The organism is Phycisphaerae bacterium, from assembly GCA_035384605.1.
Lineage (GTDB): Bacteria > Planctomycetota > Phycisphaerae > UBA1845 > PWPN01 > JAUCQB01.
The window spans coordinates 57672-115342 of the sequence record DAOOIV010000003.1; the positions used below are offsets into that span (position 1 = coordinate 57672).

The 57671-nt window shown below is 61.6% G+C and carries 34 protein-coding genes (2 of these 34 cut by a window edge); 24 read left to right on the plus strand and 10 right to left on the minus strand.

The annotated features are described in order from the left end of the window. From PLL20_01465 to PLL20_01510, 10 genes are all read left to right on the plus strand, one after another. Nucleotides 1–1125: the 3' portion of a glycerophosphodiester phosphodiesterase family protein gene (locus PLL20_01465; protein ID HPD28633.1), read on the plus strand. It extends 354 nt beyond the left edge of the window; only the last 1125 of its 1479 coding nucleotides appear in the window; its start codon lies beyond the left edge, outside the window; the stop codon is at nucleotides 1123–1125. A gap of 197 nt (nucleotides 1126–1322) precedes the next feature. Beyond that, nucleotides 1323–1589, plus strand: a complete 267-nt coding sequence (locus tag PLL20_01470; GenBank protein HPD28634.1) for a hypothetical protein — start codon at nucleotides 1323–1325, stop codon at nucleotides 1587–1589. 489 nt (nucleotides 1590–2078) lie between these two features. Beyond that, complete coding sequence (locus PLL20_01475) at nucleotides 2079–2453, plus strand: hypothetical protein (GenBank protein HPD28635.1); 375 nt, start codon at nucleotides 2079–2081, stop codon at nucleotides 2451–2453. A gap of 159 nt (nucleotides 2454–2612) precedes the next feature. Next, nucleotides 2613–3365, plus strand: a complete 753-nt coding sequence (locus PLL20_01480; GenBank protein HPD28636.1) for a hypothetical protein — start codon at nucleotides 2613–2615, stop codon at nucleotides 3363–3365. A gap of 201 nt (nucleotides 3366–3566) precedes the next feature. Then, complete coding sequence (locus PLL20_01485; GenBank protein HPD28637.1) at nucleotides 3567–3857, plus strand: hypothetical protein; 291 nt, start codon at nucleotides 3567–3569, stop codon at nucleotides 3855–3857. A gap of 499 nt (nucleotides 3858–4356) precedes the next feature. Further along, a complete protein-coding gene (locus PLL20_01490; protein HPD28638.1) occupies nucleotides 4357–5613 on the plus strand; it encodes a hypothetical protein in 1257 nt (418 codons plus the stop codon). Nucleotides 5614–5767: 154 nt separating this feature from the next. Next, on the plus strand, nucleotides 5768–6331 hold the full coding sequence (locus PLL20_01495; GenBank protein ID HPD28639.1) for a manganese efflux pump MntP family protein: 564 nt from the start codon (nucleotides 5768–5770) through the stop codon (nucleotides 6329–6331). A gap of 85 nt (nucleotides 6332–6416) precedes the next feature. Further along, nucleotides 6417–7499 (plus strand): aminopeptidase, encoded by a 1083-nt coding sequence (locus PLL20_01500; GenBank protein ID HPD28640.1) that lies wholly within the window; start codon nucleotides 6417–6419, stop codon nucleotides 7497–7499. A gap of 254 nt (nucleotides 7500–7753) precedes the next feature. Continuing rightward, nucleotides 7754–8602, plus strand: coding sequence for a pseudouridine synthase (locus tag PLL20_01505; protein HPD28641.1), 849 nt, complete (start codon nucleotides 7754–7756; stop codon nucleotides 8600–8602). A 69-nt stretch (nucleotides 8603–8671) separates the two neighbouring features. Further along, nucleotides 8672–9937 (plus strand): DUF362 domain-containing protein, encoded by a 1266-nt coding sequence (locus tag PLL20_01510; GenBank protein HPD28642.1) that lies wholly within the window; start codon nucleotides 8672–8674, stop codon nucleotides 9935–9937. Between the two features lie 561 nt (nucleotides 9938–10498). On the opposite strand, the gene PLL20_01515 is transcribed toward PLL20_01510, so the two are convergent. Next, nucleotides 10499–13498 (minus strand): LamG domain-containing protein, encoded by a 3000-nt coding sequence (locus tag PLL20_01515; GenBank protein ID HPD28643.1) that lies wholly within the window; start codon nucleotides 13496–13498, stop codon nucleotides 10499–10501. A gap of 299 nt (nucleotides 13499–13797) precedes the next feature. Further along, entirely contained in the window at nucleotides 13798–14967 is a 1170-nt protein-coding gene (locus PLL20_01520; protein ID HPD28644.1) for a DNA-binding transcriptional regulator, read from the minus strand. Nucleotides 14968–15590: 623 nt separating this feature from the next. On the opposite strand from PLL20_01520, the gene PLL20_01525 reads away from it, so the two are divergent. From PLL20_01525 to PLL20_01535, 3 genes are all read left to right on the plus strand, one after another. Then, nucleotides 15591–16427, plus strand: coding sequence for a DUF1559 domain-containing protein (locus PLL20_01525; GenBank protein HPD28645.1), 837 nt, complete (start codon nucleotides 15591–15593; stop codon nucleotides 16425–16427). Nucleotides 16428–16675: 248 nt separating this feature from the next. Beyond that, entirely contained in the window at nucleotides 16676–17509 is an 834-nt protein-coding gene (locus tag PLL20_01530; GenBank protein ID HPD28646.1) for a hypothetical protein, read from the plus strand. Between the two features lie 159 nt (nucleotides 17510–17668). Then, nucleotides 17669–20026, plus strand: coding sequence for a metallophosphoesterase (locus PLL20_01535; GenBank protein HPD28647.1), 2358 nt, complete (start codon nucleotides 17669–17671; stop codon nucleotides 20024–20026). Nucleotides 20027–20041: 15 nt separating this feature from the next. Here the strand turns inward: PLL20_01535 and PLL20_01540 are convergent, their stop codons facing one another. Then, nucleotides 20042–22006 (minus strand): glycoside hydrolase family 127 protein, encoded by a 1965-nt coding sequence (locus PLL20_01540; protein HPD28648.1) that lies wholly within the window; start codon nucleotides 22004–22006, stop codon nucleotides 20042–20044. Between the two features lie 72 nt (nucleotides 22007–22078). On the opposite strand from PLL20_01540, the gene PLL20_01545 reads away from it, so the two are divergent. The 3 genes from PLL20_01545 to PLL20_01555 all read left to right on the plus strand — a co-directional run bounded on the left by PLL20_01545 (nucleotide 22079) and on the right by PLL20_01555 (nucleotide 27120). After that, complete coding sequence (locus tag PLL20_01545) at nucleotides 22079–24697, plus strand: malectin domain-containing carbohydrate-binding protein (GenBank protein ID HPD28649.1); 2619 nt, start codon at nucleotides 22079–22081, stop codon at nucleotides 24695–24697. Nucleotides 24698–24805: 108 nt separating this feature from the next. Continuing rightward, the gene (locus PLL20_01550) at nucleotides 24806–25864 is read left to right on the plus strand and encodes a cellulase family glycosylhydrolase (GenBank protein HPD28650.1); all 1059 of its coding nucleotides are present in this window, start codon (nucleotides 24806–24808) and stop codon (nucleotides 25862–25864) included. 35 nt (nucleotides 25865–25899) lie between these two features. Next, nucleotides 25900–27120, plus strand: a complete 1221-nt coding sequence (locus PLL20_01555; GenBank protein HPD28651.1) for a glycosyl hydrolase family 32 — start codon at nucleotides 25900–25902, stop codon at nucleotides 27118–27120. Between the two features lie 54 nt (nucleotides 27121–27174). Here the strand turns inward: PLL20_01555 and PLL20_01560 are convergent, their stop codons facing one another. From PLL20_01560 to PLL20_01580, 5 genes are all read right to left on the minus strand, one after another. After that, entirely contained in the window at nucleotides 27175–28317 is a 1143-nt protein-coding gene (locus tag PLL20_01560) for a glycosidase (protein HPD28652.1), read from the minus strand. Nucleotides 28318–28373: 56 nt separating this feature from the next. Continuing rightward, nucleotides 28374–29582, minus strand: coding sequence for an AGE family epimerase/isomerase (locus PLL20_01565; GenBank protein ID HPD28653.1), 1209 nt, complete (start codon nucleotides 29580–29582; stop codon nucleotides 28374–28376). Further along, nucleotides 29566–31524, minus strand: a complete 1959-nt coding sequence (locus tag PLL20_01570) for a hypothetical protein (GenBank protein ID HPD28654.1) — start codon at nucleotides 31522–31524, stop codon at nucleotides 29566–29568. Before PLL20_01570 ends, PLL20_01565 begins: the two co-directional genes overlap by 17 nt. A 76-nt stretch (nucleotides 31525–31600) precedes the next feature. Further along, nucleotides 31601–33478: a Na+:solute symporter gene (locus PLL20_01575; protein ID HPD28655.1), complete on the minus strand. Its 1878-nt coding sequence runs from the start codon at nucleotides 33476–33478 to the stop codon at nucleotides 31601–31603. A 191-nt stretch (nucleotides 33479–33669) separates the two neighbouring features. Beyond that, on the minus strand, nucleotides 33670–33849 hold the full coding sequence (locus PLL20_01580; protein HPD28656.1) for a hypothetical protein: 180 nt from the start codon (nucleotides 33847–33849) through the stop codon (nucleotides 33670–33672). Between the two features lie 751 nt (nucleotides 33850–34600). On the opposite strand from PLL20_01580, the gene PLL20_01585 reads away from it, so the two are divergent. The 6 genes from PLL20_01585 to PLL20_01610 all read left to right on the plus strand — a co-directional run bounded on the left by PLL20_01585 (nucleotide 34601) and on the right by PLL20_01610 (nucleotide 48994). Then, a complete protein-coding gene (locus PLL20_01585; GenBank protein ID HPD28657.1) occupies nucleotides 34601–35485 on the plus strand; it encodes a prepilin-type N-terminal cleavage/methylation domain-containing protein in 885 nt (294 codons plus the stop codon). A gap of 331 nt (nucleotides 35486–35816) precedes the next feature. Beyond that, a complete protein-coding gene (locus PLL20_01590; protein ID HPD28658.1) occupies nucleotides 35817–39482 on the plus strand; it encodes an SUMF1/EgtB/PvdO family nonheme iron enzyme in 3666 nt (1221 codons plus the stop codon). Nucleotides 39483–39509: 27 nt separating this feature from the next. After that, nucleotides 39510–42833 (plus strand): hypothetical protein, encoded by a 3324-nt coding sequence (locus PLL20_01595; GenBank protein HPD28659.1) that lies wholly within the window; start codon nucleotides 39510–39512, stop codon nucleotides 42831–42833. 512 nt (nucleotides 42834–43345) lie between these two features. Next, nucleotides 43346–45082: a hypothetical protein gene (locus PLL20_01600; GenBank protein ID HPD28660.1), complete on the plus strand. Its 1737-nt coding sequence runs from the start codon at nucleotides 43346–43348 to the stop codon at nucleotides 45080–45082. A gap of 28 nt (nucleotides 45083–45110) precedes the next feature. Next, nucleotides 45111–47036, plus strand: coding sequence for a carboxypeptidase-like regulatory domain-containing protein (locus PLL20_01605; GenBank protein ID HPD28661.1), 1926 nt, complete (start codon nucleotides 45111–45113; stop codon nucleotides 47034–47036). Between the two features lie 17 nt (nucleotides 47037–47053). Then, a complete protein-coding gene (locus PLL20_01610; protein ID HPD28662.1) occupies nucleotides 47054–48994 on the plus strand; it encodes a carboxypeptidase-like regulatory domain-containing protein in 1941 nt (646 codons plus the stop codon). Nucleotides 48995–49022: 28 nt separating this feature from the next. On the opposite strand, the gene PLL20_01615 is transcribed toward PLL20_01610, so the two are convergent. Both PLL20_01615 and PLL20_01620 read right to left on the minus strand, forming a co-directional pair. Further along, a complete protein-coding gene (locus PLL20_01615; GenBank protein ID HPD28663.1) occupies nucleotides 49023–52514 on the minus strand; it encodes an InlB B-repeat-containing protein in 3492 nt (1163 codons plus the stop codon). A 363-nt stretch (nucleotides 52515–52877) separates the two neighbouring features. Beyond that, entirely contained in the window at nucleotides 52878–53999 is a 1122-nt protein-coding gene (locus PLL20_01620) for a LacI family DNA-binding transcriptional regulator (protein HPD28664.1), read from the minus strand. Nucleotides 54000–54656: 657 nt separating this feature from the next. Here PLL20_01620 and PLL20_01625 point away from each other — a divergent pair. Both PLL20_01625 and PLL20_01630 read left to right on the plus strand, forming a co-directional pair. Next, on the plus strand, nucleotides 54657–56525 hold the full coding sequence (locus PLL20_01625; protein ID HPD28665.1) for a hypothetical protein: 1869 nt from the start codon (nucleotides 54657–54659) through the stop codon (nucleotides 56523–56525). 872 nt (nucleotides 56526–57397) lie between these two features. Further along, nucleotides 57398–57671 carry the 5' end (the start) of a PEP-CTERM sorting domain-containing protein gene (locus tag PLL20_01630; protein ID HPD28666.1) on the plus strand. It continues 656 nt past the right edge of the window, so only the first 274 of its 930 coding nucleotides appear in the window; its start codon is at nucleotides 57398–57400; its stop codon lies beyond the right edge, outside the window.

Here is a 57671-nt window from a genome sequence, read left to right on the forward strand (position 1 = left end):
CGCGAGAACTTCAAGCGGGCCGGCGTCGAGTCCATCGTCACGCTGGTCGAAGGCGATGCCCATAAGGAGATCTCACGGCTCAAGGGACCGATCGACATGGTCTTCATCGACGCCGAAAAACCCGGCTACTTTGATTACCTCAACAAGCTCTTGCCGCTGGTCCGGCCCAACGGGCTGATCCTGGCTCACAACACCACGAATCTTGGTTCACAAATGAAGGAATACATCGAGGCGGTCACGAAGAACCCGGATCTCGAGACCCTGTTCCTCAAGGTCAGTGATCAGGGAATGGCCGTTACAGTGAAGAAACCGGCCCCGCCGAAGCCTGCCGAGAAACCGCAGGCCGCCCCGGATGACAAAGCTGAGGGCAAACCGGTTCTCGGCTATATCAACCAGATCCCGCCCGAGTCCGACGAGCAGCGGGCCCTCAGACACAACAAGATCGCCGCGCGCCGCCAAGGCACGCCGGTGATGGTCCATCGAGGTGACCGCACAGCGGCCCCCGAGAATACCCTGGAGGCCTACGCCGCCGCGATGGATCGCGGGGCCGACGGCGTCGAAATCGACATCCGCCGAAGCAAAGACGGCGTGCTCTATTTGCATCACGACGATACCGCCGGCCGCATGATCCCGGGCGAGGGCAAGCTCAAAGATATGACCTACTACGAAATCCTCAGCCGCGGCATGACCAAAACCTTCGGCACCGCCGACAAGAATACCCGCGTGCCCACGCTGGCGGCCTTCATCGTGCTGGCCCGACAACGCTGCATGCTCCTGCACTTGGACGTCAAGGAAGCGGGTTTGCAGGATGACATCATTCATATGTTCGAGGAGGCGGACATCTGGGATCACGTCGTCGAAGTCAACGCCGGCAACGCCGAGCGCATCCGCGCCCACCCCAAGGTCAAGCTGCTGCCCTACAAGGGTTGGTGGCCCGAGGGAGAGCACGCGGAGGACCCCGCGGCCGCCAAAGACGTGATGGGCAAAGCCGGAGTCATGGTCTTCACAAAAGAACCCGGCGCAGCCGTCAAAATGCTCAACAAGCCCGTCCCGTCTGCCCCCGTGCCGCTGCCCAGGAACCTGCGCGTCATGTGGACCCCCGAGGGTCCGATACCGCAACTGTGAGGGTCTTGGGCTCTTGTGGCGGCGCCTGCCGCTGCGGACCAATGGACGTTCCAGACCGGCAGTCTCCACACCCTATCGGACCATCTCCGCGAGACCCGTTTTTTCTTGACCCTGCCCTGCACGCAATCATAAAATTGAAGTAGCGTCGTTGGTGCGACAGCAATCACTGCCCAACGGCCGGGAAGGGAGAGAGCCCCATGACCGACGAAGTATTTGCCGTGCGGATCGAGGAAGCCCGCCGCAAAATCGAGACCCTTCCCGAAGACCAGCGCGAGCCATTGCTCAGGCTCCTCCATGAGACTTTGCAGCGGCAGTCGGATCTCAAGATGAACTTCTCCAAGCTGCGGTACCTTCTGGACGACTGGCGGGTCAAGATGAAGTACATGGCCTTCGATCTCGAGGCCACCAAACGCGAACTGGCCGAACTCCGCCGCAGACAAGACAACTCGGGACCGCAAGCGTAATACCCGACCGGCCCGACCGCCGGCCGCCGGAAAGACGGAACCCTCCAGTTGCACAGAACCGACCAGGGACATCGGTATGCAGACCAGGGAGCGGCCTTCCTCCCGAGTCTCTTGGCACGCACCGAAACACCACCGCCGGCGTGTTTCGTCGTTCGCAACGACACCCCATTCTCGGTATTCCGTATTTGCCGTCCTTCCCCCAACGCCGCCGTCTGCGACGCTGGGATAAGCCGTGACCTGGCCGATGGTTAGAACCTTACGGCCGGATATGTGTGCAGCTTGCGCGCATGTTTCCGGATCGCAGAACGCTTGGGCCGCGGCCCGCAAAAAGGCGATCCGCCTTAGGATCACCCAACAGCAACCGGTCACCCCCGGCTCGTACTTGGGCGGCGCCGGCCCAGCTTGTCGGTATAATCCCTACGGAGCGAGGAAACCGCCCCGCTCAGCGCATGGCGCTCGGGGCGACTCGGCCGATGTTGGAGTCCGTCAATGAAACGTCGATTACCGTTGGTTCTCGTGGTCGCCTTGTTTCCCGCCGCCTGTTGTGCCCCCTGCGGAGAACGCGAAATCCAGCAAGGCTTGGCCCGTCGATGCAGCAACCTGCGCAAGACCACCGGATGGCTGATCGAGGCCGAACAGCGTCGGCCGGCTCAACTGGAGCACACCTGCCGCATCATCCAGGAACAATGCCGGCACGACGCGCGGAAGACCTGTGTCGACAACCCGGCCACCGCCGGTCAATGGACCGAGGAAGAATTTGCCCGCTGGCAGAAGCGGGCCCCCATCTACCTCCAGCGAACCATCGAGGAACTCTGCGGCGATCCGGAAAACATCTGTCGCACCCTGCCCATGATCGTGAACTGACCTCCCACGGACCATTACCGGTTCGGTAATGAGCCGTGCGCGACGCGCGACGCTTCCCCCGGAACCCTCTCTTTCTTCCCGTCTTGGCTGGTACTGCCTTGGTGACGCGGCAAAAACTTGGCATCAGGCTGTTGCTGGTGTAGCATGGAGGTTGATAGCTTGGTGTTGGGATTGTTACGGATCGCCCCTCGGAAAGTTGAGGACACCGTGGCCCACCAGACCTTCCTGCCGACGCGGCCTATTGGCACCCGGTTCGGCCGGTGGATCGGGGCCGCACTGTTGCTGCACTTCGCGTACGTGGTCGGGCTTATCAATTTGGTCAGACAGTCACCAGGAGAGGTCTTGTGGCTTTGCCACATCAGCCTCCTTCTCGCAGGCCTCGGGCTGGTCACACAGTCCGTCCGCCTGGTGGCAATAGCCTGTACCGCCGTTGCCCTGCCGCATACGTTCTGGCTCATAGACAGCCTCTCCGGGCTGCTGCTCGGTTGGTTTCCACTGGGAGCTACGGCCTACATTCTGACCACCGACACTTGGACTCGAATCGCGACCGCCCATCATTTCTACCTCGCTCCGCTGTTGTTGGTGATCGTCTGGCGGCACGGTTCGTTCTCCCGGCTGGCGCTGCCGGCGGCTTCGCTTCTCTTCCTGCTGCTCAGCGTTACCTGCCGGGTAGCCGTATCGCCGGCGCTCAACGTGAATTACGCCTTCTTTGCGGTCCCGGCAGCCGACCATCCGTTCGTCACTTGGGTCAACAGCCTCGATGCGATTCCTTATCTGTTGTTGATCAACGCAATCGTGACAGGTGTGATGTTCGCGCCCGTTGCGCTGCTGATGACCTGCCACGCTCAGAAGACAACACATGCGCAGAACAACCGGTCCGTCGCGCTCCCGGCTCTTCAAGCCCCCCAATGATTCAGGTTCAGGTCGGTCCCCAAAGCCGCAGCCGAGACAGACCGGGTCAACAGGCCGCACCCACCCGGCCGGCCCCTTGCCCCCTTTGCACAACGAATGAGACGCCGCAATTGCACACCTTTCGGCTTGCGGATGTATAATGATCACCGGTCGGCGCCTTGAGACGACCGGCAAATGCGGCAAGAGACCGGGGAGCAAATCATGATCCAATGCAGCGAGTGCGAATTCTTCGTCCGGGGCCCGGCAGGCCAAGTCGGCTTCAAATGCGACCCGTTCAGCACCATCAAAGAACCCGAATGCCTCGTCAAATGGCAGTTGATCAAGCTCGACATGATGGTCCAGTCATATCAGGCAACGGTCGCCATGTATCGTCGACTGGCTCCGCTTCAGGAAAAAATGTTCCGGCATATGGAACGAGAGATCAACGAGATCGACGAGGCTGATCGATGGAAGATAGACCAGGACGAGGACGAAGAGAACGAGAACGCCTGAAGGCGGTCAGCCGCGAGGAGTGCCGCCGCTTCTGTCTCGGGCCCGTGCAGGTTGCTCAGTTTTCGTCACAGGTTGCATCGGACAATACCAGACCCAAACGTGGCGTCTGACCGCCCGATGAACCGCCAACCCGGCTCTCCACCGCATCTTGGCCGAAATCGCCCATATCAGCACTGGCGATCGACGCCTTGATAAGCGCGGGCATTCAATCTGTCGCCTCCGGCGGCCGGTCCGTATAACTGAGCCTCGGCGTGCGGACTCAACGCCTCCAGGCGGCAAGCCGTCACGCAGGAACACGGCGTCGCTTGACAGCCCGGACAAAGCCACCGTCATTATGATGGGCTCTCAGGGCTTTTCCGATACAGCATTTACGGATCGCCAGGCAATCACTCCACCGGCCCTGCGACACGCCCCGCCAGGATGCCGGCTTCAACCGGGCAGGTATGCGAGAGACGTAGACGTCATGGCCCGACGCGCTCATGCCAACCGATCTGAACCAGTGACGCCTCATGGCGCCCGCCTGTGGCTCGCGGTATTGAACATCGCGGCACTGCTGATCGCTTTCCCGACGCCCACACCAGCCCAGTCGCGACCCACCCGCGCCGTCGCCGATCGCGACCGCGCCGTGGATGATTCGTTTGAACATCTGTTTGAAGAGGTCGGGAAACTCCGCCTGAATACCGGACAGGAACTCCGCTGCGTCTTGGGCCGCTCAGCAGATGACGAGCTGGCCGTCCGGTCGGCGCTACGTCAGAAGTGCCAATCCTGGCATCCGTACCGCCACGCCCGCGGATTGCTCGAAGTCGATGCCTGGTTGCCGGTTTCGGCTCTCGACCGCACACTGGAAGACCTCATCCAAAACCGATTGAGAAACGCGAACGGCCCGCCCGACATGACCATCACCTGGGCCAAGTCGAATCCGCCCGCCGTCCTCGCCACCGGCCGATATCTGCCTTCGAGCAGCCTCGTGAACGAACAGCTCGGTTGGCGGCACTGCAGTCCCTGGCAAACGGCGCTAGCCCAAAAAGCCGCGGCCGCCGATGCACGCGCGGCCATGCTCGTTCGCATGGGGTACTGCAAACTGCCGGACGGCCGTGAGCTGGGATTCATCCTGCATCGCGAGAAGAAGCTCAAAGTCGCCGTAAACAGCCTGCTCAAAGAAGCGCCCGCTGGAGAGGCGGTATTTGACCCAACAGGTGTGTGCCGCGTCACGATGAAGCTCACGCAACCCGAACTGCTCAGGCTGTTGCAGGACGCCGGCCGTGCCGTCGATGGTTTCGAACGAAGCGAGCTTTTCAAGTCCGTCGATTTCCCTGCTACCGACAATCTGGAGGCGGAAGGGTATGCCGTCACCCCGCCTGTACCGAGCGCGTACAAGCCGCCGCTGAAGAAAGGAACCGAACCGCCGCGGCCCGACTGGGCCGACCGCTTCCTGGTGGTCCAAGGGGCCGGCAGGGCACCCTCGGACGCGACCAATGACACAGGCGCCACCGACTGGGCTGAGCGAGCAGCCCGCATCGAAGCCCATCGCCAACTCTGGATGCAGATCGAAGATCTGCCCCTCGATGACGGCGAAACCGTCGGCCTGCGAATGCAGAAAAACCCGGGGCTCGTGTTTGCCATGTCGGGTCTCGATCGATTCATTGCCGGTGCGAACCGACCGCTTCGCACCGATGATGGAGCGGTTACTGTCAACGTCGGTATCCATCTTCAAACCGTCTGGCGGATTGTGTCGACCATCGAACGAGCCCGGTGACGCACCGCCGACCTCTCGCAAACCGCCGGTTCTCGGCAGCCAGTGACCGAAACGACTTGCCTTCCGACGCACTTCGCCTGAGACTGTCCTGCGAATCGGAAGGATGCGGCGGCATCCGGCGACTTCGAAACAGGAACTCGCGGGAGATCATCTGTTGGAATGGTTGTCCATATGGGGAATGGCCGTCGGCTTGGCGATGGACGCATTTGCCGTTTCCATCGCGGTCGGCTTGACCGTCGGCAAGGTCACGCCCCGGCACGTTTTTCGCATCGCTTGGCACTTCGGCCTCTTCCAATTCATGATGCCGGTCATCGGCTGGTGGGCCGGCTCCAGAGTCGCGGGCTATGTCGCCGATTGGGATCACTGGTTGGCCTGCGGACTGCTGTGCTTCATCGGCGGCAGAATGCTGTTCGGGGCATTCGAGAGGCAAGACCAGCGCACGCAGTCGGACCCGACGCGAGGTTGGCTCCTGGTCACCCTCTCCGTGGCAACCAGCATCGACGCTTTGGCCGTCGGCCTGAGCACCGCGTTCCTCAACGTCACCATCTGGCTGCCCTCGGTGATCATCGGGCTGGTCGCCTGCGCCTTCAGCGCCATCGGTATCACTTTTGCCAACAAGATCTTAGGAAGATACGGAAAAGCCGCCGAAGTCCTGGGCGGGCTCATGTTGATCCTGATCGGAGTCAGGATTTTCTTCCAGCATTCGGTGCGGTTGTGACGGTGGAGCCGGCTGCCGGCGATCTCCGCCACGTGGTGACCCGCTATAATCAGCGCGTCCCGCTGCCACTGAGGGAGTTGCCTGAATGGCCCGGTATGTGATTGCCCGCCGACTGTCGGTCGGCTTGATGAGTGCAACCCTTGCATTGACCGCCGGTTGTGGAGGATGGCCCCTCGGCTACATCCCCTCGGTAGTCATTGGTGAGTTGGCTTTCCTCGGTCGGCGGGTTCCTGTCGAGTGGGCCCTGAACGATCCGACGCTCTCAGAGGAACAGAAAGACAAGCTCGCCTTCCTCCTGCGAGCAAGGGACTACTGCCGCGACGTGGTCGGACTCGAGGTGGGCAACAACTTCCAGACCTTCGTCAACCTCCATGGCCAAGCGCTTGCCTGGAACCTGACCGCTTCGAGAAAAGACGCGATTACACCCTACTACTGGTACGTCCCCTTCGCCGGCCCTCTTCCCTACCTCGGCTTCTTTAATCTGGACAAAGCATTTTCTGAAAAAGACCGGCTGGTCGCCGCCGGATATGACACCTTCATGTATGAAGTGGACGCCTTTGCGATCCCTTTTCTGCCCGATCCGATGACCTCTCGGCTGCTCGAACGAAGCTACGGCACCTTGGCGGACACCGTAGCCCACGAATTGACGCATAACACGGTCATGAGTATGAAGGACATCACCTTCAGCGAATCATTGGCCGTTTTTGTCGGTCGGACCGTGGCCGTCGAGTTCCTGGCGGTTGAGTTTGGACAGGATTCGCCTCTGATCAGGGAAACCCTCGAGGCGTACGAGGACGACGACGTCTTCAGGTTGTTTCTGCGCGACCTGACCGAGGAGCTGAACGACCTTTACGGTAGCGACCTATCGTCTGAGCAGAAAATCGCGGCGCGAGTGGGCGTTTTCGAAGCCTGGCGCCGCCGCTTCGCGGAAGAAGCCCTTCCGCTGATGCATTTCCCCGAAGACTACCACGCCTACACCGAAAACCTGTTGAACAACGCTTTCCTGGTCGTCGACCGGCGATACTACAGCAACCAGCGGCTCTTCGAACAGGCGTTTGAGCTGGTTGGCCGCGATTGGTCACGGGCCCTTGACCTCTTCTCCGCCGCCGCCAACAGCGACAACCCGATGCAATACCTCGAAGACGTCGTGAACGGCGATAACCCATGAGTTCCTTGCCCGCTCTGCCGCGCATGCCCTTTGCCGCTTCGCAACCTCAGGCACGGGCAGAAACAGACGGCAGCTCGACTGTTGCCCTGGCCGGCGGTGGGACACTACGATATTGTTGAAAACGGATGTCATCGATCGCGCGGGCAAGATGCGCGAAGGTACATGCGCGACCGTCAGCGAATGCGACGTCGGCCAATCCCGATGGGCTGACAATCCGCTCGCCGCGAAGAAAGCGGACCGCGAGGGAAGGATACATGCCGAAGGAAAGACTCCAGAAAGTGCTCGCGGCGGCGGGCCTGGCCTCGCGTAGAGAATGTGAACAGATCATCCTCGACGGCCGGGTGTCGGTTAACGCTCGCAAGGTTCATTCGTTACCTGTGCTCGTCGATCCCGACGTCGACAAGATCGCCGTTGACGGTCGGCCGCTGCGGGCCCAGCGCAAGGTCTATTTCCTCCTGCACAAACCCAAAGGTGTGCATTGCACGAACTACGACCCTGACGGACGGCCCCGGGCCGTCGATCTTCTCGGCGGCGTCCGCGAACGCGTTTTTCCGGTCGGAAGGCTGGATGCCGACACCACCGGCCTGTTATTGATGACCAACGACGGCGAACTGGCCCAGCGATTGACCCACCCTCGTCATGGCATACCCAAGACCTATCGTGCCCATGTCAACGGGCTGATCACCCGGGAACAGCTCGATGAGCTGCGAAAGGGTGTCTGGCTGGCGGAAGGCAAGACCCGCGTCTCGGAGGCAACCGTCATCCATGCCGCCCGAGACCAGAGCGTCGTCGAAATCACGCTGCGTGAGGGCCGAAACCGCGAGGTCCGCCGCGTTCTGGCCAAGATCGGCCACGCGGTCCGCAAACTCATCCGCATCCGGATCGGGCCGCTGTCGCTTCGCGGGCTGGGGCCCGGAGAATTCCGGCCTCTGACTTCTTCGGAAGTCAATCTTCTGAAGAACTACAAGCCCCATCCGGAACGTCGGGCGAAAACAACGCCGGCGGATACCGGCAACCATCAAATGACGCCGCGCAAGCACCACGGCCGGACGGGTCACCGAGGGCTGCAGCGGAAGATACCTCGGCGACGATCGAGAGACTGATGTCTTTTCATGCAGGCACGAGGACTGAGGGAATCTGTCAACCACGAGGAGATCCGAGGAATTCAAAACGTGAACGAGCAGATCAGCAGGCGCAAGCTATTGAAACACGGCGCGGCCGCAATCGCATCAGCGGCGCTTGTCTCAGGTTGCATGCAGCCGGTGGGCGTAACCCTGACCAACAATCATCCGGCAGACGCACCAAGTGATCCTGATTCGCCCGACAAGGTGGTTCTCGGTCTGTTTCCGCGAGACGGCCAGTCGAGCCCGCAAATGGCGGTCCGCAACGCCTGCCGCCAATTGGACTGGTCATGGCTGAGGCGCGGCGATTCCGTCTTCGTCAAGCTGTCATCGAACTCGGCGCATCCGCACCCGGCCGCCACCTCGCCGAACGCCGTGCGCGCGATCGTGACCGAACTGCTGGACCGCGGGGCCGGACGCGTGCTCGTCGGCGACCAGGGCGGGGTCGAATACGTTCGGCTGGTCGATGGAGACAAGCGGCACGGCTCCACCGAGACCCTGATGCGAAAGAACGGCCTCCATGAAGCCATCGTCGATTCGGGTGCCAGGCCGTGCTTCTTCGATGACTACGGCTACGAAACGGGATACTTCCAGGCCTCGCTGCCGTTCGACAACCCACACTGGCGGGAGCCACCATACGTGGCCAGGATCATCCGCGAGGTCGACCACATCATCTACCTGCCGCGACTTGCGTCGCACGTCCTGGCCGGCTACACGCACGGTCACAAAATAGCGGTGGGCTGGCTTCGCGATGACAGCCGGTTCCAGATGCACTTCGAGGCCGGCAGCTTTCACGAGAAGTACGTCGAGGTCAACTACATCCCGGATATCCGCCAACGCCTGCGATTGGTCATCACCCTGGCCGAGCAGGTCCTTCTCAACGTCGGTCCCGATGTCGGCACGCTCGCCACACCCGATTCCTGGATCGTCATCGCCTCGTCGCACTTGGCCAACCACGACGCCGTGTCGGTCGCGGTATTGGCCTATGTCGACGGCAAGACGGCGAACGGAGTACATTTCATTCCTCCGGCCTACGGGACGTTGTCGAACACCGCCAACTGGACGTTCCTCTCGCAGATCGTGCCCGCCCAAACAGGCATCCCCTGGGGCAAGCCGCGGATGCTGACCTACCAGAAGCTCCGAACTCACCGCTACCAGACCGGCATTGCCTCCGATCTGGCCCTGACAAGGGCATATCAAATCCTCGGCGGCGTACCGAGAACCATCGCGGTCCACACCACTGGTCGGGCCCCGGATGCAGAGTTCCGATCATTCCTGAGGGCGTATTTGTCTGGAGTCGCCGGCCGTTCCGGATGAGCGTTGGGAAACGGCGGCCGGGGCCTTTTGTACGATGATCTGCAGAGTCCCCGTGGAAACGGATCTGCGCGCCCGGGTCGGCGGTGCTCAGCTCCCCGACCGACCGCCCGCGCCTCACATACAACCACTCTCTCGAACGGAGGCGGAAACGTCCGCATCAAAACCTTCCGTCGCAACTGGCGTACATTTTGCGTGCGTGTTTTGGTTATGGGCAAAGGCCGCTTGGGAACCTTGCAGCCCGATGTCTGTGCGGCTTGCGCGCATGTTTCTGGATCGCAGAGCGCTTGGGTTGCGGCCCGCAAAAAGGCGGTCCGCCTCAGGTGGCGGGAATCTCGTCGCGGCAACCGGCGTCCACGGTCAGCCGGACGACCGGGTTCCCTTTCTGGGTGATCGGAAAGGCTGCGGAACAGTTGGATGTCGCCTTCGCCACCGACCAAGGCGGCCTTTGGCCGAAACCGGAGCATTCACCCAGAACGTACACCTGTCACGACGACGGAAACCGAAGAGGTTAAGTCGCCTTGGCCGGGCCGCCTGCAAATCAGGCCGCTGCACCGGGCGCCGCTACTCATCGTCGCAGGCCTTGGCTGCCGGAACACCCGCGCCGCTCGCGCAGATCTCGAACGCGTCGAGGTCGGGCAAGTCGATGCTGCCGCTCCCGTCGTGGTCGAGGCATCCGCAGCCACGAGGAATGCCGCCTCCTGTTCCCGTGAAACAGGCCTGGAGTTGGGCAAAGTCCGCCTGATCCACGTCGCCGTCCCCGTCAGCATCGGCAAATGGGTTGGGGCAGTCCGTCGCCAGCGGGCAGCCGACGCAGGCTTTGACGCTATCGATCCAGCCCTGCCCGTTGCCGTCGACGATGTTGTGGAACGCTGCGAAGAGGAAAGCACCGTTGTCGAACTCGTTGGTGATGGCCGCGCCGGCCAAGCCGGCTCCCAGCGTGTTGGCATCCCAGCCACCGAGGACCTTGCCCGAGACGTCGTCAATGGTGAGGCCCGGACGCGAGGTCCCCGTGGGCCAGACGCTGTAGACCGCGCCGGCGTTCTGGGGAAAGCCGACCTTCCAGCCGTCCTGGTCGAGTTCGATCGTGACCACCAGCGGCTTGGCAGGGGTGATCGAATGCACGTTCGTCAATTCGAAGACCACGGGCGTTTCGAGGCCGTTGGCCCCCTCGTCACTGCGGGCCTCCGGGTGGTTGGAGTTTACCACGCGGATGCTGCCCTTCACGGTGATGTTCTCGGTAGGCGAATCGACGTATCCGCTGTAGAACAGGTTTACGTAGAGGCCGCCTTTCGTGTTCCGGTAAAGCTCGTTCCATTGATTATTCTCTGCGTTTGCGGAGATGACACCGAGTTCGTGGAAGCATTCCGCGCCGTCAGAGTTCGGCGCGCCGCTGGCACCGCCGGCGGCCGTAAGCTGAACGTAGTTGATCACCCACTCGATACGGATGCCATCCTCGTTCATGAAGGGAAATTCACCCGCGGACTTGGAGGCGATTCCCGTCCATGCGTACCAGCCCGAGTTGTTAAGAATCTTCAGGGAACTGTCCGACTCCGATGGAGCTCCTTTGGCCTGGTATGGTACATACCAGCCGCCGCCGACGCCGTTCACGTTCGTTCCAACGGCGTTGTCATCGAAATGGTCGTTGACGTACATGCCGCCCACAATGACCAGGCTCGACTGGATCTGGATGCTGTCGCCGGCCAGCCAGCCGGACGCGGCATTCGGCGTGGCGGTTAACATTGTTGTGCCGTAGCCTCCGCTCACCGGACTTACCCTCAGCACTGCACTGGTGGTGCCGTCAGGAATGGGATACGCCACGCCCGGCGTGAGCGTCAGGCTCAGCGCCGGCACCGTCACCGTGATGATCGCCGGATTGTAGGAGAACGTGAGCTCGAGCCCGCTGGAACTCTGGCCCGAAGGGGCCGACAGGGTGACGTCCACCGGAGTCAGGTTCGTGGGGTCAAGGAATTCGATCTCATGAATGTCGAAGGTCATGGCGACCGAGGAATAGTGGGCGGCGATCCGCTCGGGCGACAGGGCCGCGTCGTAGACAGCCACTTCGTCGATCTTGCCCGGGAAGCCCCAGTCACCCTGCGGGTCAATGGCGCCGATCTGGAAGTTGCCCAGGAAACCATCGGGCGGCAGCAGTTGGAAGTCAGCCTGGTTGATGACCTGCAGACCGTTGACGTAATAATCCAACTTGCCGGCATTGAACACCGCTACCACATGGAACCAGTGTTCGTCCTCGGGCAACCCGCCGGGAATGGGCCCGTTCACGTACCATTCCGGGACGTTCTCGACGCCTATGGTCGCATCGCTGGTTCGCATTTCGAGGGCATAATAGGGATGCCAGTAATCGTCGGCGCACGACGCGATACCGGGTCGGTAGTTGCCGAACGGCCAACTGAAGTTGTCGCTCCGATACTTGATGCCCGGCGCCGGGGCGACCCAGGCCTCCACTGTGCCCGTGCCATCGGCGAACGTGAAGTCCTCGACAGCACCCATACTCACCATGCCGCCGCTGCTGCCGCTGTTGTCGAAAGCCAGGGCCTGTCCGCCGCCGAAACCCGAGGTCCAGCGCAGCTTGGCGGGCTCGACCAGCGTGCCATGGCGACCGTTACCCGAGTTGTCCGTCACGGAGATGGTGTCGCCTTCGAAGCTGTAGTAGCCTATCGGAGCATCAGCCATGACTTGGGCCCCGTAGGCCGCCCGGCTGGGCAGCGGCGTTGTGGGCGGGGCCACCCCGACCGCCGCCAGGTAATGCTGGGCAATGGCAGAGTCGCTCAACCAGGTCGAGTAGACGGCTACTTCGTCGATCAGGCCGATGAAAGCACTGCCGCCGTTCGGGTCGGCTGCACCGATCTGGAACGGCGCGTCGGTTTTCGCACCGAGGTATCCCCAGAAGTCGCCCAGCAAGATGCCGTTGACGAAGACCCGGGTCGTGGGATAGTTCGTGTTGTTCTGGTAGTTAGGGGTAAACACGAACGCAACGTGATACCACTGGTCCGGCCGGAAGTTCCAGTACTCCGGGTGATAGCCCATAATCCCCCCGAAAACGCCCCAGCCGAGTCTGGTCTTTTCGAGGTGCATACTCCAGCGGGTATAAGGGTTGGGATCATTGCCCGGCGTGACCTCGCGCACGGACGCCAGCGCCGGATTGTAGCTCGGCGGCGTCAACGGATCCCAGCTCGGGCGAACCCACATCTCCACCGTGCCGGGCGTGGCCAACTCCGCTGACTGACCACCGAAGGCGAATTCCGCAACCGCGCCGAAGTTGACCCAGCCCGCCCCCGTAAGCGACAATGCTTTGCCGGCTCCGCCGAAGCCCTCACCGGTCGGGGTGAAGGTCGCCGTCCCTTGCAGCGCGCCGGTGGGGTTGGGTAAGGCCGTCGTGCAAGTATCCGCTGCGGCGGTTCCCGAGTCCGCGTCGAAGGTGAAGTAGCTGATCAAGCTCGGCTCGGCATGGACCGCGTCCTGATACTCGCTCAAGCCGGCGAAGGCCGGCGGCAATCCCAGAATGGCAATGAGTGTCACCGCTGCAAGCAGATTCCTGCAAATCATCACAGACCCTCCATACAAAGGGAAGCGGGAGGAGAAACCGCTTCGTACACAACTGCTCGGTTCTTGTTATCGATCAAAACCCGCGACACCGAGAGATGGAGCGAATTCGGCCTTGCCACCGGCCGGCCACCGTGATTCTCGCGCGGTTTTCGGACGCCCCTCTCCCGTTCCCTCCATAAGTAAACCGGGAATGCGGATCTTCTATCCCGTACTCTAACAAGCATCCGTCGAAAGCAACATACCCGTTTGCGACAGTCCATTGCCTTTTTGCGTCATCGCGTTCAGCGGGAGGCGCATGACTACTCGCGGTGGTTCGACCTATTGGCGGCCGTGCGCCGGAAGAGTGACGGCTGATATCCTGTCACCTGTTTGAAGAGCACCGTCAGGCGCGCAGCGCTCCCGATACCGCACTGCTGGGCAATGACCGATAGCTTCAGGTCCGTTTCGGCGAGGAGATGCTTGGCTTTTTCGATTCTCATCCTCCGGATCTTCTCCAGGATGGAATCGCCGACTGCGGCCCGGAACCGCCGTTCCAGCGTCCGACGGCAGGTTCCGATTGCCTCGACGACCCCGTCCACGCTGATGTCCTCCGAGAGGTGGTCGCGGATCCAGATGAGCGCGGCGGCCACGTCGGGGTCTTCCACCGCTGTGGTTTCGGTGGATTGGCGGGCAACCACGTGGGTCGGTGGAATGCTCAGGCGCAATTGCCTGGGAGATTCGCCCGAGAGCAGCCGGTCCAGCAGTCTCGCCGCTTCATATCCGATCTGCACTCCGGGATTGTGTACGCTGGACAACGGCGGATGACACAGCCGGCATTCGAATTCGTCGTCGTCAACCCCCACGACCGCGACTTCATCCGGGACCCGAAGGCCCAGTTGATGGCACGTGTCCACCAAGTCCCGGCCGGGCTTGTCGTGGGATGCCAGAACCCCAACAGGCTTGGGCAGCCTGAGCAGCCAGCTTTGGACCGACCGGCTGAGTCCTTGCCAGCTTGCGTCCAGAACCGGAACAGGTCGGTACTCCGCGTGACACACGAAGGGCGTGAACCCTGCCTGGGCCAGACGTTTGCTGAAGCCCGCAGCCCGCCCCATGGAACATCCTCCGTCGGCGCTTCCCAGAAAACCGAAGTTTCGGAATCCGCGGTCGAGAAGGTGTTCGGCTGCCAAACGTCCAACTTCGAGGTGATCCACGTCCACCAGCGGGCCTTTCCAGGTGGTGATCATACTCGATGTGTTCACGACCGGCACATGGCAGCAGGCCAGCCTCCGCGCAACGTCCTCGTCGAACACGCTACAGATCACACCGTCGGGCTTCCACATCCGCATGGGGCGGAGGGCTCGAATGTCTGCACGGGCGTCATGAAAAACCCAACCTCGGGTGATGGCGTAGTCGTGGACCCCCTGCAAAACCCGACGGCAAAAACCGATGTCCTGGCCGATCAACAGTGCAACTCGACGAGCTCGGGTCATGAATGGATTCCCCAGACACTCCATTCCGGCACGTATCGCAGAAGACAGCAGCAGAGACAACCGAATTCACCTGACGCGAATGGAGGTGCTACTATACTGTATCCGCCATTATCGGTCTCGCCCAGGATCATGTCCAGCGCGGAATCGTCAAGTTCCTCCAAATTCCTTGACAAGCCGGAGTAGTTATCAGCTCCGTGGTGCAAATGCGCAACCAAGGCGACTTCACATACGGCTTGAATGGATTCCGCGATCGTCGTCCAAGGCTGTCACCAGCAGTGTCAGAAGGTATCAGCCCTGATTCACCGCACACCCAAAACGAGGCAATGCAGGAACACGGTGAGCCTGTGGCAAAACCGGCGGGAGACTTCCAGCGCGGATTCTCGGTTGAGAGAGGTGTGAAAATGCCAAGAAGTCCGCCGTAAGCCTGCCCTCGATGCTGCATGGCAGAGGTCCGGCGCAAACCGACAAGGCTTTTGCGCAAAATGATATTCACGAGCCGCCGATACTACCGCTATCATGCGGTACAGGCAGCAGGCATGAGGCAGCGATCGCCTTGGGTGCTGCCGCGAGGGCAGCGAGGGATCGTTTGCTGCATGCCAACGCAGTTTCGGAGATCTCAAAGGATGCCGTGTCCAAGAACGATGTCGGTGGACAGCTTGGTTGTACGGCGAGGGGCAAGGCCGGCTCGCCGGGGCGGGAACCCGGTTCGGCAGCCGGGTTTCACGCTGATCGAAGTGCTCGTGGTGGTCTCGATCATCGCGTTGCTGATAGCGATCCTGCTCCCGTCGCTGTCCAAAGCTCGCGAACAGTCGAGACGGGTGGTCTGCCAGAATAATCTGAGGCAACTCCAGCATGCCATTGTTTTCTACCTTTCGGACCACAAGGGCATATTCCCTCCGCACCGCACCAAGGTCCAGGCAGGCACAAAGGGCCGGGACGACCTCGGAGAGTGGGCGTGGTTTCAGCAGTTGGAGCGATACACGAAGTCTCCGGAGATACCTCACTGTCCGACGCTGGCAAACCACACGCAAGAAGACTCGGGTATTGTCTGGTCATGGGCCTACAACCGGCTGGACATCGGATACGGTTACAACGCGTGGTTCCTTGGGCTTTGGAATCATGCGACCAATGGCGGCTATGAAGAATATGCCGGCCTTCGGAGTCATCCGTGGTTTTCGGAGAGTCGCGTCAAAAGCCCGTCTCTCAATATTCTGCTCGCGGATGCCAATCCGAAGAATGACAGGTTGTTCGGTGGGCAGTTGTGGTGGCCTTTCGTCGACGGCGACACCGGCGGGACGGGCGAGGGTGTCAACGTCAGGAGACATCAGAAAGGCGGCAACATCGTTTTCAACGACGGCCACACGGAGTATCGCAGGGCGGGCACCATCAACCCGCCGGCAGGTTCGCCGAACAAATTCCTGCAGTATTGGGACCCGCTTCTACGACGCGCGAAACAGTGATAGTGTCACGGAGTCCCGGCTTGACAGGTGAAATGCTCAGGATGAGGTGACCTATCCGCAGAGGGGAGGTGCAAAGAAACTCGCGGGGGCACAAAGTCCGCTAAACCATCGCGGCTGGGGTTCAGGTTGCCTCGCGGGACAACGCCGGAATACAATGGGAAATGTGAGGATTGGCGAGAGCGGTCGGCCGTCGTCGGCCGGCAGGTCTTACGCTTGGATTAGAGAACACAATGAATGGAGGAGAAAACGTGAAAAATTCTATCTGGTTTGTTTCAGTTCTGGCAGTGCTTGTGGCGGCGGGTGCCGCCAATGCCGTGCCCAACGTCCCGCCGGGCGTTACCGGTCTGTGGCGGTTCGAAGCCAGGGACCCGGTCACACAGCGGGCGACAATGAAAGCGACCATTGGCGTCGACATGACGAGCAGCCACCCCGACAACAGCGCATGGATGGTAGGTCCTTGGACCGTTATTGAGCCCGGGCTCAGCGACAACGGCATCGCTCAGGAGCGCAGTTGGGACTACCTTACGGTCAACCCCAGCTTCACCCCCAACGGCGGCGGCAGCTATGTGAATGAGTACACCGTTGCCATTGATTACGTGCAGACCAGCGGCCTCACCGGCTGGAACAGCTTGTTCCAGACCTCATGGGGCGGCAACGATAGTGACGGCGACCTGTTTACCGACGGCGCCGGTCACATCGGTATCGGTGCAGCCGGCTACTCGACACTGACTTATGATGCGTCGAAATGGCACAGGATCGTGTGGTCCATCGACAACGGCAGCTTCTTCCGGGTCTATGTTGACGGCGTCCTCTTCCTCGACGGCACACCCCAGCCGATCGATGGCAGGTTCTCTCTGTATCCCGACAGGTTCCATCTCTTCGCGGACGACAGTTGGGAAGATGGTTGGGGCCTCGTGGGTACAGTGGCGGTGTGGAATCGCGCTCTGACCAGCGCCGAAGTTGCTGGAATGGGCGGATGGATCGACGGTGCCGATATGCCGACGCCGCTGGAGATTCCGGAACCGGCCACGCTGGGTTTGCTGCTGGGCGGCCTTCCGCTGCTGCGACGTCGTCGGGCATGAAGCTGACATCGCCGCACCTTCTGTTCAGGTTCGACCGGCTTGGAGCGGCGCCTGGATCAGGAAAAGGTTAGTCTGTTCGTGCCGGGCGGGAGCGTTCGGCTGCCGCCCGGCACTTTGTTTGCGCGAAGTGCCGGCGTCTCCGCGCGGAGAGTGTTCCTCGTGCAGCGTATTGGCCGCCTGACGATATCGATCTGGACTGCCTGCCTCTGTCTCATATGGTCGGCCGGACCCGTTGCCGCGCGGACCCTCGGCCAGTGGGACTTCGACGGGGGCGACCTCTCTGCCACAAGTGGCGTGGCGATGGAGTACTACGGCGGCACGACGGCCTCCAAGACCCAGTTCGGCACAACCGTCTCGTTCGGCATTCCCAATATCGCCGGCTCGGTTGCGTCGGTGATGAAGTTCCCCGCTTGCCTGCCCAGTGAAGGTTATGTCATGCACACCAACGCCCCCGGCAACGGCGGCGGCATCTACATCAACCAATACTCGCTCGTGCTGGACCTGCTGTACCCGGCCGCCAGCACGAATGCCTGGCGGGCGATCCTCCAGACCTCACGCACCAACGGTAACGATGCCGACTTCTTCGTGGGCAACGGCACGACGACCCCGAATGCAAACGGCATCGGAGTCGCCGGCCAATACCACGGCGCGATCCAGCCAAACACGTGGTATCGCGTGGCGGTCACGGTCGATCTCACCACGCTGACGATGGCCAAGTACATCAACGGCTCCCTCGTCGGGGTCCAGTCGCTCGCGGACTCGCTGGATGGCCGGTGGTCCCTCTACTCCACCAACACTGCCCCCGATTGGCTGCTCCTGTTCGCAGACAACGACAATGACACGAAGACCGGCTATGTGAACAGCATTCAGTTCCGCGACTACGTCATGTCCGCCCCCGAGATCGCCGAGCTCGGCGGCCCCAGTGCTAATGGCATACCCCTTCCGGTGGCCCCGACGAACCTGCAACTGGTGAGCCCCAACGGCGGCGAGTACTGGCCGGCCGGCTCCACACAGGTCGTCTCCTGGACCGTGACGGACCCGAGCGGCGTCGTCAACGTCGAACTGTACGACGGGGCCTCGCTACGGGCCCCACTGGGACAGGCGCCCATGGTTGACGGTCGGTTCGACTGGTCCATCTCGCCGTACCTGGGTGATTCTGCAGATTATCGCGTGAAGCTTTCCGCAGCCGCGTTTCCCGCCGTCTCGGACGCCTCCGACGCACCCTTCGAAGTCTATGGATCCGCGCCCGAACCCACGGTCATCACCAAGTTGCCGATGCTGCAAGACGCACGCCCGGACGCGATGAATCTCATCTGGGAAACGAGCAGCTTCGGGAACCCCAATCGGGTCGATTTCGGCCTGAACGACGTGTCAGAGAACACGATCGCCAACGTGTCGACTCAGCAGCTCGATGCCACCCACTTCGTACACGCGGCCACGATTCAGCCCCTGCAGATCGAGACGGTATACAAGTACCGCGTCCGCAGCGGGACTGCCACGTCACCGACGTTCACGCTGCGCACTGCCCCACGGCCCGGCACTCCCATCAGGATAGTCTGGTTCGCCGATGAGCAGGACTACACGATCTTCCGGCAACAGGTTCCGCACATGGCCGCACGCAAGCCCGACCTCGTGCTGGCGGCCGGTGATCTGATGAACGACGGGGCAAGTATCGCCCAGTGGCAGGATTATTGGTTCGGCCCGCTGCAACTGGGCAATCTGGCCCAGACCACGCCCGTCCTGTTCTGCAGAGGCAATCACGACGGTGAAGGCGCTCTGGCCTACGCCTACAGCGCGCTTCCGGGCAACGAGGCCTGGTTCGCCTTCACATATGGAAGCAGCCGCTTCATCTTCCTCGATACGAACATTGAGACCGCCGAGCAGACTGCCTGGCTCGAAAATGAACTCGCCTCAACGGAGGCTCAACGAGCTTCATTCCGCGTGGTTAGCTTTCACAAGCCTCCCTACACCGACTTGTGGGACGGTCCCGGATACAACGGCGAGGCTTTCGTCCGGGAGAACTGGGTGCCGCTATTCGAACAGTATAAGGTCGACGTCGTCGTGAGCGGTCACACGCACGCCTACCTGCGCGGCATGAACGACAATGTGATGTACGTAATCGTCGGCGGCGCCGGTAACGTCGTCGACACCTACACCGGCTATGTCTGGGGCTTCTTCACGGTGAAACAGTCACTGCACCACTACGGCGTGATGGAGGTTGACGGCTATGCCCTGACCTGGAATGCCTACGACGTGAACGACGTGCTCTTTGATTCGTACGGGCTCGCCAGCCAAACGCCGTTCTGCCCGGCCGACTTCGACGGTGACACGGACGTCGATGAAGACGACTTCGTCCTCTTCCGGCCGTGCTTGAGCGGGCCGCATGCCCCTCCCGCAGCGGACTGCTCGCAGGAAGACATCGACGCGGACGGCGACGTCGACCAGACGGACTACGGCCTGTTTCAGCGGTGTTACAGCGGAACGAACGAAGTTGCCGCCGCAAACTGCGCGCAGTGAGCGGCGCGGTCACCGTTATTCCCGGATGGTCGGAAATTCGGTGATCCTCAGCCGGGTGCAGCCATAAGGGATGAGTTCCAGATCGACTATCGGCTCGTTTGAGAACACGGGACTCACAGGCGGATCGCCCGCGGAGTTGTGCTCCAGGTCCCAGCCGGGGATGGCCCTGCCCCTGACTTTCAGCGTCACGGGTGCGACGCCCTGCGCGAAGGGGATCTTGCCGACGGTCCGGGTAACAACGGAGACCGATTGCTCGGGGCTGTTGCGATCGAGAAGCAGGCCATAGTTCCAGGGCGTCGTCGGATAGACCGCCCAGTCGTTGACAGGAAACTTGTCATGATGCGATCTCAGCCTCTCATATCGCTCGCCGATTTTGAGCGAGAAGCAGAGCGGCCCCCTGAGGATCGCGACCGAGTTGTTGTATCGGGTCTCGGTGCGCAGCTTCATCGGCAGCGAAATCGTAACCGCCTCGCCAGGGTCCCACGTCCTGTCTACGACGGCGAATCGCCCTGCTTCCACTGGGGTCTCCGTGCCTCCACATGCGACCCGGGCACCCGTCGCCCAGACAGGAATGCGCAGATGAAGCGGAAACCGGGTGGGGCGAGACGATTCGAATACGAGTCGAACGACCCCGTCAAACGGATACGCGGTTTCCTCGGAAATGCTCACCTTCTCGCCCTCGGCCACCTTGGCCGTGACCTTGCACGGTCCGTAGGCGACTGCGGCAAGTCCCTGATCGTGTGTGGCCATCCAAAGGTGCGACACGAATTTCGGCCAGCCTTGGTGCATGTTGGCCGTGCAGCATCCGTAGTTCGGCTCCAGACCGTATATGTTCGATGTGTCGTCGTTCCCGTGGCTCCATTGCCGCTTGGCGATTGTACACAGCACCTGGTTGGCCTGCTGGTCGAACTGATGAGCCCAGTAATCCGGCATGCACGTACCGGGGTTGGCGTTGTACGCCAGTCGCTCGAGTCGATCGGCGAAGGCAACGTCCCCGAGGACCTCGACCAGCTTCTCCATGGAGAACATATACTCGACAACGCCGCACAACTCCGTGCCCTGCGTCGGTCGCTTTCCCGACAGGTGCTCGTCACCGCCGAACCCGCCGGCGACCTGCCCGTGATGCTCATCCAGGCTTGCAATGCCCCGAAACGTCGCCTGCCGGTCGCGCTCGTCGCCGGATCGCAGGTACCACAGAGCCGGGTTTTTGACCGCCATGGCGTTGTTGACATCATGCGTGAAGTGTGTGTATTTGAGCCCCTGCTTCAGGGCCTCTGTAGTATAGGGGAAGTCCAGGAAAAACGGTGTCCAGTCAAAGCAGCTCGCGTGAATCGAGTCTGCTGCCTTGAGAATCTCCGCGTCGCCGGTTCGGTTGTACAACCAGAATGCGCTGACAACATTCTCCATGGCCCTCACTCCGCGCCATTCGGTGTCGGGCCAGTCGGGCGGCGTGCGGTTGATGTATTTGAAGTAGTTTGTAAGCAATGCGATCACCCGCTCGTCGCCCGTGGCTTCGTGATATTGCGTGAGGGCTTTCATGGCAACGGCGAGCGGCCAACGGTCCTTGTTTTGGGCCGGGCCAAACCAACCATCCGGCTGCCCGCTCGCCAGAATCCAATCGATCCACACCTTGACCTTGCCGATCAGGCGCGCGTCGTCCAGTTCGTACGCCAGCGGAACCAGGCCGTCGAGATAGTACGGCCCCCGCTCCCAGCCGTCGCCCGTTCCGCCCTTCCAGGCCGACCGGGCCAGATCGGGCCAGAATTCGTCCAGGTGCCCCGTGAGTCCTTCTGCCTGGATACGAAGCTGATCGCGCAACCAGCCCTGCGGTTTCACGGCCCCCAAGGGCAGTTCAACAAACCGAGTCTGCCTGAGCGGAGGGCGGCTTGATGGGTAATGTCTGTTTGCAACCTGCCCCCTCGCCACAGAGACCAGGGGCGGCAACACCAGAACAACGAAGGCGAGTATCAGGCGATTCATCAATCCGTTCCTTGTGGCGGCTTTGCGGTAGTGCACTGTACCATATTGGTCACATTCTGCGGAGGATCACACATGCGAGCAAGGCGTTCGGCTTCCACGGTGCCCGTCGGGTTCAAGCCGGTTGGCTCAGACGTTCCGGACCTCATGCTGATGGCCGCGGCACTGGTCTGCCTGGTCACAGGGGCGGCCCGGGCCGCCGACGTTCTCAAACAGTACTACGCTCACCCCACGGTCGAGGATGGCAACGGCGTCATCGCTCCCTGGTATCAGGGACAGAACGGCCAATTCGACGAACGAATGCAGATCGCCGTCGATATCTACAAGCGATACCCCTGGACCAAGCCGGGTCAGGCCGTGATACCCGCTCCGCATATTGTCTACAACACGCACTGGAAGATCGACAACGACGGCACGATATCGATTCCGCCGACGCAACCGTGGATGTGCGGCGACCTGAGCCAGAGGGCGTTCAGCATCATTCGCGGCCTCTCGGAGTACTACCGGTACAGCGGTGACCCAATCGCCTTCGTATATGTTCCAATTACCGTGGACTACATTCTCGACTATTGCCTCACCGACCCGGACCATGCCTGGCCGAGTTTTCCAATCGCCACCCCCACCAAGGGCATCGGATACCGGAAAGCCGATCCCAATGTACCGAATCAGTTGGATCTCTGCGCGTACGTTGGCCTTGAAGTATTGCGGGCGCACAAGCTTCTGGGCAACGAACGCTACCTGCAAGCCGCCAGGCACTGGGGCGACGTCTTCGCCGAAAAATGCAACTTCTCCGATCCGCAGATGCCGCCGTGGAGCCGCTATATGAGCCCTGAATATATGCTCTGGTCCGATGAGCTTACCGGCAGCACGACGTTGATCACCGAGTTTCTTGATGCCCTGATCGACATGGGCTACGAAGGCAAGGACGGCTTGATCGTCAAGGCACGAGATGCCGGGCGTGCCTATGTGATCGATCAGATTCTGCCCCGCTGGATCGACAACGAGGCGTGGGGGCGGCACTACTGGGACGTCGAGGGCGACTGGATCTCGGGCGGCGCTTCCTGGATTTGCGGGTACTTCCTGGATCATCCGGAGGCCTTTCCAAATTGGCGGAACGACGTCCGCAACATCCTGTCGCTTGTCTTCAATCGCAATTGTGTCGACCCGGCCTCCCGCGGCGAAGTCTACAGCGGCGCGTGGGCGTTTCCCGAGTCGTTTGTCTGTTGCGGAACTTCGTTGTCCTATAACCAATACACGTACGCGGCACCTTTGATACAGCTCGGAGAGCTGGCCGAAGACGAGTGGGCACGCGAGGTCGGGCGACGGATGCTCATGATGGCGACTTACGACAGCCGCGAGAACGGCGTCGTCCTGGACGGACTGGCGGGCAACGTGGTCGCAGCGGCCGACTGGCTCAATCTGGCCCATCCCTGGCCCCTGTGCCAGATTCTTGCGGCCATGGCCTGGCGTCCCGAAACCTACGGCCCCAGCCGCGAAAACCACGTGATGCGAACAAAGTCCGTGGTCACGTCTGTCAACTACGATAAGGGTGTGGTCCGCTACTCGACGTTCGATGCCCCGGCGGGCAACATCGATGTCTTGCGGCTCGCTTTCGAGCCGCAGTCGGTATCAGCGGACGGTAAGGCATTGGCAAAACGCGCCGACCTGAAGGAAAACGGCTTTACGGCTGAACGACTGCCCGACGGCGACTGCATCGTGAGCATCCGTCACGACGGAGCCAAGAATGTCAGTGTCCGCGGTGATGACCCGCAGGAAGTCGCCAACGACGATGCCTTCTCATACACCGGGCAGTGGAGCACGGTTCGGATGGACGGAGCCCGGGAGGGCTCGCTGCACGTGGCAACTGACGCGGGCGCGGCGCTGACGTTCACATTCACGGGAAACCAGTTCCGTCTGATCGGGACAGTCGACGACAAGGGCGGACTGGCGGATGTGTACATCGACGGGCAGAAGCAGATGGCCCCGCTCGACTGCTGGAATCCCAAGCCCAGGCACCAGCAGCTCATCTACCGCAAGGGAGGACTGGCCGATGGGAAGCACGAAATCCGAATCGTTGCCAGAGGCGAGAAGAACCCGCTGTCTGCCGGCTCCGGCATCTATGTGGACGGAATCCAGTATTCGGCCGCGACGGGCAAGAGCAATTTCGGTGAGGGCGGCGGCCCTACCACCGCACAAAGACTGATCCTCGGTTACACGGGCCGAAACGACTACGTCGATTCGCAGGGCCGTTCCTGGCGGCCTGGAACCGAGTTCGTCGTACGTCTCGGGGCCTCGGTGGACGCCGTCGCCCGCACGTGGTTCACCGATCGCCGGAGCTTGTACATCGGTAACACGCCGGACCCGGAACTCTATCGCTACGGCGTCCATGCCCAGGAATTCTGCGTGAACCTGACGGTCGGCCCGGGCCGGTATCGTGTGGGCCTGCACTTCGCAGACACAAACACGAGGAGCATCCTTCGCGTGTTGGTCAACGATGAGCAGGTGATCGAGAAGATGAAGATCGCCGAGGCCGCGGGGGGAATCTTCCGGGCGTGCAATCGTTGGTTCGGCGGCATCAGTCCCAAGAACGGCGTGATCGAGATCCGATTCATCGGTTGCGACAAGACGGAAGCCTGTGCCCAGGCGATCGAGGTGGAGCCCGAGGCTACGGATTCCGGCAACGGCGGTTCGTGAAAGCTCCTCATGTTGCGCGAACACTCCTGTCATCGTGCCCTTCGGACCGCCGGCAGTGGTCTTGTCGCGGATCATATTCTGCGCTCGTGTCGTCGTGTCGCGCTCCTCATGGCAGTCCTGCTCGTCTTCCCGCTCACGACACTGTGTGCCGCATCCGGATCGCAGCCGGCCGACGGCAGACCCGCGCGCCTCTCGGTGCGCGGCACCGAGATTCTGAGGCCTGATGGAAACCCGATTCACTTCCGGGGCTTCAACCTGCTCTGGTGGGTTCCCCCGACGGCACAGGACGTCGTCGATATCAAGGACTTGGGCGCCAACTGCGTGCGCTATCAATTTGGCTATGTCCCGTCAGGGCGGTTCGATCCCCGCCAACTCCGTTTCCTCAAGCGGCACGTGCGCTTGTTCACGTCGCAAGGGCTCTGGGTGATTCCCAATCTGCATACGTTCCATGCCGGCGGCCGGCCCGGCAGCGGCAATGTGTGGAACACACCCGACCTGCAGCAGGAGTTCCTGGACATGTGGAACTACGTCCTCGACTTACTGAAGGATGAGCCGTTTATCGCCGCCTGGGAGCCGATGAATGAACCGCACGACGTGGACCGGACGGAACTGGCCCCTTGGTACCGCGAGGTGATCGCCCACTTTCGCCGAAAGGATCCGCGGACGCCGATTGTCGTCGAAGGAGCCCAGTATTCGGGCCCCGAAGAACTCCTCGACTATCTCAAGCTCGACGAGCCCAACCTCATCTACTCATTCCATTTCTACTACCCCCACGAGTACACGCACATGCTGTCGCCGGAGAGCGAGCCGCTGCTCGAATACCCGGGCAAGTGGGGCAAAGCGGCCCTGGCCGAGAGGATGTCGACGGCGGTCCGTTTTCGCGATCGCCATCAGGTGCCGGTCTTCTGCGGGGAATGGGGCGTGAGAACCGGTGCGCCAGGCTACGTGCAGTGGCTCAAGGACGTCGGCAGTCTCCTCGAAGAGCACAAGATTCCGTGGGCGCACTGGGCGTGGGCCATGCAGAGGCACTGGCCGGTCAACGACACATTTGATCTGAACAGGCAGAAAACGGAGATCTATGGCGTGGTGTCGGCGATTCTGAGGAACGCGCTCTCGGGCGATCAGGCAAAACTCGACCACCGCAACGCCACGCGCCAGGCGGAGTAGAAATGGCAAGTGTACATGCTGATTGAGGTACCGACATGCTCTCGATTCCTATGACGATGATGGTTGCCGTTCTCACCACGGCGGAAACGCCGGAACCCACATTCACCATCCGTATGCCGTCAGAGAAGATCGGCTATCCCGGCGTCGAGTATTGGGGCGCTATCGACGGGCCGGACGGAAAGACACTGTGGTCCTTCGCCATCTACGCGGGCAAGGATGCCTGGACCATACCGCTGCGGGCGCCGGCGCCCGGCACCTACCGGCTGACCCGCGTGGAGAAGCGGGCGGGTGACGGGCAAACCGACATCGAGCTTGCGGAGATCTCACCGCCCCAGATCGATGTCGCGAAAGCCCGGCAGACCGAGGCCCCCTCGCCCAAGACCCTGGTGGAGGCCGGAGAGTTCAAGAGAATCTTTGCCGCCGAGGAGCCGTGGTGCATCAACGATCACACCATCGTCCAAGGGCCCGACAACACGTGGCACCTGTTTGGCATCACCCACCCCAAGCCGCTGGATTTCTTCAAGGATCCCGGGCGGCGGCTTGCTCACGCAACCGCGACTTCGCTGCTGCAAGACCCCTGGCAGGCTCAGCCGCCGGCCGTAACTGCCGATTGGGAGAAATACAAGGAATACCTGCTCTGGGCCCCACACGTCATTCGAAGCAACTCGATCTACTACATGTTCGTCTGTGCCGGGGACAAAGACACACACAAGTACCGTATCCATCTGCTGACCTCGCCGGATCTCAAGTCATGGATGCGGTCACCGGACAATCCGATGGTGGTGGATGGATTCGATGGGCGCGATCCGATGGTCCTGCGGGCGGAGAACCAATGGATCATGTACTACACCGCGACAACCACACCTGATGGGGGCAACCACACCGTCGTGTGCGTCACCAGCAAGGATCTGACCCACTGGGGCGACCGCAAGGTTGTCTTCATTCACCCGAATGCGGGATCCTTCGGCGGGCCCACCGAATCCCCCTTTGTGGTCCGGCGAGGCCGGCACTATTACCTGTTCGTATGCGACAACGATTGGACCCATGTCTACCTGTCCCGCGACCCGTTCCATTGGGACATCGAACAGCGCGTCGGACGGATCCGGTCGCACGCCTCGGAGGTCGTCCGCGACGCCGAGGGGAAGTGGTACATCACGCATGCCGGCTGGATGAGCGGACCGGTGTCGATCGCGCCGCTCAAATGGAAGGATGATCTCGACGAAACACCGTCGAGTATCCCGCCCGCCTTCAAGTAACCAGGACCTGACACGGCGAAGAGCGTTCGGCCCCATCGAGGCACGGCAACCCTGTTACCGCCTCAAGGACAGATTCCGTCGGATGAGTTCGATCCGCTGCTGGACGCACGCATAAGAACGGAGCGGATCAGGCGGGGTGTTAAGGCAATAGTCGACCAGTCTCTCAACCGTCGTTGTTGCCACGTGGCAGCGGGTATCGCTGGAGGCGTAGTAGATGAACAACCGCCCGTCGGATTTCGCCACCCAGCCGCACGAGAAGGTCACGTTCGAGACGTCACCCACCCGTTCCTCACCGCTCGGTGCCAGCAGGTACCCGCCGGGCTCGTGGGTCAGGCGAGCCGGATCATCAAGTGCGGTCATGAACGCATACAGCACGTAACGCAGCCCGGCAGCCGTTCCTCGCACGCCATGAGCCAGGTGCAGCCAGCCGTCCGGCGTCTTGATCGGCGCCGGCCCCAGGCCGTTCTTGAGCTCGTAGACGGTGTGGTACTTGCGATCGTGCACGATTCGTTCGGGGCCGATGACCGCATGTTCGATGCTCTCCGACAGCCCCCAACCGATGCCGCCGCCTGAGCCGGTGTCGATGAAGCCGTCCTGCGGGCGGGTATAGAAGGCATATTTGCCGTCCACAAACTCAGGATGCAGAACGACGTTGCGCTGCTGGGGCGATGCGGTACGCAGGTCATCCAGCCTCTGCCAACTCTCAAGATCCCGTGTGCGGGCAATGCCACACTGGGCGATTGCGGAGGACAAATCGCCGCGCGGGGCGCCCGGGTCCTTGCGCTCCGTGCAGAACAGACCGTAGATCCACCCGTCCTGATGCTTCGTCAGCCGCATGTCGTACACGTTGATATCCGGATCAGCAGTCTCCGGTAGCACGACCGGATAGTCCCGGAAGCGGAACCGATCCACGCCCGTCGGGCTCTCCGCAACGGCGAAGAAGCTCTTGCGATCGCACCCCTCGACGCGGGCGACCAGCAGGATCCGGCCGTCCCATTCGATCGCCCCTGGATTGAACACACTATTGATCCCCAGCCGTTCCATCAGGTGCGGGTTGGTCTGCGGGTCGAGATCGTATCGCCAGAAGATCGGCGTGTGCTCAGCGGTGAGCACGGGGTATTTGTAACGATCAAAGACGCCGTTGCCGCCGGGAGCGATTTCATTGGGGCGTTCGATCAAGGCATCATGGTCGGCCATGAGTCGCTGCAGACGCCGGTTGAACTGCTCGTTTGACACGGGCACAGGTCCTTTCGTCACGTTGCGCCGGTCTCAAGGCGGCGCAGGATTTCCAAACAACACCGTCCATTGTGGTACGGGCACTTCCACATGGACACCTTGGGCATGGAAACGTCGGGCACACCGTCACGTGATACCCGCCAGAACCACTCGCCGTGGGCGTGATCGACGATCCGGTTCAGGATGAACTGCCAGCAGCGAACCGCGGCGTCACGAAACATGTTCTCGCCGCTGATTTGCCATGCGTTGAAGAAACCAACCACCGCTTCCGCCTGCGGCCACCATTCCCTGTTTGAATCGATGATCCGTCCGTCTCGACCCTCGTAGCACAATCCGCCGTCGGCATCGAGCCCTTCGTTCAACACCGCCCTCGCCATTCGCAGGGCGACGTCTCGAACGCGTCCCAACAGTCCTTCATCACCGAGTGCCTCGGCCGCCTCACATAGCAGCCAACTGCCCTCGATGTCATGACCGAAAGTGTAGCTGTCGGATCTGGGCGTCCAGTCCTCGGCAAAGAAATGCTGCAAGTGCGTCTTTTCGGGGTTCAGGATGCGCCGCTCGAACAGGTCGATCAGCTCGCGCAGCCGGTCAGCGAGAAACGCGTCCGGCCGCGCTCGCAGCAGGCTCGTGTAGGCCTCCAGAACGTGGAGGTGATTGTTCATCGACTTTTTCTCGTTCATGTCCTTGTCGCTGAGTCGCACGTCTTCGCAGGGCGCCCAGTCGCGGGCCAGCGTCTCGAAGTAGCCGCCGTGTCGGTCGTCGTGGCCGGCCTCCTCGATACGGTGAAAGACGTCGACCGCCTGTTCGAGAGCCTTGGGCTCGCCGAAGGTCCGATGGCACTCGCTCAAGGCGTACGCGCAGAACGCCTGACCGTAAATCTTCTTCTTGCCATCGCGGACGCTTCCGTCCGGATTGAGTTCCCAGAAGTAGCCCCCATGTTGCGGATCAAGGAAATGATGCGCGAGGTAGTCATAGGCTCGCCGGGCGAGCAGCCGGTCCTCCGCCCGTTGCGTGTAGCGATAAGCCGCCGAGAACGTCCACAGCAGCCGGGCGTTGAGAATCAGGCCCTTCGCCGCATCCGGCCGGGCGCGCAGATCATTGGATAGCTCGGCGACGAATCCGCCGCGTTGCGCGTCCACGCTGTGAGAACGCCAGAACGGCAGGATGTTTTCCAGCAACTCGCGTCGCACGGACGCGGCCAATGCGCCGTCAGTGAGCGGCGTCATATTCAACCTCGACTCTGCCCAACTGCGCATCAGTCTTGAATACGATCTTCACGAAACGACAATCATTGCCCTTTGGCTTGGCGGTGTAGAGGTCGGCCTTCCAGAAACCGTAAACCCTCTCGCCGAAAGTGGTGGTTCGCTGGACATCCGGCTCGACGGGCTTGAATTCCTTGCAGTCCGCGGAGAAGGCGATCTGGATATCCTTGGGCTCGGCTTGGCTGTAGACGAACAACCGCACGGCGCTCATGCAACCGTGCGTGTGATAGATTACGGCGCTGTCCGGGTCGGCGGACAGCCGATGGCAGTCTTCCTTGAACTTGCGGGCCTCGTTTTGCCGGAAATGGAGCCTGCCTTGCTTCACGAAGATCTGTGAGTCATTACGCAGCTCGTCGACCAGCGTCCGATGGCTGATCCTGACGGGGCTCCCGGCCTGTGAAGGCCCGGAGCAGCCGGCATGATTCCTGGCAATGACCCGGTAGCGGTAGGTCTTTCCCGGACAAGCCGATTCGTCGATGAACTGCGGCTGATACTGGACCTGAGCTTCGGAAATGCCGCTACCGACGGTCAACCATGGTCCGAGGGGCCATTCAGCCCGTTGCACGTCGTAGCAGGTCGCCCCGACTGAGCCGCGCCAACTCACCATCCCGCCGTCGTCCGCCCGGACCGAACACGGCGAAGACGGCACGGGGATCGCCGGCGGAGTCAGCCCGCGGATCTCGTATGCTTTGGCTCGAAGCAGACGCATCATCCCTCGCTCGTCGTAAGCCTCGCCGGCCTCGAATCCCGGCCAGTGATAAGCCTTAAAAAGATCGCCGCCGGCCGGCTCATGATGCCAGTAGAATCCCCCCTCGCGACTGCGATATCGCAGGCTCCACAACAAAGCGCCCGTGACACGCTGTTCAATGACGGTATCCATCACCGCACGAAGCGATTGCGTGCCCAGGAAACCGAACTCGCCGACATGGTAGGGCCTGTGCCCTCGCGCCGCCCGGCAATTGCGTTGAATGCGATCAATCATGGCCGGAGCGTTATTCTCATAGTGATGCGTCTGGACGAAATCGACGTTCGGATCTTCGAGACGACTCTTCGGGAGCGTATCGTAGGTGGCGCCGTCGATCACCAGGTGATTCCGGTCGATGCTCTTGATGAACGCCGCGATCTGTTGCGTCCAGGATGCCGGCGCATTGAGCTCGTTGCCGGTTTCCCAGGCCAGAATCGCCGGGTCGTCCCGATAGCAAACCCCCGTGAGCGTATTCCTGCGATTGATGACAAACGCGATAACCTGCTTGTAGTCGTCGATCAATTCCGGATCGGTCCAGCAGTTCTTTGCGGCCTTGCCCCGAAACGCCGCCAACTCAGCCTGGCCTCCCCACCAGCTCCATTGGTCGATGAAGGGCACGATGAGACGCACGCCGTGGCGGCGTGCGGCGACCAGGACGCGATCGAGTGCGACAAAGGCCTTCTCGTTGAACTCGCCGGGGCCCGTGATGTAGCGGGGCACATCGTCGGAATCGTCGGCTCGTCGTATCGGCAGGGCGTAGATACGAACGACCTGGCCGCCCATCTGCCCGACCGTCTCGAGCGCATCATTGATCTCATAATCATTGGGCAGGCGGAAGGGCATGCTCCGGCTGAATCGCATGTCGTCCTCGACGTAATGCAGATTGGGTATGTTGACGGAGATGAACCGGAACTCGTTCGATCCGTCCATTAACCGATCACCCTCGCGCCGTACAAAGTCGTTCATCGACGGCGCTTTCGACGCCGGCAGCGGCGTGCAGCCTGCCAAGCACAGGCCCGCCGCCATCGCAAGCAACCAGGCCGGCCCTCCGACCGCGCCTCTTTCGGTAGGCGACGCTCGCCCCCTCGAAGAGTACCGGCGGCGGCTTGCCCGCCGGTGCATAACCGACTTGCCGAGAACAACGCCGACGATTGAGCTCATGGGGGTACTCCCGACATGGGTACAGCCAAGTTGTGGCATCGAGCCGACCATCGTCAACCTGAAAAACCGGCTACGCTCACGCCAACCTCGCCCCCGATCCCCGCGACGCCTCGACGGGCGCGGCCGCTCCCGATGCTTCCAGGCGATCATACCAGCTTTTCTTGAGAATCCAGGACGTCAGCACGATAACGCCCGCCACGATGAGAACGCTGCGACCCTTCAGCAGAATGACGCAGATCGGGAGAAGCACCAGGGCGGTCTGCCAGATCGTCCCCACGATCACGTTGAACATATCCCGCCCGAAATCCGTGTTCTTCCGAAAGCCCGGATCGGCGGCGACAACCTTCTCGTGAATCGGTTTCCAGAACCCCCATGGCCGGACGCGACGATAGAACGAGACCAGCGTTTCCTCGTCGGTGGGACGGCTTGCCAGGGTTCCGATGATGCAACCGGCCATCGAAAGGACGAATAGTAGCGGGAAGTAGTACAACTCCAGCGTCTGCCTGAACACCAGAGGCAACACCAGGGCGGGAACCAGACCCGCAATCATGCCCCAGAAGTACCCATGCCCATTGAACCGCCACCAGTACCACTTGAGCACGTTGGAGGACACATAGCCGCCGTAAAGCGCCGAGACAATCCACTGCAACAGGCTGTTGACATCCTGGGCGAAAAAGCCCAGCACCGTGGACACCACCACCACAACCAGACCGGTTGCGTAGTTCACCATAACGACCCTGCGGTTCCCCGCGTCGGGCTTGATGTACTTCAGGTAAAGGTCGTTGACCAGGTAGGCTTGGGCGGCGTTGAGCGTTCCGGCGAAGGTCCCGAGAAACGCCGCCAGCAGTCCGGCCAGCAGGCATCCCATCAGGCCCACGGGCACGAATTCACTGATCGCCGAAGGCAGAATCTGTTCGAAGTCGATCCGATGTCCTACGACCAGATTCAGCCGGTGGTAGTACAACAGGCCGAGGATCGCGAAACCGGCCACCATGAAGTAGCGAATCGGCATCAGCACAACCGATACGAAGCCGCTCATCAGGGCCGCTTCTCGCGGGTTGCGCGTGGCCAGGATCTTCTGCATGTCGTAGTTCGGGGCCGGACCGGCGGCGCTGGCCATGATGCCCTTGAAAAGCATCAGCATCATGATGATGCCGAAGAATGAAAACTGGTCGGCGGCAATCTTCTCGTTGACGTCGGCGATGATCCCGCTCCAATCCAGGTCCAGCTTCCAGCCGAAAAACGGGCTGTGCCATCCGGGCGGAACGTTCAACGCTTGCGAAGACAGATGGAACATCGCGATGCCACCGATGGTCAGCGCGGAAACGGTCATGATCACGTACTGGATAATGTCCGCCAGCACGATACTGGTCATGCCGCCCAGAATGGTGTAGAGAACCGCCACCAGCGTAAAGGCGATCCCATACACATGGGGCACGTATTGCGCGGGAACGTTGAATGGCACATACGGCGAGATGATCTCCCAGGGAATGAAGATCTGAATGAATTTGCCCAGGCCTACAAAGCCGTACGCCAGGAAACCCAGGCAGCCGATGATCGCGAAAATGACTACGACCGCATGCGAGAGCTCCGAGCCCATGTCGCGGCCGAAACGCGTCCCGATCCATTGAGCTCCGGTCGTGACGTTCGACCGCCGCAGCCAGGCCGACAGGTATACCATCAGGAATATCTGGTTGAACGTCGGCCAGAGCCATGGCAGCCAGATGCTCTTGAGACCGTAAACGAACATGATCGTGACCAGCCACATCGTGCCCGAAATGTCAAACATGCCGGAGGCGTTTGACAGGCCCAGGAAATACCAGGGCAACTCCTTGCCGCCGAGAAGGTAGGAATTGAGATTTCGAGCCGCCCGTCGTCGCAGCAACACGCCGATCAGGCTGACGACCAGCAAGTAAACGAAGATGATCGTGATATCCAACGCGTGCAGCTTCATATGGATTTCCGCGGCAATCGTACCATCCGTTGTCTCGGCACGCCAGACCATCGGCCTGCCCATCAAGCCATCCAAAGAGCCCCAGCACGTCGTGCGGGGCAGCCTCTTCGCAAACCGTCTCAACGCGGCATCGGGGGGCGGCCTCGCTTGCGAAGGAATCCTGCAGCAGGCTGGCCGCGACGTTGGACTGATTAAGCGGCGGATTCCACAACCAGAAGGATCGTCTTGAAGATATCGCCGACAAGGCTGTCCGCGCGCTCGCGGCCGGCAAAGTCGCCGCGATGGAGATGGTCCGAGTACGTTTGCCGCCGGCCACGCTCAGGACGATGAGAATCCGTCGTTTCCTCCGCCGAGATAGGCGAGTTCATCATAAAGAACTGGACGCCTATAAACGTCCCCTCCCCGAAGCGGCTGGGTAGCTTGCCGCCATGGCTCGGGCAGCACGGGGATTCGTCTGGGGTCCGGGCGTCGATCAACGTGAGAACGCGGTCGTGCGGAGCCACGACACAACGGCCGTCACGCGACAGGAGCACGCCGGATGGGCATGCGGTGGCTCTTGCCGTCTTTCGGCAGGTGTGACGTATCTTCCTTTGGGCCAAGCACTTGCGTGCCACGGGTCGCTGCGGCAGTACCCCCCCCGGCCGGACGGCCGGAGGATGATAATGAGACCTTGATTGGCCACCGCGGCCTCAGCGGCGAGCACGACCGGCTGGACAACGCGAAGGACTCGGAACGGACGCATGGTCAGAGTGCCTGACAGCCAGTTAAGTGAGGAAAAAGGCTTACCGACGGCGTGAGAACCCCTTGGTTCACCGTCAAGTCCTGGCACCGCCTTGTGGGGACGCCGGGCGCGGCTTATGAGGTCGCCCCGCATTCCATACGCACAGTGATATCCTGCGCGTCGCAATCCGTATTGTCCAAGTCGCAATATCGATATAGATTCTGCCCGCCCTTCTCCTTGCCGATCAGTATAATGATAACAGAGGGCGACGGCCGCGATGGTGATAACGGCCGTGTTGACCTCGGTGACCGCAGTGCTTTACGGTTGCGGCGGCGTCGGGGAGCGGTCCCGGCATCGACGCTGCGGCGCCTCGCAGATGCCCCAAGGCAAGGAGCATGCTCATGACCCACAGGAATGAACCAACTCGCGTGGTCCGCTCGGTCTCCACGGGTTTCACGCTAATAGAGGTTCTTGTAGTTGTAGCCATCATTGCTTTGCTCATCGCCATTCTGCTGCCATCGCTCAGCAGAGCTCGCGAACATGCAAGACGAATACAATGCGCGTCCAATGCGCGTCAGATTGCCATCGCCTGCACTTTCCAGTCCGAGGATACCCCCGCGAAGGTCTACGCCTCCACCGCCTCGACGGGAAGCGACAGCCTGAATCACATCTTTCCGAAGTACTTGAAAGGTGTCCAGACGGCTTTGTGCCCTGGCACAAGAAACGTCGTTCGCGAGAATCGTCGGTCTTTCAACACCTTTTACGATCGGATCATTCTTGACGACCTGGAACACTCCGCCGCCAACGCCGCCGACGATACGGGTGGACACAGCTATGAGATCTGGGGCTGGTTCGACGGTCCCAGCATCTACCTCGATCGAACCAAGATCGACGGCAGATCGGAAAGCGTCGGCCAGCAGTTGTGTTTGCCTCGGAAACCGGCCGTCGAGCCCTTGTACAGTCAGAGAACCGGCTGTTTGGTCAAGAAGCAGAGCACGATCAAACGCCCGCATACATGTCTGCTGGTTCTCGACAGCGACCAGGGCGGCAGCGGCCAACCAGGAGACGAGAATAACAACTATCCCGATCCGGCCAACAATCACGGAAAAGACGGTCTCAACGTTTCGTTCGTCGACGGCCACACGCAGTTTGTGCGACCGAGTCAGGTGACGAGCATCTACCTGCAAAGCTATAACGACCCGCCGTATGATAACTGGCGGACCATCGCTCCGTGGTTGAGGGAGACGCAGCAGAACGGCTACACCGTCTGGACGCGCGTTGAGTAGGACCCCACACTAAAGAAAACATGCCCCACACGCCTTGGAGAGAAGGCAAGAGCAGAGAAAGAGGACGGCCTCGCCCGGAGACCTTCGCCGGACAGGTCATTGGTCTTGCCCGTACGTTCTCGCCTGAACGACGACAATGACGGTTCCGCTGTCAGTGCCGGCTCCTCCGGAAACCGCGATTCCCATATCCCCGTGTCGTTTGGCCTTCCCCGCGACGACGGCGACGCTTATCACGCCGGATCGGGCGGGTTCTGAGAATGCATGCCGGTTGCCGGTGGTCACCTTATAATCTGGAGAGTTGCGCTCCCTGCCACCGTCCGGAGAGAAACCGATGAGTGCTCGTGAGATCCAGATGTCGGCTTTGACGCTGGTGTTCTTGCAGGCGGCAATTGCTCCGGCAGCGGAAAAGAATCTGCCCCCCACGATCACCGGCAAAGACGGTTCGGTCATGCTCGTGGTGCCCGCCGGACCGTTCATCATGGGCTCGGCCGAGGTTTGGGATGAGACTCCGCCTCACCAAGTTGATCTGGCCGCTTTCTATGTCGACAGGACCGAGGTAACCGTCGCCCAGTATGCCCGGTTCGTGAAGGAAACCGGCATCACGCCGCCGCCCGACTGGATCAATGGAATTCCGCCGGCGGGGCGAGACAACATGCCGATCACTAACATCACCTGGTTTGATGCCATGCGTTACGCCGTTTGGGCGGGCAAACGCCTCCCGACCGAGGCCGAATGGGAAAAGGCGGCGCGCGGGACCGACGGCCGGCGATTCCCCTGGGGTAACGTTGACGACGAAACGCTACGCAACCTCGGCAGTGACCGAATTGCCTCAACCTCCCGTGAGGCGACCGGTGGAACCGGACCGCCGAAAGGAGCATCTCCATACGGCTGTCTGGACATGTCCGGAAACGCCTGGGAGTGGACGGCCGACTGGTACGACGGCTACCCGGGCACCTCGGCAAGGTCTTTGCACTTCGGCAGGCAGTACAAAGTCATGAGAGGCGGCGGCGGGATCTACTTCTATGGGACCGCCAACGCCGGCACCTGCACCCAGCGAGCCCGCCTGGTTCCCTACGGGGCCCACGATTCGCTTGGATTTCGTTGTGTGTTGGATGCCGATCCGGCCAAACGGCCTTACGATCCGCAGGTGGTGCTGAAGGAAGCCGAGGAGCGCCTCAAAACCATCCGGAACCGGCCGGCAAAGCTCTCCTATGAGATCGAGTTCGAGAGAATGAAGCAGGCCGCCAGAGTACCTGTCACCGTCGTCGGGCGTTCGGGACAGAGAGGGCATGTCCGTGCCGGCTTTCCGCTTCCCAAGGGCGCGGTCAGGAAGGAGACCGATATTCAAGTCTTTGGCCCGGTTGGAAATAACATCGCCTCCATGGCGACCGCTCTGTCGAAGTGGGAAGATGACTCCATCCGATGGGCCCTGCTCGATTTCACCGGTGAGGCCGGGCAGGTGTTCGAGATCGATATCAGCGGGCGTCCGGGCGGCTCGAACGCCGAACACGAATCGGTGCAAATCAATGCCGCCGGCAAAGCCGCCGCGATGCGCACCGACAAGATCACCGTTGCTGCGTCGCCCGAAGGGCTGATCGACCAGATCCGGCTGAGGGAGAGCGATGTCGTTCTCGGCAAGCTGACAATGGAAATGCAGGTAACGCTTGAGGGCGAGGCAACCACCCTGTCGGCCATGCCCGCACAGCAGATCGAGGTCGAAGAAGCCCGCGCGCTGCATGGCTGCCTGCGCATGCAAGGCTTCTTCGGCACGGCGGACGGCCGGCAAACAGCGATGAAATACGATCTTCGCGCACAAGCCGCTGCCGGGTCGCACCGCCTCACGCTCATGCTCACCATTACTCATTGGGCCGATCGCAAGAAATCGCAGAATCGCGATGATCCGTACGGCGATCCGGACCCGGCCATCAATGTGGCCGACCTGTCCGTGCGGTTCGCGTTGGCCGGTAATCCTGCCCTTGTCGCGCTTGGCACCGATGGGGGAATGCTTGCCGCCGATGGGACGGTGGAATTGCAGCAACCGGATGACCTGCGCTATGTGATCAGGCAGACGGGCAAGCCCGACACGAACGGCACACGAGCCCCCGGCTGGACGGCGGTGAAGCAGGGTGACACCTGGTGTGTGCTCGGAGTACGCCATTTCTGGCAGAACTGTCCCAAGGCGCTGTTCGTCACGCCTGAGGCGATCGGCGCGAGACTCTACACCGGCAGCCGGCCCTTCAACTGGGAAGCGGGACTCGCCAAGACCCACGAGATCATTCTCGACTTCCCTCTGGCAAAAGACGATTCCGCCCCGCCCAACGTGGTCCTGGACCCCTTGAGGATGACCATGCCGCCGATGTGGGCGTGTGGCACGAAAGCATTCGGTGCCGTCTTGCCGCGCAGCACGGAAGCCTTGCAGAGCTTCCCTTATTGGGAGTGCTGGCGCGAGGCGGACATGCGCGACTACGTCAACCGGATGCCTTTCGGCATGCGCGATTTCGGCGACGGCTACATGGGTGGCCCGTACAAAGGTAAGAACGCTTATCAGAACCTCGAATATGACGTGCCGTACAACTACCTGCTCGAATTCCTGCGGACCGGTGATCCCTGGTACCTCGACGCCGCCGAGCCCATGGCCCGCCACCAGACGGACGTGGACGTGAACAACTTCAACGGCATGGTATGGAAACACAGCCCGTTGCACACCGCCACCGAGGCCGATTTGGGACACGTCTTTCTACGGGGCGTGCTGCTTCACTACTTGTTGACCGGCGAGACGCGGCAACTCGAAATGGCCCGCAAGGTCGGTGATTTCGTCGCCGCCATGCTCACGCGCGAAAGCGGCTCCGTGGTCGGCAACGAACGGCAGATCGGCTGGTCGCTGTATCTGCTCACCGGCATGTACGAGGTCACTCGCGACGAGAAATACCTCAAGGCCTGTGAATCCCTCTGCAACAGCCTGCTCGCAGGTCAGGCTGCGACGGGCAAGTTTGCCATCCGATGGGACAACCGCATCGCCTTCTTCAACGGAATCGCCATGAACGGCATGCTCTCGGTGCAGGAGAACAACGGAGACGACAAGCTCGCCGACGGCATCCTCCGGGTCGCCGATCGGACGCTCGGGTTCTATCCCGAGTACGCCTGCCGAACGCTCAACGCGTTCTCGTGGGCCTTGCAGCAAACCGAAGATCCGCGATACCTGGATGCCCTCGAGCGATGCTGGCAAAGCAGCATCGAGTTCCTCCACGATCGCAACGTGGCTTCGGAGGCCACACACATGTGGCGATTCCCGCGATTCGCCGCCCGCTACGGGCTGTTCCGCATGTTCGATGAAGCAACGGTGTTGCCGGAGCCCTCGTCGTGGAAGGCCACGCGGTTCAAAGCGCCCGACGTTGAGGTTTTCCTGCACGTGAGTGACCGGCCCGCGCCGATCCTGGTCATTCGGGAAGGCCTGGCCGAGGGCAGGATCACGCTGTTCGACGTTGCGGGCAATACTTTGCGGCAGGTATTACTCAAGGACGCCGGCAACTATTTCGAGCCTGCGGTCCTGAACCTGCCGGGCAACAGGGGCCTTTTCCGAATGCGTCTGACCGGCGGTGATGCCTTCGGCTGGCAGGTGCATCGCGACCGCGCCGCCCGGATGACCGTTGTCGATGTTGCAGGCCGGCACATGCCGCAGATGCTCCCCCGCGCAGTCGGGTTCGTGCGTGAGGGAGCCAAGGAAGTGAAAATCAGGTTTGAAGCCATGGGCGAGGGTTTCCACACGGCGACGCTATACAACCCCGCTGGCCGGCCGGTCGCGACCGTTCGGCACTTCATTGACTTCCAGGACCCCGGCCGCTACGAACTGGAGCTGAAGACCGTCGCTTCCGGAGACACGCGGGGATGGGCCCTTGAAGTCTGTAATCTCAAGGTGCTGAGCATCGACGGATTGCTGCCGTATTGGGCCGACGACGAGGTCGAACTCTTCAACCCCGAACGCTTTGGTATGCACTGAGAGATTCATTCCGGCAAGGGAGGCATCATGGTGAGGATGGCGCCCCTTCATCGGTTCGCAGTCCTGGTCGTCCTCGTTTCGCCTCTTGCTGCGGGCGCAACGGTCGGTCCTGAACAAGCCGTTGTCGGCGAACCCGTCGACCTGGCTCGCTTTGCGACTAGGCTCACCGACGACCACGGCATCGGTGTCGAATGGGACAATCCTCGCGAAGTGTCCGAGATCGCCCTCAGTGGAGTCGATGATTCGCTGCTCGGGTCCCTGTGCGTCGAGTGGTGGGGAAGCGTCTGGCCGGGCAACGGCACGGGCGGGTGGATGCGTCTCGATGATCCGTTCAATGGCCGCTGGGTGAGGGTCAAGGCGACCGTCGAGAAGGATCCCCGCCGTGGTCTCGTGTTCAGGTTGCCACCACTTGTCAAAGAAGAATGGGACCAGGAGCCGAATCCGGCATGGAAGGAACCCCCGGCCTATCGGCGAACGCTCAAGGTTCGGGTCGTGGCCGAAGGGAGAGGCCTGCCGTCCGACGCCGTTCTCTCCGCCTATGGGCAGTCGCGGTGGAGAGAAGCTCAGTTCGACATCGAGAGCCGGCACGCAACGGACGCCATCATCACCCGACAGCTCGACGTCATCAACGGCGTGGTGCTCGAAATGAAAAGCCTGGCACCGCCGCGGTCCGCCGAGATCGAAGGACGGAAATGGACTGCGCAAAAGGAGGCCGGTGGCTCGTCGGGAGTACGCGTGCGCCTGCGATATACCGATAACCGCGACCCGAACTCCAATGATCTGACCCGGGTGACGGTGAGATTCGGCAGCGACACTTGGTCGACCGGCTTTTCCTTTGTGCCGCAAGATGTGCTTGCGGATGGGGCGATGCGGCTGCCGGATTTCGGCACATTGGTGACTTCGTCCTCAAGCGGCCTGACGCTGGCCAACGATCCCGGTCCACCCACCGGCAACTGGCGACGTCCGGTGCGGCAGCGACTGACCGAGAAACCCGAGATGACCCGCGAAATGGCTATGGCGGGCATACCGCGGCTCAAGCCCGCTCCATGGGTTCCGCTGGGCGTGCCGTCCGCCCGGCAGGAATTCTTCGTTTCACCGGCCGGCGACTGGTCCATCTGGGCAATGAGCCTGAACAACGACAACGGCCGCGACGCCAAACGTTGGAGCTTCCAGAGCGATTTCGGCACCCAACGACTTCAGCAGCGACTCGATTACCTCCTCGACACGCGCGAGCAGCCCGCTTTTGACGGCCGCGATCGCGAAGGATGCATTCGCCGCCTCGAACAAGGACATCTGCCGCTCATTCACGCCGAGTGGTATACCGGACCGATGCAGTTTCGGCATTCGTTGGTAACGACCACTCTGCTCGGCGACTACGGCGACGATGTGACCCGCAAGGGGGACGAGACCGTAGTGTTGCTCGGCCGCCTGGCGGTCACCAATACCGACGGCCAAACGCGGACCGCGACGCTCAACCTGCGAGTCCACGACAAGTCGCCGATCAGCTTGGATCCCGACGGGGTGATGAGGATCGAGCGTCCGAGCAACCGGCCGGTACCCGAAGGGCTGACCGCTCTGCGCGGCGTGATTTCCAACGACAAGCCGTCCGGCGGCGGCATTACAGGCTGGACGGTCCAGCGAGGTGACGAGCCCGAGGATCATCCAATATTGCGTTGGCAGGCCGAACTGCGGCCCGGCGAGACGCGCCTCATGTACTTCAAGACGCCGTTTGTCGAGCTGCTCGAACCGCAGGAGCTGACTCGTATTCGCGAGATCAGTTACGAAGTCGAGGCGCCGGCGATCATGAAATACTGGCAGACCCGTCTCGGACGCGGCATGACCCTCGATGTCCCCGACACCGCCATCATGGACTTCTACCGGGCCAACCTCTGGCACAACATCATCACCACCGACCGCGATCCGGAGACCGGCTTGTATAACCAGGGCGTGGGCACCGTCGGATACCGTGTCTTTGCCAACGAGACGGTCATGATCGCCCGGTCGATGGATATGCGCGGCGAGCACGTCGAGGCGGAGCGATTCATCGAACCGATGCTCAGGTTTCAGGGACACGAACCCCTCAAGGGGCGATTCTCGACCAAGGACGGGGTGTTCCACAGTGCCGGGGCCTATACACACGGCGAGTACGCTATGAACCACGGGTTCACCATGTGGGGCATCGCCGACCACTACCTCATGACCCGCGATCGCCGATATCTTGATCGCGTCGCGCCTCAACTCATCAAGGGGTGCGATTTCCTGATCAATGAGCGCAAGAGCACTATGGGCAAGCAAGGCTCTCCCCGGCCTTCGATACATGGCATGGCGCCGGCTTGCTCGCTCGAAGACGTCGTTGAGTACCAGTACTGGTTCGCGACCAACGCCTACTTCCACCTCGGGATGAAGCGCGTCGCACAGGCGCTGGCGGACGCAGGCCATCCTGAGGCAGAGCGTATCGCCGTCGAGGCCGAAGAATACCGCAACGACCTCGAGCGCAACATGCGCGAGGCCACCACCCGAGCGGCAGCAGTGCGGTTGCGCGACGGACACTTCATTCCCTACACGCCTTCACGGGTCTTCCACTGGCGGCATCTGACCGAAGGCTGGATACGTGAGGCCCTGTACCCCGCGATACACCTGGCCACCGCCGAAGTCGTCTCCCCGAACGACCCCCTGATCACCTGGATGCTGGACGATTTGGAGGACAACATCTACTTCTCCTGGCAATCCGGCTTCAACATTGGGGATTTCGAGCAGACCTGGTTCGAACACGGCGGCGTGACCCTTCAACCCTGCCTGGTGGACTCGGCAACCGTCTACATGGCCCGCGACGAGATCCCGGCCGCCCTGCGAGCGTTCTGGAACACGTATGCACTGAGCATCTTTCCCGATGTCAACTGTTTCAGCGAATGGGCAAAGGCGCTGGGCAAGCCCGGCGGGCCGCTTTACAAGACTTCCGACGAGTCGCGCTTCATCATGTGGCTACGACAGCTCATGATCTGGGAGGACGGCGATCGCCTGTGGTACGGGCGAGCCGTTCCCAAACAGTGGCTTGAGAATCAAAAGGATATTCGGATCGAGCGCGCTCCGACGATCTTCGGTACGGCCGGTTTGGTCATTCACTCAGAGTCCGATAGCGGACGAATCACCGCGACGATCCGGATCCCGACGCGAACGCCTCCCAAGGAAGTATGGCTGCGACTCCGTCACCCGGCCGACCTCAAGCCGACCGAGGTTTTTGTCAACGACCGGCCGATTGCCCCCGGTAACCTGCTGGGCCAGGATATCCGTCTTGTGCCCGGCATCGAAGACCTATCCACGCCTGTTGAGGTTACCGCCGTGTTCAGGTGAGTAGAAAGTCGCCGGCGGCTCGCCCCTTGACCGGCGACTACCGCCTGTCTCATTGATGCCGGCGTGATACCGCCCTGACGGCTTTTGATCCCCGCTTGGAAGCTGCAACGCGAGCTGGGACGGCCCGTTCTCGCGTCTCCCCCGCCCTGCCGGGTGATCACATCCTCTACCTACCCCCCGCAACCACATCCCGCCCAAAGACGCCCAAAGGCTTGCTAAAATGTTTTAGCGAAGATATCCTGGAGTAGAGTCGTGGTCTTCGGGTCGCGCTGACCGGAGGGCAAAGCGTTGCTTGGTCCTTTTAGTCTTTTCCGTCGCGACTGGTGCGCGTTTTGCGCGCATGTTTCTGGACCGCGGTGCGCTTGGGTTGCGGCCCGCAAAAAGGCGGTCCGCCTTAGGACGTTCAAGCTGAGAGCTCCTATTCCTATCGCTGACCGCCGCGCGAACGGCGGATCAGGTCGCAGTATGCCGGGCGAATGGCGGCACCTCGCAGATGCTGCGATTCGCACGGCATGCCCGAGGGGCAACCGCCGATGCATCTGCTGAGGACTGTCTCTGGTATCCTGGGAATTGGTTTGCTTCTGCCCGCCGCGGCGCATGCTTGGACGCCGGAATACTCCATCCACCCGGGTATTACCTGGCCCGGCGGCAAGCCGAGCATGGGGATGGACGCGTCGGGGCGCATCCACCTCGTGTACTCGCCGACCGTGCCACCGGCGACCGCGGGTCACATCTACTATCGTTTCCTGAACGGCACGACTTGGACGACGCCACAGGATCTGCCCGGCCCAGACCGCAAGGAGCCCGAATCGGATATGTGCGTCAGCCCTGACGGGCACGTGTATGTCGTGGGAATCGCCCGCGTGGATAACACCACCGCCACGCCTTACACCGTCTACTTCTGGGAGTTCGACGGCACGACCTGGGCCGGCCCGACGATGCTCAGCAGCGGCCAAGGTAACGACGGCAACAACTGCACGAGTCCATGTATCGCCCGCGACCGCAACGGCGATTTGCACGTCGTGTGGAGCCAGGACGGCCTCACCGGCGGCGAGGCCGATATCATGTATCGCAAACGTCAGGCGGGCGTTTGGCAACCGATTCAGAATATCACCCGCAACAATGCCGGTACTTCCTACGGCTCATGCGATCCGGACATTGCGGTCGACGCCGATGGCAACACCGTCCATGTCGTCTGGCACGACGATTTCCTGAACAACGGCTTCCAGGCGTATTACACGAAGAACACCAACCTCGGCGACCCGGCGGCGTGGCTGCCATCAATCGAGTGGTACCAGCTCTCGACGGGCAACTACGGCAAGGCGCCCAAGATCTTCCTCGACCACAATGATCTGCCGAACGTGTTCTGGCAGGACCGCTTCGGCGGCTCGGAGAATCGACAGGGATACTCTCGCTGGACGGGCAGTACCTGGACCGCGCCGGCCAACTGGGGTATCGACTTCGTGCAGGATGCGATATTCGACGCGTCCAACACCATGCACGCCGTCTACGCACAAGCAAGCGGCTCAACGGAGATCTATTACCGCCAGTATCAATACAGCGGGGCCACGTACTCGGAGATGATCTCCACGGGTCCGAATACGTTGAAGGCCTACACGGCGGGCATCGTGATGGACCTGGCCGGCAAGCTCCACGTCGTGTGGTGCGAGCGCAAGAGCGTCGATGGTAATGAGCAGCGGTATGTCTTCTATTCCACGACTGCGGTCCTGGGCTCGCCGGATCCGGTTTCGTCGTTCACCGCCCAGTCGCTCGACGGCGCGGTTGCCCTGTCATGGACAAACCCCGGCAGCATGAGCTATCGAGGTACGACCGTCTGGTCCAATCCAGACGGTTATCCGGCCAGTCCGGAAGATGGAGTGCTTGTATGCGACCGCCCGGCCGCGATCGGCAGCAGTGACAGCTTTGCTCACACGGGCCTGACCAATGGTCAGCGGATGTACTATGCCGCGTTCACCTACAACGCCAACCGCGAGTACTCGGTTGGAGTGAACCTGGCGGCAATGGCTTTGAGCCCGGTGGATTTCGACCGTGACGGCGACATCGACCAGGAGGACTTCGGACTGTTCCAGACGTGCCTCAGCGGCGCGTTTGTGCCGCCGACAGAGCCTGCCTGCCAGACCATGAATCTCGACGGTGACCTGGACGTGGACGCGGACGATCTGTCGTTGTTCCTCGGCTGCATGGCCGGTACCGGCCTGCCACCAGCGGTGAATTGCACGAACCAGTGATCGCGAACAGCGGGACGGGAAGAGAAAAATGAGACGCATCAGATCAACAACGGCCGTCGCCGGCCTCTGGCTGCTGTGCAGCGCAGGATCACTCTGCGCCTGGACAACGCCCGGCCCGGTGGTTTCAACGTCCGAAGACAGCCTCGACCCGCGAATGACGGTCGACTCGAACGGCCGTTGCCACGTTGTCTGGCGCGAGCGAACCGGCGGCTCTCTCTTCCGCATCTGGTACACCAACAATACGGCCGGCCCCTTCGCCGGCCCAACGGAGATCTCGCAGACCGGTCCGGCCCAGAGCTATTCGCCGGTTGTCGCCGCCGACGGGGCGGACCTGCACACTGCCTGGATCTGCGATCCGGACGGGACCAACATCGAGATCTGGTATCGCAAGATGACCGCCGACGTGTGGGGTCCGATCCTCAACGCCAGCAATACGCCGATCAAATCTCTGCGCCCGGCGATCGCGGCCCGCAACGGCATCGGCCCGGTGGTGGCGTGGGATGAGGCCATCTACGCCGATGACAACTACGACACATACTTTGCCGACTGGAACGGCTCGGGATTCAACCCCGCGATCAACATCTCCAATACCCCCGGCGGCGCGGTGTACGGATCGGTCAACGTCAACATCGCCGTGGCACCGAACGGCGACGTGACTGCGGTGTGGGCGGATCGCATCAGCGGCAGTTACCACGTGAACGCACGTCGGCGGGTCGGGGGCGTATGGCAGCCTCGGCAGGAGATCTCCACACTCCAAACAGGTCCGGCTACGCCCGGCATTGCGGTAAGCGGTGACAACCGGGTACACGTCGTCTATGAGGCCGAAGGCGCGATCCGTTACCAGGTCTGGAACGGCTCGGCCTGGACTGCTCCGGCAACTCTGCCCGGCGGCTTGAACAGCGGCATCCGCCCGAAGATCGCCGTTGATTCAGCAGGCATCGCTCACGTGGCGGCCGACGCCTTCACCGACGCACAGAACAACCGCGACATCTTCTACACCAGCAACGAAAGCGGATCGTGGGGCAACTGGAGCAACATCTCCAACACGGCAGGAACCGCATCGTTGAACGCCGACATCGGCTATGCGGCCGGCCTGATCACCGTGACCTGGCAGGAGAACAGCAACGGAGCGGGCGGGACGGACGTCTACAATACTTGGTTCAGCACGCAGCCTCGGCCGTTGCCGGGGCCCACGGGCCAGATCACCGGGACGGTTCGAGACAGTTTCGGACATTTGCTGTCGGGAGCCGCTGTGTCGGCGGCCGGATACTACTACGTTGCCATCACTGCCGCCGACGGCTCATACGTCATTCCCACCGTACCGGTCGGGACCTACAACGTCACCGCATCGAAGCCCTGGCACACCAGTCAGACCCTCAGCGGCATCAGCGTAACAGCCGGCTCAACAGCAATCGCGGACTTCTCATTGGTTCCGACGCCGCCGGAGCCGGTGACCAGCTTCACCGCGACCGCGGGAAATACATTGAACACCCTGAGCTGGGTCAATCCTGCCGCAGGCAACTTCGCGGGCACGATGATCCGCTTCTCGACAACCGCATACCCCGCCGCGCCCGATGACGGAAGTCTGCTGATCGACCGCCCGGCCATGCCCGGGACCACCGACACATACCCGCACACCGGACTTACCAACGGCGTGACCTACTACTATACGGCGTTCGCACACTCCGACACGTATGTGTACTCGCCTGGGGCCACCGCTGCGGGGCGCCCGTTTGGACCGGCCGATTTCGATCGCGACGGCGACGTCGACCAGCAAGACTTTGGCCATTTCCAGCAATGCTTCAGCGGCGCGTTTGTGCCTCAGCCGGACCTGAATTGCGCAGACTGCCTGTTTGATGCGGATGACGACGTGGATGTCGATGACTTCAACATGTTCATGGGCTGTTTCAGCGGGCCGGGTGTTGCGGCCGACCCGTATTGCATGGTCCCTTGAGGAGCAAAGGAATTCTGATGATGACAAGAGTCTATGCGACGCGACCGGCAGGACCGATCTCGGTACTGTGCATGGCTCTTCTGACTGCTGCGACCGAGGCCCAGTGGTCCAACGCCCAGTTGTTTAACTTGCCGGGCGAGGCGGGGTTGGACGTCAAGACCGCCAAGATCGCGGCGGCTCGCAGCGGCGGTTTTCACGGAATCTACCATGTCAACAACCGGATCCGCTATCGCCGCTACAGCGGAGGCACGCTGACCAGCCCGATCGACGTCTTTCCGGGGACACACTTCATGGCTAACGGGGCGATCGCCGAGGCACTGAACGGCGACATCCACGTTGTGTTCGAGGACTGGGCCTGGGGCGAGAAAAACGACAAACCCGAGGTCCGCTGGTACAAATCATCAAACGGGGGAGCATCGTTCCCCTTCACCCAGGTGCTGTCGGCCACGGGCGGCTGCGCCAAACACCCGCACATCACCGCGTTCGGCACGGGAACCAGCGCCGAAGTGATCATGAGCTACTTCCGCTCGGGCTCGACCGGCGGCTGCGATAAATCGCTCTATTTCGCCCGCTACAACGGATCGACATGGACGGCCGAAGCGGACATCGGATCGCACAGTAATTCCGAATATGACTGCTTCGGCATGGCCCGGTCACCCCTCGACGGCTCGGTCTACCGCTCGTACGACCCGAACGGCAGCAGTATGGCCATGCGGCGATACAGCGGCTCCTGGGGACCACAGATCAACCTGAACAGCGGTGCGTGGCCGGTCCGCCAGCACATGGCCATCAGCGCGACGGGGCAAGTCATGCTGCTGTGGGATCAGGACGAGAGGATCAAGTCGCAGCTCTATACGCCGGCAGTCGGGCCCGGACCGGTCATCGATGTGAGCGCGGGCGGATACGCGGGGTCGTGCGACGTCTGCTGGGTGCCCGGGACGAACGACTTCTACATGGTTGTGGCCCGACCGACGGGCGGAGGTGGGTTCCACGTCTACGGCCGACGATGGACCGCGGGAGCGTGGTCGGGCGAGGAATCGGTCATGAACGGCCAGACGGACGCGTTCACGGTCACCCCGGTGGTCGCGGCGGACGACACCGGCGCGCTTTACTGTATTTGGGAGTACTGGGGTAGCGACAAGCCTCAACAATGGTATGCGGTCAAGCCGTCTTCGCTGCCGCCGGGACCCAAGGGAACAATCAGCGGGTTCGTTCGTGACAACCTCGGGGCTGGCCTGCCGAACGCCACAGTGATCGTCGCCGGTGTTCCCAGTGCGGTCTCCCAGTCGAACGGTGCCTATACGCTGCTCGTGCCCGTTGGCACACACAGCGCCCAGGCATCGAAGACCTTCTACACGACCCAGACAGTGAGCAACGTGACCGTGCTCGAAAACCAGACGACTACCGTCGACTTCATGCTTCTTACCCAGCCGCCGACGCCGGTTGCCTCGCTGACGGTGACACCGGGCAACGCTCAGAACCAATTGAACTGGACCAACTCCACCAGCGTCAACTGCAACGGCGTGGTGATTCGCTACAGCACGACAGGGCACCCCGCGGGGCCTGCCGACGGACAACTGCTGCTCGACAGGAGCGCGTCGCCGGGCGCTACCGACTCGTTCCTTCACACGGGCCTGGTGAACGGTACACGGGTTTACTACTCGGCGTTCGCCTACTTCCAGGATGCGAGCCGTTTCTACTCGACCACGGCCACGACCGCTTCAGGTTCACCGTACGGCGTCGCGGACTTCGATCGCGACGGAGACGTGGACCAGGCCGACTTCGGATACTTCCAGGAATGCTTCAGCGGGGCCTTTGTTCCTCAGAACGATCCAAAATGCCAGGGCGCCAAACTCGATCCCTATGACGACGATGTGGACATGGACGACTTCGCGATATTCCTGCAATGCTTCGCCGGTCCGAAGATACCGACGGATCCGGATTGCGCTAACCCGTGACGACAGGCACCAATCGCGACCGGCTTTGCTAACGGACGCGGCCGGCGCCCCGACGACGATGACGATGCAGCAGGTAGAATCCTGGAAACGCGAAAGCGGGGGCGACGCCGATCAGACCGCAACCCGCCGCCGAATTGCTCCTTGATGCGCTTGCGCCTCCGCCGGCTCGTACATCGAATACCGCGGGCTGACCCGCAGGCGTTTCCCCAGGCAACTCGGCGCAGGATACGACGGGCGCAATCATCCCCCGACCGCTCGACGTGACCCGCAAGACCATGTCGATCACGACCGTCTCGCCCGCACCTAGAGACCCGATGGTCAGAACGACCTGGAGATCGGCCAGCCTGGCGTTTTCCGGGGTACCGCGCGCCGCGATATCATCTCGCACTCGCGCGTTCACGAATTCGACGTTTTCCGGCAGTGATATCACCACTCGTACATCCGTCGCGTCCCGATCACCGATGTTCCCGACGTGGAGCAGGAACGACAGTTCATCATCCATCTTGCACACAACGTTGTTGCCAGGTTCGTTCGAAGCAATCTCCACGACGAGACGCGGAGCGGGAGGCACGTTACTTGGAGGAGGATGGTCGGCAAAGTTGGCGCTGATGACCATGTCCGTCGAGACACTGGTGATCGCCAAAGGGTTGTCGTTGCCGACATAATCGCCCGTCCAGCCGATGAAATAATACCCGGGGTCGGCGACGGCGGTAACTGCAGTGCAGTCGGCGAGGTAATCAACCTCTTGGCGGGTATCGCCCTGCAACGAGCCGTGCTCCCCCGCCTCGAAAGTAACGGTGTGAATCCTGCTGCCAAAATTGGCGGTAATGGTCATGTTCGCCGTGACATGTGTGACGGTCAGCGGGTTGTCGTTGCCGATGTAGTCGCCGGTCCAACCCGCAAACCGATGGCCGGCGCTCGGCACCGCGGTCACGGCCGTACAATTCGCCCCGTGGTCGACCGTCTGCACGGTCGTGCCCAGCAGCGAACCTTGAGGGCCGGCCAGAAACGTCACCGTGTAGGTGTCGCTTGCGAAGTTGGCGGTGACGGTCATGTCAGCGGTGACGTTCGTGATGGTCAACGGGTTGTCGCTGCCGACGTAGTCGCCGGTCCAGCCGGTGAAGTTGCAGTTGGCGTTGGGCACAGCAGTGACTGCGCTGCAATTGTCGCCGTGGTTGACCGTCTGCATGACGGTGCCCGCCAATGAACCGTGCGCGCCGGCCGCAAACGTCACTGTATACGTGTTGATCGCGAACTGTGCGGTGATATTCATGTCCCCCGTGACGTTCGTAAGTGTCAGCGGGTTGGCGCTCCCGACGTAATCGCCGGTCCAACCGGTGAAGTGGTAGCCGACATTGGGGACCGCGGTAACGGACGTGGTGCTGCAGTCCTGGCCTACGACTTGCAACGTATCGCCGACCAAGCTGCCGTTCCCGCCGGCGGCAAATGAAACCGTGTGCTCCGCCCACGAGGCGATGTAGTTGGCCGGCCATCCGCCCGCCGTACTGAAGGATCCCCCCGCGTACAAAACCCCGTCATAGGCGGCCAACGCGCGGACCGTGCTGTTCAAACCGCTCCCCAGCGCAGACCAGGCAGTGCCGTTCCATTTGGCGATGCGGGCGGCGGCCGATCCTCCCGCGGAAGTGAACGATCCGCCCGCGTACAATGCCCCACCATAGACGCCCAGGGCCACCACGGCGTTATTGACGCCGCTGCCGAGCGCAGACCACGCGATGCCGTTCCATCTGGCGATGCGGTTGGCCGCCGACCCGCCGGCCGTGGTAAACGTCCCGCCCACATACAAAGCTCCATCGTGTACGGCTAAGGCACCAACCGTGTTGTTCACGCCGCCGCCGACCGCCGTCCAGCCCGCGCCGTCCCACGCGGCGATGTAGCTCGCCGGCGCCCCGCCCGCCATGGTGAACGCACCCCCCGCGTACAAAACGCCGTCATAGTCGGCCAAGACGCTGACCGCATTGTTCACTCCGCTGCCGACCGCGGACCACGAAGCACCGTCCCAAGCGGCGATGTAGTCCGCGGGTGCCCCACCGGCCGTAGTGAACGCCCCGCCCACATACAAGACCCCGTTGGAAACTGCCAGGGCGCTGACCGCATTGTCGACGCCGCTGCCGACCGCAGACCAGATCGAACCGTTCCATTTGGCGATGTTGTTCGCCGCCTGGCCACCGGCCGTGGTGAAAGAACCCGCTGCATACAAAGCCCCATCATAGACCGCCAAAGCGTTCACGTTGCCGTTCGTGCCGCTTCCCACTGCGGCCCAAGTTGTGCCGTTCCACCTTGCGACGCGGTTCGCTGTCAGGCTTCCGGCGGTGGTGAACTGGCCCCCGACGTATAACACGTCGTTGTACAACGTCAGGGCATAAACGGCACTACTGGTCCCGTTGGCGCTGACGCCGCCACCGACTGCGGACCAAGTCCACCCTGGGCCGTTCCATGTGGCAATGTAATAGGCAATCTGACCCCCCGCTGACGTGAATGATCCGCCCACGTACAAGATCCCATTGTGCACCGCCAAGGCGCGGACAGTGCTGCTCACGCCGCTGCCAACCGGCGACCAGACCACACCGTCCCACGTGGCAATGCGATTGGCCGCCGCCCCGCCGGCCGTGGTGAACGATCCCCCTGCATACAAGACGCCGTCGTACGAAACCAAGGCGCTCACGGTGTTGTTCACGCCGCTGCCAACCGTAGACCAGGCTGCGCCATTCCACGTGGCGATGCGACTGGCGGCCGCTCCTCCGGCCGTGGTGAACGCCCCCCCGACATACAACAATCCGTTATGGACAGCCAAAGCGCTTACGGTGTTGCCCACTCCGCTGTCAAGCGCGAACCAGGACACACCATCCCACCCCGCGATGCGGTTGGCCGCCGCCCCACCGGCCGTGGTGAATGATCCTCCCACGTACAGGACGCCGGCATACGAAGCCAAGGCGCTTACTGTGTTGTCCACGCCGCTGCCGACCGCGGACCAGGTAAAACCGTCCCACGCGGCCATGCGGTTGGCGGCCGACCCCCCGGCCGTGGTGAACGATCCCCCGGCGTACAAGACTCCGTTATAGACGGCCAGCGCGTTGATCGTGTTGTTTGTCCCGCTGCCGACCGCAGACCAGGCCGTACCGTTCCATCTGGCGATGCGGTTGGCCGTTGATCCTCCAGCTCGAGTGAATGATCCCCCCGCATACAAGGCTCCGTCATAGACCGCCAAGGCGTAGACGTACCCGTTCATTCCCGCATCGAGCGCGGACCAGCTCGTCCCGTCCCACTTGGCGATGCAATATGCCTCTTGCCCCCCCGCCGTCGTGAACCACCCTCCTGCGTAGATCGCCCCGTCATACTCCGCCAATGCGTAGATGGCTGCCGTCGTTCCGGTACCGAGTCTGTCCCAGTACGGCGGGCACTGCGCATACACCGAGCCCGGCCCAACGGACAAACACCCGCTGAGCCAGACACCCAGGGTTACAACGGCCGCACCAAACGTGCGGACAACGCTACGCGCCATCACCCGCTCCGAAAAAACCTGCCCCGCACCTACGACGCGCTCGATCGATGGGTCATTGGGTCGGACGACCCGCTGCCATGGCAACAGCCAAGGCAGGGCGCATACGGAGTCTGCCTTCCGTGGTCGTTACTGAGGCTTTTGCTGCATCGGCCAACGTCTGTCATGGGTTGAATTCCCGAAGTAAAGTCATGGACCTGTCCGATAAGGTCCGCGTCGACCGCCCGCTTGTTAGCGATATTCCAGGACTATGCGAGGACGCAGCGTCGGTCAAAGGGAATTCGCCAATGTGCCAGGCAGTTGGTTTCTGATAGGTCTTTACTCATCGGGGACTTGTACGGAGCCGCATAAGAGCGCCGGTTGGCGTCACTTGCTCGCGGAAACGGGGTGAAAACCGTCCGGCACCGGACAGGTACCCGCCGGCGTGACTCGGGGAGGCAACACGATGGTCTTGAACCTCGAAGTGCCTGCTTGTGACATCTCGAGCAACTTCTTCGTCGCCAGGATCCCCACTTCCTCCCATGACACGTCCACGGTGGTGATCGCGGGCATGGGTTCGTTGCGCCACAAAGAACAGTCGCAGCCGACAAGATCAAAATCCTCGGTCGGCTTCATCCCGCATCTCACGAGGCCGAGCAGCGATCCCACCGAAGAGACGGAATCCACGGCAAACAGCCCGTCGGCCGCCACCCGTTTCATTCGCGAAGCCACGGTGCCGGCGGCGCTCTGTTCGTTCACCGCCAGAGGTAGCTGAATGATCCTTACTGTTGCCCCCGCTTCTTCGGCGGCGCGCTTGAAGCCTTCCAGCCGCAGGCGGTGAATGTCCCTGATGCTCTTGTAGCATACTAGAGCCAGTCTTTTCCTCCCACGACTAATGAGCAGCCGTCCGGCGGTTTCGCCGATCGCCCTGTTATCTACGTCGATCGCGTTTGTCGGCCAGGCCGAGAGCTTGTGAGGGAACACAACTACCAGCCTTTGTGCTGCTTTCAGACGCGAGCGGATCAGCCGCTCCAACGGGGGGTTCGGCGTCCGGACGACGGCGCCAAGCACCCCCCCGCCGATGATTCGCTCCACCGTAGCGATACCCGCTTCCGGATCGCTCGGGTCGATGGCTGCTACCACGGGGTAAAGACCCTCGTCCGTGGCCGTCCGCATCGCTCCCGCGAGCAGCATGCCTTCGAATGCCCAGAGGTGCCAACTGCTGGGGTCCTGTGAGCCGCCAAAATCCCGGATGACCAGTAAGAAGAACAACGAAGTCTTGGTCGGCAGCCCGGCCGCAAACAGGTTGGCCCGATAGCCCAACCGTTCGGCGCAACGACGCACTTTCTCTACCGTGTCGGCTCGGAACTGCTTGATATACTCCTCACGCCCCGAGAGAACCAGTGAGGCGGTCGCGATCGAGACCCCCGCCCGCTCGGCTACGTGAGCCAACGTGGTCCGCGGCGCGGGCCGGTGACTGACTCTCACATCGGCATGTGGTTCGGACATCCGAAACCCCCAGGCGATCGCGGATGCCCGCCAATCGCTCATCTCCTATCCCATACTTCTATCGTTTCAGGCGCCGGACATCAACGCTTGCCCCGGCCGACCGGCGACCGGAGTTATAGACACTTTGACGCGCGATTGGGCAGTGCCCGCTTGCCCCGGCCGAATCCGGATCCCGGGCAGCTACGCGGCGACGTCATCGGTAGCTTGCTTTCCACCGCCTCTTGCCGCCCGGCCCTGCGATGCCGGCCCGCGCGTCTCGGCCTTCCGGACAAACGCGGGCCAACACGCGCAACCCATTGGGCGAACACGGCTAAGGGTTCATGACGGCGCGGTCCCATGTTCCCGCGCGTCGTGACAGGTTTGTCCAAAGTGGATATTCTGCAGGCCTCCCAGGCTCTTGGTTTCGCTTGACACGCCCCCCAATCCTTAACTAAAATGTTTTAGAACGTAATCTACTCTTGACGGAACAGGCAAAAGCGGCTAACCTGTACTGTTGTGGAACAGGCCGGAAGCCCGGCCGACTCATCGTAAGGTTCCTAACTGAGGTTGTTGTTGGACAGCCGGCGGATCGTCATCTCAAGCACAGCACCCGGAGGCGATCGGGTCGGCCAAAGGGCGCGAAGTGCGACGGCACTGATAAAGTGGGAGGGCTGATGCATGCAATTGGGTTTTCTGGCAAAAGCCAAAGTCCTGGTGGTTGGCTGTTCCGTCTTGTATCTCGTCGTTCCGGCATGGGGTCAGGAGTCATGGACCTATGTCGACAGCTCCGGCTTCAAGGCCTTTGATACGCCTTGGCCCGCGACCAACGGCGTGCTCAATCGGCCGTTATCGAACTACCACACTTGGGGTGACATACGCCGGGTAAAAGTGAATAGCATGGTGGTTGATCTCGAAGGCCGGGTGTATGCCGCTTGCACGAATCTCAATAACAACGGCAGTAGCCCGGGCGGCGTGACCATTTTCAATACCGATGGCAGCCGCATTGACATAGATCTGTCGCCCGCGACGTTCGGCTCAGGTGTCGACGAGAACCTGCCGGGCGCCGTTACTAAGCTTGTCTTGGCTGGTGACGGAAAGGTATACGGGTTACAAAACTGGTTAGAGGTCAGCTTCGCTTACGCCGCAGGCACCGTGAGCCGGATCCTGCGGTTCAATGCGGACGGCTCGGTTGATGTCATCAAGGAATACAGCCCCCTTGTGACGAGTACCAACGGCGAATGGGTCAACAAAATCGGCGGTTTGACGGTCGGGGGCGACGGATATCCCTATTGGTGGTTCGCAGGTGCAACCTGGGGAACGGGCAATGCCTATTGGAAGCAACACGTTCTGTGGCGGTACAATCTTGTGACAGCCCAGGTCGAGGAGTTTCCCCTGGCCTCCTTGGATCCTCAAGGCACCGATGGTGCCGAACAACCCAACAGAATGCTCAATTTCGAATACGTGGGCACCGGCATTGGCAGTGATTTCGCGAGTTACTTCACGGTGTTGGGCGGCCTCGGCGGCGCCAGGTGGGTTGCGGACGCCATCCGCTGGAACGCACATCGCTCCTTCGATGTCCCCGGGGCAGTGGCCGACGCCGGCTGGGGACGAGACTGGTGCACGGCGACGGCCTATGACAAGGTTAGCAGAAGGCTTTGGGCCGGCGGCCGGGGGACCGGGTACGCCGATCCGGATCCGGTCAAGCAGGGCACCAATATCATGACGATGTGGTGGAACGACATGATTGGCGACCTCGGGCTTTACCACCGGGACAACGAGGGCTTTCTCAGCATGAGCGGAAACCTGAGTTGGCACGTCAACGATAACGATCCGCAAACAAGCGGTGTCGGAAATGGCGGACCCTATTGGATCACCGCTTTGGCGGCCAACTCCGGAGGCTCGGCTTGGCTTTCAATCGGCGGCCAGATCGCCAACAGCAAGAAGCCCGGTGACGGCAACTACACTTTCGCAGGCCCATGGGGCTTGGTGGGAGAAGTATACAAAATGGAGGTCGACACAAGCAGCACGCCTGTCCTCACGAGGACCGACATGGGACGGCCCCATAGCGCCCATCCAACCGACTCGATTAACGAAAACCAGGTTGTGGCGCTGGCCTTTGGGCTGGACAAAGTCTACGCTCTGGTTCTCGATCTTGTTAACGGCGCTTACAGCCTCTATGTCGAGGACAATCCGGACAAGCCGTTTAAGGGTGCCTGCTGCATGCCTTCTGGATGTATCGAGGTGGCTCAAAACCAGTGCCCCGGCGAGTTCCAGGGTATTGGAACCGATTGTGACTCCATCAACTGCAGTTGCCGAACTTGCCACGACCCGTTTGCGGATGCTGATGGTGACGGCGACGTCGATCAGACGGACTTTGCCGTCATCCAGATGTGCTTCACCGGTCAGGATGGCGGCGTACCGAATGCGCCTTGCCGCTGCGATTGCTATAACCGCGATAATGATGAGGACGTTGATGCCAATGACTTGGCGCTCTGGATGCTTTGCGCTTCGGGTCCCGGCATTCCAGCGGACAAGGACTGCGATTGAAGCGGCGCGAGTCGCCCCCTGGCACTGGTTGGCGGTCATGCGGTTGACGGGGCACAAGTTTCATCCTCCCTTCTGTCTGTGTCCAAGCCGAGCCTCCCGGTTTCTACGGGCGGCTCGGCTTGCTTCACGATCTGAGCCATGGGGTTCCGGCACGGCGGGCCCGTCCCAGGCAAAGGATCGGGCGGCTTCACCAAATGGGGTGTCCTGGTTTTCCCGGCCGGGTCTTGGCAGGCGGCCTGCCGTCGGCCTTGATCGCGATGGCAGGTTCGGATGAGCCGCCCTTATCAGAAGATGCGAACAGGCTTCCCGACATCGATGGGCAAGGTTGCCGTAAAGACTTGTCCGAAAATGTTTTGTGAAACCGGCTCATCCGCCGCCGGCGTCGGGCGCCTGCGAAAGCGCCCGGGTGATCCGTGTATGGGTATGGGCTCCGGCAGAGCTCGTGCAACCTGCGGCCCCCAAAGGCTCGCGACCCTGTCCGGAACATCAAAACTAAAATGTTTTAGTAGCCAAAAAGAGCTTGACCTGAAACCGGTTTGCGGGTAAATTACACGTCAGAGGCGAATGGCCTGCCCGCCGGTCTGGCGGACCGCCATCTCGAGGAGGTCGGAAAAGCTTTCCCCGAGAATCGCCCGCAATCGGAATCGCTGATGCGTTCACGGCACGAGCCATTGTCGTGCTGATCGGATGGAAATGGTTGGTAGGCGATCCGTTCCTGTCAGATGTGGTGTTAACGCGAGGTTCATGCGAGCAGGCCCAAGGCAGACCTTGGCGTTTGAAAGGCGGTATTCCTCGAAAACAATCCGTTGTTTCTCGTTATCATGGCGGCGAAAAGGTTCAGAAGCAGATCTTGTGAAGAGAAGGAGGTCCAAATGAGGAAAGGCATCATTGCACTGTTGTGCTGCGGGTTCGTGCTCGCAAGCTCGGCCATGGCCGCCCCGGTCTATGTGAAGACCTGGGATTTCGAGGACGGGACGGTAGGACAGCCGCACCCCGACTGGAACGCGGGCACGGTGCAGAAAAACGGGCCGTATAGTGGCACGCCGTACCCCAAAGGCAATCGCCTGTACACCGGCGACAACGTGGCATCCTGGCATACGCTGGCGCAGCCGACCAACAGCTTCATCTACACAACGCAGATGTGGA

Bases quoted from the DNA above. Each gene is read 5' to 3' on its own strand.
- PLL20_01470 (HPD28634.1), top strand. From the start codon at position 1,323: ATGACCGACGAAGTATTTGCCGTGCGGATCGAGGAAGCCCGCCGCAAA.
- PLL20_01475 (HPD28635.1), top strand. From the start codon at position 2,079: ATGAAACGTCGATTACCGTTGGTTCTCGTGGTCGCCTTGTTTCCCGCC.
- PLL20_01485 (HPD28637.1), top strand. From the start codon at position 3,567: ATGATCCAATGCAGCGAGTGCGAATTCTTCGTCCGGGGCCCGGCAGGC.
- PLL20_01500 (HPD28640.1), top strand. From the start codon at position 6,417: ATGGCCCGGTATGTGATTGCCCGCCGACTGTCGGTCGGCTTGATGAGT.
- PLL20_01505 (HPD28641.1), top strand. From the start codon at position 7,754: ATGCCGAAGGAAAGACTCCAGAAAGTGCTCGCGGCGGCGGGCCTGGCC.
- PLL20_01515 (HPD28643.1), bottom strand. From the start codon at position 13,498: ATGATTTGCAGGAATCTGCTTGCAGCGGTGACACTCATTGCCATTCTG.
- PLL20_01520 (HPD28644.1), bottom strand. From the start codon at position 14,967: ATGACCCGAGCTCGTCGAGTTGCACTGTTGATCGGCCAGGACATCGGT.
- PLL20_01525 (HPD28645.1), top strand. From the start codon at position 15,591: ATGCCGTGTCCAAGAACGATGTCGGTGGACAGCTTGGTTGTACGGCGA.
- PLL20_01540 (HPD28648.1), bottom strand. From the start codon at position 22,006: ATGAATCGCCTGATACTCGCCTTCGTTGTTCTGGTGTTGCCGCCCCTG.
- PLL20_01545 (HPD28649.1), top strand. From the start codon at position 22,079: ATGCGAGCAAGGCGTTCGGCTTCCACGGTGCCCGTCGGGTTCAAGCCG.
- PLL20_01550 (HPD28650.1), top strand. From the start codon at position 24,806: ATGGCAGTCCTGCTCGTCTTCCCGCTCACGACACTGTGTGCCGCATCC.
- PLL20_01555 (HPD28651.1), top strand. From the start codon at position 25,900: ATGCTCTCGATTCCTATGACGATGATGGTTGCCGTTCTCACCACGGCG.
- PLL20_01560 (HPD28652.1), bottom strand. From the start codon at position 28,317: ATGGCCGACCATGATGCCTTGATCGAACGCCCCAATGAAATCGCTCCC.
- PLL20_01565 (HPD28653.1), bottom strand. From the start codon at position 29,582: ATGACGCCGCTCACTGACGGCGCATTGGCCGCGTCCGTGCGACGCGAG.
- PLL20_01570 (HPD28654.1), bottom strand. From the start codon at position 31,524: ATGAGCTCAATCGTCGGCGTTGTTCTCGGCAAGTCGGTTATGCACCGG.
- PLL20_01575 (HPD28655.1), bottom strand. From the start codon at position 33,478: ATGAAGCTGCACGCGTTGGATATCACGATCATCTTCGTTTACTTGCTG.
- PLL20_01580 (HPD28656.1), bottom strand. From the start codon at position 33,849: ATGATGAACTCGCCTATCTCGGCGGAGGAAACGACGGATTCTCATCGT.
- PLL20_01585 (HPD28657.1), top strand. From the start codon at position 34,601: ATGACCCACAGGAATGAACCAACTCGCGTGGTCCGCTCGGTCTCCACG.
- PLL20_01590 (HPD28658.1), top strand. From the start codon at position 35,817: ATGAGTGCTCGTGAGATCCAGATGTCGGCTTTGACGCTGGTGTTCTTG.
- PLL20_01595 (HPD28659.1), top strand. From the start codon at position 39,510: ATGGTGAGGATGGCGCCCCTTCATCGGTTCGCAGTCCTGGTCGTCCTC.
- PLL20_01600 (HPD28660.1), top strand. From the start codon at position 43,346: ATGCCCGAGGGGCAACCGCCGATGCATCTGCTGAGGACTGTCTCTGGT.
- PLL20_01605 (HPD28661.1), top strand. From the start codon at position 45,111: ATGAGACGCATCAGATCAACAACGGCCGTCGCCGGCCTCTGGCTGCTG.
- PLL20_01610 (HPD28662.1), top strand. From the start codon at position 47,054: ATGATGACAAGAGTCTATGCGACGCGACCGGCAGGACCGATCTCGGTA.
- PLL20_01615 (HPD28663.1), bottom strand. From the start codon at position 52,514: ATGGCGCGTAGCGTTGTCCGCACGTTTGGTGCGGCCGTTGTAACCCTG.
- PLL20_01620 (HPD28664.1), bottom strand. From the start codon at position 53,999: ATGTCCGAACCACATGCCGATGTGAGAGTCAGTCACCGGCCCGCGCCG.
- PLL20_01625 (HPD28665.1), top strand. From the start codon at position 54,657: ATGCAATTGGGTTTTCTGGCAAAAGCCAAAGTCCTGGTGGTTGGCTGT.